Source organism: Endozoicomonas arenosclerae, assembly GCF_001562015.1.
Lineage (GTDB): Bacteria > Pseudomonadota > Gammaproteobacteria > Pseudomonadales > Endozoicomonadaceae > Endozoicomonas_A > Endozoicomonas_A arenosclerae.
On the sequence record NZ_LASA01000098.1, the window covers coordinates 1 to 47,108 of the forward strand.

Here is a 47,108-nt window from a genome sequence, read left to right on the forward strand (position 1 = left end):
CTTTACAAGAATATCTCTGTCTGTCAGGCTGTGAATCGTCCTTGCCTTGGCGGGTTATGTCTGAGCTGGCACAGTGTGGGCATTTCACCCCGTCAGGCCAGCGAATCTGGCGTATCTGTTCAAAGCACTTGGCGTTGTCGAGGAGGTCATAAAGTTTCATGACACTTTTGTACAAGAAAACGTCTTCTATTCATAGTCAAATAACTCGTCCTCAACCAGCTCCCCAGAATCCATTAAGAGCCAACCTTTAAATCCCTGACTCAGACTTGATCAGGGATATTTCTCACAACAATTAATCGTTATTCGACGATTAGCGAAGAAGAGATCAGCCATGGGTATTTTTGAACGTTATCTCAGCATTTGGGTGGCCCTGGGCATTCTTGCAGGGCTTTTCGGTGGCCTGCAGTTTCCTCAACTCTTTGAAGCCCTTGGGCAACTGCAGTACGCCAGCATTAACCTGGTCATAGCCGTACTGATCTGGCTGATGATTTACCCCATGATGATGCAGGTGGATTTTTCTGCCATAAAAGAAATCCATCGACGTCCAAAGGGCCTGGTTGTCACCCTTACCATCAACTGGCTGATAAAGCCCTTTACCATGGCATTCCTGGCGGTGCTGTTTATGCGTCACCTGTTCGCTGACTGGATCAGCCCGGAACTGGGTACTCAATACATTGCCGGTATGATTCTGCTGGGTGTTGCTCCCTGCACAGCTATGGTGTTCGTATGGAGTCAGCTGACCAAGGGCGATCCAAACTACACATTGGTTCAGGTCGCTATTAATGATCTGATCATGGTGGTGGCTTTTGCTCCTCTGGCTGCTTTCCTTTTGGGGGTTACCGAAGTATTTGTGCCATGGGAAACCTTGTTGCTGTCTGCCGGTTTGTTTGTTGTCATTCCCCTGATTGCAGGCTGGTTGACCCGAAAAGCAGTGCGCAGCGAAGAGACTCTGAGCCGTTTTTCAGGCCGTATAAAACCCTTCTCTATTCTGGGACTGATCGGCACAGTTATTCTTCTGTTTGGTATTCAGGCCAAAACCATTATTGCCAATCCGCTGGATATTTTTCTGATTGCCATTCCCCTGATCATCCAGACCTACCTGATTTTTGCGATCACTTATTTCTGGATGAAGAAGTGGAAGCAGCCCCATAACATTGCTTCTCCCGGTGCCATGATTGGTGCTTCCAACTTTTTTGAACTGGCGGTTGCTGTGGCCATCAGCCTCTTTGGCCTGAACTCCGGTGCTGCACTCGCAACAGTGGTAGGTGTTCTGGTGGAAGTGCCCGTCATGCTGTCACTGGTCGCCTACTCTAACCGTACACGACAGTCATTTACTGAATTGAAGTCTGCCTGATCAGCGAATTTCTACCCATAGGGGGAGTCACCCTCCTCTGCTTACCCTCAGAAACCCGTTCGGGCTGAGCCTGTCGAAGCCCAATACCACGACCCTTCGACAAGCTCAGGGTGAACGGAATCCAAGTGTAAATTGGGAAGTTGTTTCGAGACAAATCCTTACAATTTTGAGAAAACATTATGAATGCTACTCACCCTTTCTGGTTCATTGCCCTGCCTGAAACAAGTGCAAAGCTGGTACTGACCCCTTGCCCAGGTACTAAAGAGTCCTCTCTGCCAGAAGCTTTGAGTGTGCTGAAAGATCAGGGTGTCAGCGCCATCCTGACTTTGATGACCACTGAAGAAATGGAGAAGAACCAGGTAGCTGACCTGGAAGCAGAAACTAACAAATCCGGTATGAAATGGTTTCACCTGCCCATTGCAGATGATCAGGGGCCAACAGAAGTTTATGCAGCAGCCTGGTCAGCAGCAGGTCCTGAAGTCCATCAATTATTAAATCAGGGCCAGTCGGTTGCCATTCACTGCAAAGGCGGCTCAGGCAGAACTGGCCTGGTGGCAGCCCAGATTATGCTGGAAAGAGGTATGGAGCTGGATCACTCCATCAAGCTGATCAAGGAACAGCGCCCGGGAGCATTCAGCTCACCTCAACAACAGGAATACATTCAGCAGGTGGCTGAACGCATTCAATAAGCCATGTTTTAGGTAGCTGATCTTTAAGAAAAGGGTCAGCTACCTGAACCCACAGCAACTTTAAGACTCAAACCACTGCCTTTCAAATACAAAAGACACAAGATACAAACAGTGTTGGCGAGAATACCTGCAGGTAAGGCCCCTGGCTCCAAAGAGGGGTCGGATACCACCAGCTTCCAAAACAAAACCATGGCAACACCACAGATGACAGGGCAATAGAAGAATGATCTGGGTAGCTTGCGGTAATAAAGCGTCAATAACAGAGTAGGAAACAGCGTAGGTCCCCACAATTCAAAGCTGGCTAGAAGAATATCGAGAATGTCGTTCATACCGTAAGCCAGAGCAATGGCTATGAGTCCTGCCAACAAAGTACACCAGCGCCCGGCCTTGAGTTTTTTCTGCTCCCCCAGGTTGTCTTTATAAACAGGAATCACATCATTCACACAGGCGACAGCGGCAGTATTCAGATAGCTGTCACAGGACGACATCACAGCTGCCAATAAACCCAACAGCATCAACATTTTTAACCCTTCGGGTGCTTCTGCCAGCAGTAGACTGAAAGTATCCTGAGCTGGCCGACTGTCATCTATCTGACTGGCAATAAGCCCCAGGCTGGCTGACATCAGAATAACCAGCAGCACTACAAAAGCAGCTATCACTAAAGCATTCCTGGCCTGCCAGGGGCTTTTGGCCATATTAATTCTTTGTACCGATACCGGGATCAAGGCATCACCAAAAAGAAAGCCTATAAATAGAAAAGTCAGGCTCAGTAACGATAAATTCTCAGATGAAGAAGTAATGTCCTGCCGGGCCACTTCAATAAATGCCTCTTTCCCACCCGTTGCGCCTACTCCCCAGAGCACCATTAGAAAAAGCGCTGAAAACAACAGTGCGGCTTGAATTACATCTGTTCGCACTACAGATTTAATGCCACCCAGAGCACTGTAGATAATCACTATGCCAGATAGCAGCAAGCCAGCTTCAACACGCCAGTCCAGCAACAAGAGGGAGGCGACTCTCTCCATCGCCACAACCTGGGCACTGATGATACCGATACAAAAAGCGATCCAGATCAAACCACACAGGCAACGGATTTTCTGACAACCATAAGCCTGACCAAACATTTCTCCGGAAGAGAGACAGTCACGCCATAAATAAACTCTTGGGGCCAGCCAGGCAGTGAACAACAGCTGGGCAACAAACCCCATACAGGCGAAGGAGTAGGCAAAACCTGAAACATAGGCTTTTTCAGCCCCACCCATTAACTGCCCCGCCCCCACACCGCTGGCCAGAGTCGTGGCATAGAGCGTCCAGACCCCAAACGAACCACGATCAAGTGCAAACACAGAAAAGCTTCGAACTGAACGAACGTGTTTCAGGCTGATCAGCAAAAAGCTGATAGAAAAGGTCAGTAGCAACCATACTGCCGTCATAAAGAATCCTTTTTATAGGTAAATTTTTCAGAGGGGTAAGGATAGACAGAGATTGAGATTTCAGTTTCTGACTGAAGGCATTAGAATATGCGCCTATTCTAAACAGACTGGATCTTCGGAGCCCTGATTCCTATGTCCTCACGTCGTGAGCTAGCCAACGCCATCCGCGCCCTGAGTATGGACGCTGTACAGAAAGCCAAGTCCGGACACCCCGGTGCCCCAATGGGTATGGCTGATATTGCTGAAGTACTGTGGCGTGATTATCTGAATCACAACCCGGCTAACCCGGAGTGGGCTGACCGCGACCGCTTTGTACTGTCCAACGGTCACGGTTCCATGCTGCTCTACTCCCTGCTGCACCTGAGCGGTTACGACCTGTCTATTGAAGACATCAAGAACTTCCGTCAGCTGCACTCCAAGACTGCCGGTCACCCTGAGTACGGTTACGCGCCTGGTATCGAGACCACTACCGGCCCCCTGGGTCAGGGCATCGCCAACGCTGTAGGTATGGCGGTTGCTGAAAAGACTCTGGCTGCACAGTTCAACCGTGAAGGCCATGACATTGTTGACCACAACACTTATGTGTTCCTGGGCGACGGTTGCATGATGGAAGGTATTTCCCACGAGGTTTGCTCTCTGGCAGGCACTCTGGAACTGGGCAAACTGGTTGCTTTCTACGACGACAACGGCATCTCCATCGACGGTGAAGTAGAAGGCTGGTTCACTGACGATACTGTTCAGCGTTTTGAATCCTACAACTGGCACGTTATTCCTAATGTTGACGGCCATGACCCTGAAGCCATTCGCGCCGCTATCGAAGCTGCCCGCGCTGAAACCACTAAGCCTACCCTGATCTGCTGCAAGACCATCATTGGTTTTGGTTCTCCTAATAAGGAAGGCAAGGAAGACTGCCACGGTGCTCCTCTGGGCGACGAAGAGATCAAACTGACCCGTGAGCGTCTGGGCTGGAAACACGACTCTTTTGAAATCCCACAGGACATCTATGCCGAGTGGAATGCCAAAGAAGCAGGTACCGCTAAAGAAGCAGCATGGAACGAGAAGTTCGCTGCTTACCAGACTGCTCACCCTGAACTGGCTGCTGAATACGTTCGTCGTCAGAAAGGTGAACTGCCTGAAGACTTCGATGAAAAAGCGACTGCTTACATCAAATCCTGCCAGGTAGAAGGCGAGAAAGTCGCCAGCCGTAAAGCTTCCCAAAACACTCTGAATGCTTTTGGTCCTCTGCTGCCAGAACTGCTCGGTGGTTCTGCTGACCTGGCCGGTTCCAACCTGACTCTGTGGAGCGGTTCCAAAGGCGTTAAGCCAGCTGACGCCAGCGGCAACTACGTGTTCTACGGTGTGCGTGAATTCGGCATGACCGCCATGATGAACGGTATCGCTCTGCACGGTGGCTTCGTACCTTACGGTGCAACCTTCCTGGTATTCATGGAATACGCCTGCAACGCGGTTCGTATGGCTGCACTGATGAAGCAGCGCCAGATCCAGGTTTACACTCACGACTCTATTGGTCTGGGTGAAGACGGCCCAACTCATCAGCCTGTAGAACAGATTGCCAGCCTGCGCCTGACTCCAAACGTCAATGCATGGCGTCCATGTGACACCGTAGAATCTGCTGTAGCCTGGAAACACGCTATCGAGCGTAACGACGGCCCAAGTGCCCTGATCTTCTCCCGTCAGGGCCTGCCATGCATGCACCGCGAAGATCAGCAAGTTTCTGAAATCGTCCGTGGTGGTTACGTTCTGAAAGACTGCGAAGGCACTCCGGAACTGATTCTGATTGCCACAGGTTCTGAAGTTGAGCTGGCCATGAACGCCGAAGCCAAACTGACCGAACAGGGTCGCAAGGTACGCGTTGTTTCCATGCCATGTACTGATGTCTTTGACGCTCAGGATGCAGAATACAAGCAGAGCGTTCTGCCTCTGGAAGTACCTGCCCGTATCGCTGTTGAAGCTGCGGCTGCTGACTTCTGGTACAAGTACGTAGGCCTGGACGGACGCGTAATCGGCATGACCACCTTCGGTGAATCTGCTCCTGCCAGCGACCTGTTCCCGTACTTCGGATTTACCGTTGAGAACATTGTTGCTGCTGCTGAAGACATTCTGGACTGATATATGTGAGGGAAGTTTTCCCTCTCTTCATTCCTGAAGTTAATAACGATAAAAAGGCAGAAGGCTAAAAGTCTTCTGCCTTTTTTTATAAATTAACTTACCAACTCACTCCAGAAGAAGGAGTACTATGAAAGGCTCTGCTTTTTATCGATTTTTCCACTAATTGATCCACCAGGGATTTATCTGAGCAATCATTGCTACCTGCTCCATTACTGCCTCCTCCTGTATTTGAGCCTTCTCCCCAATTACACAGTGTTCCACAACAGCTTGGTTGAGGTGTATCTTCTTTACTACTATCCACGTAATGCTTATTAGGTGGTGGTGGATCTTCGTCATCGTCTTCATCCCGACGCCGATTCTCCTTGAACCAGGCTTCATGCTTCACCACGGTATAAAGATCGGCCAATGTCACCAAACTAAGAACCAACTTGAATACCCGACTCTGTTCTTTCCCCTCTTTGTTGTATTTAACCCGAAACACAGTTGTGAATGCCGAAACATTTAACATGGAGAATGAAACACCCACCTGTGGCCAGACAACATCCTCAGCAGGCAAGGAGATCTGGATAGTGTGCAATTCCTTTTGGATACTTACATGACTATTATTGACAAAAAACTGTAAGTCTCCTCCTTCCGGAAGATCGGGTTGCAATGCCGCCAGAAGTGCAAAAGCTATGGCCGTAAAAGTATTAGTCTCATCATTGGGAAGGTATGTAGCCTCGGAATCCACCTCAAGATCCGACAGTATCAAGACATGGTCGACCTCTTTACCGGCACCATGCAGGGTCTGAAACCCCAGTCTCTTTATATCTTCATCAGAAAGGGACATTTTGCCTGCTGCATGCTGAGCCTGAAACTCGGTTTGGCTGAACTCAATAGTGACTGTATCAACCACTTCTTCCTCTGGCTTATCAGGCTTTGCTGCTTCAGGATCAGACTGGTCTGCCTTCAGCTTGGTTTCGGTGAGAGTGATCTTTTTGTTCCAGGGAAAGTTTGGTGAGAAAAAAGCATTCGCTTCATTGAACACAAGCAGCGTTCCAAGAAATAAGAGAATTGGAATCGATTTATGTAAGAAAACATGACTGCAAATCTTCATGACATTTACCTGAATGACATGGTAATCCTGAGTTTGCATTCTAGATAATCTCAATTAACCGGTCGCCCAATATTTCTCTGCTTATTATTTTTAAAATCGCTATCACGAATTAAAAAAGAACTGACTACTAAGACAGAATTACAATAACCAGCTATCAACTTATAAAGATTAAACCCGCTTTTTCTTAATAAGAATATCTATAACCTGTTAGCGACCACATGCTCAATTTCAAACGTTGCGGCTAAAAGCGCATTACAGAGATATTATCTGTCGTATGTTTTTTTTGACAGGAAGTTAAGTGAGCCCACCCGACAGAACTATTAAGCTTGAGACTGGTATCGACTTAACGTCGAACCAGCCTGTATACCGCCTCAGTCAGCTCGTTAACACCTTTTTCCTTCAGGTTGGTTGATGCAGCAGAGGTATGGGACTCAAGCTTGTGAACTTCGAACCAGGGTGAAAAAAGTTCTCTGACTTCTGGCTCCCGGACTGAGAAAGGAGGGCCTGGAACCAGATCCTGATCGTATTCAACAGTGATCAAAAGGCCTTCTTTTAAATCAGGGGCTGTTTGCATCAATTGAGTCACATACTGTTTTCTCATTGTTTGTGGCAGAGCAATCAGAGCCGCACGATCGTAGAAAACGGTGCTTTGCACAGAACCTTCGGGCAGCTCAAAAAAGTCCCCTTCAAGGATATGAATGTCATTAGCCTGCCAGTGTCGGTATGCCTGATGATCCTGAATTTCAGGCTGCAGGTTCTGTTCTTGATAAAAAGCCTCAACCGCCATTTTCACCAGTTCAGTGCCAATAACTTCCAGGCCCTGTTGTTTGAGCCAGATCATATCCAGACTTTTACCACACAGAGGCACCAGTACAGATTGGGCACCGGATTGATCCAGCTGTGGCCAGTACTTCAACAATGATTCATTGTATTCTGGTCTGTGGAAACCTATACGACCTTCTTTCCAACGAGTAACCCAGTCAGCACTCTTCATTTATTTCCTCTCAAGCATTGGATGATCTGATTTTGGCGATTAGCACTAACACACCACTGATGACAGCGAAGCTCACTGGCATATACCAGAGTTTATTCTGATACGCGACACTTAACGCTCCCAGTCCGGCCATGATTATCAGGTAATATGAAAAGCCTAATAGAGCTCCTGCTGTGCCCAGTTGAGCTTTATAGTCGACCAGAGCGGTCCCCAGAACATTCGGTATTGTCAGCCCAAACCCTGTCACAATAAGAACCATTGGCAGTAAAAACAAGATAAGGTGAATCTGAGGAGACTCAAAATAGATCGAGCTGATAAGCCCTTGTAAGAGGCTGCCAGCCAAAGCCAGGGTACATCCCCAGCGAATCAGTTTTTCTGTGCTGACCTGCTGAATCAAAGATCGGTTGAGCAGAGCGCCGATGGCGGTACCCAAAGCCATCAGCAATCCGGAAACACCAAACACTCTTTGAGAAAAGCCCATTTCTGCAATAACGAAAGGTCCCAGGGTATAGTATCCAAACAGCAATATATTCATGCCCGAGACCAGCAATACTGAACAGACAATACGACGATCACAAATCATCTTCCCAGCAAGGGCGCCCAATGAGAGACGATTATGATCATTGTCTGCCTGAACTTTTTGAGTTTCAGGCAGTTTAATCAAAGTCCATATCAGCAGCATTACAGCCGAGCTCGCCAGTGCAAAAAGAACGCCTTGTAATCCATTACTCTCAGCCAAAATACCTCCCAGGACAGGCCCAAGAGTGGGAGACAATGACAGAGCGACTCCCACCAGAGAGAAGAACCTAGCTAGCTCTCTTCCTTGATAACAGTCACGAATAACGGTCTGAGTCACGACAGAGCCCGCACTGGCACCAAAGGCCAGTGCAACTCTGGCTATCAGAAATCCCCAAAAGCTCTGGGCCAGAACCGCAGCAAGCGCTGATATGCCATAAATCACAAGAGCGGCGATCATGGATTTTCGCCTGCCGATCCGGTCTGCCAGATACCCCCAGCAAAGTACTCCCACTGCAAAACCGGCAAAATAGAGACTCATGGTCAGTTGGGCCATATTACTGGCTACTGAAAATACTGCTGACACTCCAGGTAAAACTGGCGAATAAACTGTTTCGCTGAACTGTGGAAAAACAAGCAGTATCAGAATCAACAGGATGCCAGGACGATGCGCTTTCATAGCGGCCCCTATTTGAAATAAAGCCGCTACTTTAGAGAGAACTGAATAGCCGAGTTATAATCAATCAGACAGAAAATGTATCAGAGTGGACAACCTTGCCCCTTATCACCGAGTCAGAGCTTTTTAACCCTGATGATTGTTCACAACCTGTCGTGGGCCTGGCTATCAACCATGGCAAACACGACTCGGGTTTGCACAACCACAAGAGAGCTCAGCTGCTTTATGCAGTCAAAGGCTGTATGAGTATCAGCTTTGACAAAAAGATCTGCATACTGCCACCCACCAGCGCAGTGTGGATTCCACCGGGTGTTGAGCACAGAGCCAGTATGTCAGGTGAAACATTCTATCGCTCACTGTATTTTGACTGTCAGTGCTTTAACCATCTCCCCACCCGGGAAAAAGTCATTGAGGTCAACCCTCTGCTACGGGAACTGATTGAAAGAGTTGCCTCCTGGTCACTGGAAAGATCCTTGAGTCAGACAGACCTGGAACTGGTCAGTGTTCTAATCAGTGAATTCTCTACACCAGAAGCCTGCACCCTGTTTATACCCACACCGTCTGATAAACGACTGAGGATGATTGTTGAGGATTACCTTCTTAACCCGGACTGCCAAAAAGAGCTCTCACACTACGCAAATCTATGCGGAGCCAGTGGCAAGACGTTAACGCGCCTGTTCAAAAAAGAAACAGGCATGACATTCCAGGCGTGGAAACAACGACTCCGGGTGATTCACGCTATTCGCTTTCTGGGGGAAGGCCAATCGGTCTCTCAAACAGGACAACGGCTGGGATTCTCAAGCGATAGCGCATTTGTACATTTCTTTCGAAAGCATTCAGGTGCAACGCCAGGCAAATACCCACACTAAAGCCTGCTTCCAGAAACTCTTTACGACGAAGTTTAATTCACCAACTACTTATGTCGTCTGTCATTGAGACTTATTTCTAATTCGCCTATTTGCCATATTTTTTTATCTCAATAACATCTAAAATGGCCTGCTCTTCTGTATACGACAGCAAACCTCTTTTCTCCCTCAACCCTGCGACGGCTGTGTCGCAAACCCGCGTCTGCGGACTTCAGACAGAAGGAACACAACACAAAACCCTGATGACAACCTATTGACCCAATCGCATACCCAAGGAAGTACCATGACCATCAATATTGAGAACAGGAGCGATAAGCTACTTTTCATACTGACCCTCGGCGCCTTAACCACACTTGGCCCACTGGCCATAGACCTTTACCTCCCTGCAATTCCAGCCATTGCAAAAGAAATGGGAGAGCCCCTGAGCATTATCCAGTACACCCTCAGTGCCTACACCATCGGTTTTGCCCTTGGCCAGTTATTGTACGGACCACTTTCAGACCGCTTTGGCCGCAGAAAAATAATGTTTCCAGGCCTGGTCGCGTTTCTTATTACCAATGTTCTGGCCGCACTCTGTGAGACTGGCCTGCAACTGATTATTGTTCGAATTCTTCAGGCCATGGCCGGTGCTGCCGTAATGGTGACCATTCCCGCTATGGTTCGGGACCTGTTCCCACGTCAGGAAAGTGCTAAAGTCATGTCGTCTATTTTGATGGTCATGACCGTTGCCCCACTCATTGCGCCTCTGCTAGGCGGCCAGATTCTTAAATTCCTGGGCTGGGAAAGTCTCTTTATTTTTCTGGCAATACTGTCTGCACTGGCCATGGTTCTGGCTATCTCAAGAGTACCGGAAACCCTGCCAGACGATAGAAAGCTGGTGATTCCTCCCAGACAATTATGCCTGACTTACCTGTCTGTCCTGAAAAACCGTGAAGCCATGGGTTGTATTCTTTGCCACGCATTTTTCTTTGGTGGCATGTTCGCGTTTATTGCCGGATCACCCTACGTGTATATCGATCTGTACGGTGTGAAGCCGGAAAACTATGGCCTGCTGTTTGCCGTTAACATTCTGGCCATGATGGCCATGAACATGATCAACATCCGCCTGATTGGTCGCCTGCAGCTGTTCAGCATCCTGAAAACCGGTAGTATTCTTGCCGCTATCAGCTCGGTGATAATGCTGGTTACCGCCAAGCTGGAAATCGGTGGGCTGGTTGGACTGATGATTCCTATTGTGATTTACATCAGCTGTATTGGCCTGACAGGCCCTAACTCCAATGCTCTGGCCCTGTCACACTTTCCGAAATCTGCAGGCACAGCTAATGCCATGGCCGGAGCACTGCGCTTTAGTATTGGCGCTGCTTCCTCTGCAATCGTTGGGTTGTTCCATAATGGTACGGCAATACCAATGGCAGCCGTAATGGCCGTTTGTGGCTTGTTGTCCGTCGCCTCCCTGTTGCTGGTTAAGAATCAGGGGATTCCCCAGGAAGACCAGATACTGGAAGGTGCTCTCACCTCAGAAGCCAAAGCTTCTGTCTGATACAGCCACTGTATAAAAACTATTTTGCCCTGATATGAAAAATGCCGGGGCAAAATATTTTTCATCTACGATAAGTATTCAGCCCACAATAGCGCTTATAATACGGGCTCAATTCAGCAGTAACGGACCTGACAGCAAGATTATGTATCGAATAGCCATCAACGGATACGGCCGTATTGGCCAGTGTGTTCTTCGTGCTCTTTACGAGAATGGCTATCGTAAAGACTTGCAGGTGGTGGCCATTAATGAACTGTCTGATCAGGATACTCTGACTTACCTGACTCGCTATGACACCACTCATGGCCGCTTTCCGGCCAAAGTAGAATCCGCAGAAAATCAGCTGATTGTGGCTGGAGACCCGATTAAACTGCTTCATGAAGCCAGACCCGAAACGATTGACTGGAAAAGCCTCGACATTGACCTGCTGCTGGAATGCTCCGGCTCATTTAACGAAAGACATCTGGCTGAACAACACATAGAGAGCGGCGCCCGAAAACTACTCTTTTCACAACCTGCTCAACCTGATGTGGATGCCACTATTGTTTATGGCATTAATGAGCAGGATCTGGATCGTGATCAGCGTATTGTTTCCAGTGCTTCCTGTACCACCAACTGCATTGTGCCTGTCATTAAAACCCTGAACGACGCACTGGGTATTGAGTACGGTAGTATCACAACTATTCACTCAGCCATGAACGATCAGCCTGTGATTGACGCTTATCACCAGAGTGATCTCAGGCTTACCCGCAGTGCCCTGCAGTCCATCATTCCTGTAGATACCGGTCTGGCCAAGGGCATAGATAGATTACTGCCTGATTTGCAGGGTTGCTTTAAAGCCAATTCTGTCCGGGTGCCCACCATTAACGTATCCTGTATGGATCTTTGCATTCACGTAAAACAGGAAACTACAGAAGCAGAAGTGAACAGAATTCTGGAAAAAGCTACCCATGGTCGTCTCGAAGGGATTCTGGGTTTTTCCAATGAACCTCATGCATCTGTGGACTTCAACCATGATGCCCGCTCCTGCATTGTTGATGGCACCCAGACCAAAGTTACTTCCGGAAAGCTGGTTAAATTGCTTTGCTGGTTTGATAACGAATGGGGCTTCTCCAACCGGATGCTGGATGTTGCCAGCTACTGGTTAAAAAAGTAATTATGGACGCAACATGAGTGGGAGAAACATTTTTTCATAGCCCCTAAGGATATAAGCTTCATTACAAGCTGGGGAAACTCTATTTTCTGCTTCGCATGGAATGAATTAGTTTCCCTTCATATCTTCAATACTGCCCAGAGTTAAACATTAATCCTGATCCTCTTCGTTAACTCCTGAAAACCCTATTGATTCACGTCATATCAAGCGAAAGGTACGTACCGACTGACTTATTTTTGTGCTATTGTCCGTGCAAATTCTACCCTTCAGTACTGCTGTCTATCCCTGATGGCAGTCGAGCCTTCATTGAACCCGTGCATAGGGAGAGACCCTGATGAACGTATTGAAAATGACCGACCTGGATCTGTCTGGCAAACGTGTCCTGATCCGTGAAGACCTGAACGTTCCAGTCAAAGACGGCAAAGTCACCAGCGACGCACGCATCCTTGCTTCCCTGCCTACCATCAAACGTGCTCTGGAATCCGGAGCCAAAGTCATGGCTACGTCTCATCTGGGTCGCCCAACAGAAGGCGAATACGATGAGCAGTTTTCCCTGAAGCCTGTTGCAGATTACATTGGTAACCTGCTGGGCAAAGAAGTACGCCTGATCAAAGACTGGGTTGACGGTGGCTTTGAAGTGGCTGAAGGCGAACTGGTCATTCTTGAAAACGTACGTTTTAACAAGGGTGAAAAGAAAGACGATGAAGCGCTGTCCAAAAAAATGGCAGCCCTTTGCGACATCTATGTAATGGATGCATTCGGTACGGCTCACCGCGCTCAGGCATCTACCCACGGTGTCGGTAAATTCGCTGAAATTGCCTGTGCAGGCCCTCTGCTGGCAGGTGAACTGGAAGCTCTGGGCAAGGCTCTGGGCAAGCCTGAGCGTCCAATGTGCGCTATTGTAGGTGGCTCCAAGGTTTCCACCAAACTGACTGTTCTGGAATCCCTGTCTGACATTTGTGACCAGCTGATTGTAGGTGGCGGTATTGCCAACACCTTCCTGGCCGCTGCAGGTCACAACGTTGGCAAGTCCCTGTATGAAGAAGACCTGATCCCGAATGCCAAGGCGCTGATGGAAAAGGTGGATGTACCCATGCCTGTAGACGTGATCTGCGGCAAGAAGTTTGACGAAAATGAACCCGCTGTCGTTAAACTGGTCACCGAAGTACAAGACGACGACATGATCTTCGACGTGGGTCCTGAAACCCAGAAGCTGTTTAACGAAGTGCTGAAGTCCTCCAAAACCATTCTGTGGAATGGCCCTGTAGGCGTATTCGAATTTGACCAGTTTGGTGAAGGCACCCGCTCCATGTCTCTGGCCATTGCCAAGTCTGACGCTTTCTCTATTGCTGGTGGTGGTGACACTCTGGCTGCTATCGACAAGTACGGAATTAAAGACCGTGTGTCTTATATTTCTACGGGTGGCGGCGCCTTCCTGGAGTTTGTAGAAGGTAAGAAACTCCCGGCTGTAGCTATGCTGGAAGAAGCCTGCAAATAACCAGGCGGTAGACTTCACGGGCAGCCAGAGCTATCTCGGCTGCCCTTCTTTCCTTCATTAATACTTCCTGCACATATCCACATCTGAACTAAGCTCTGTAACTTCACTCACCGCATTGTGGAGAAGAGTCTTGCTTCAGTTTCCTCCCCGACAACATTTGGGCTTCTTAACTAAAATCAGATTCATTTCTTCACCTCCAACTTTCGTCATTATTCTTGGCTTATTCCTCGCCATCGGTGCCAATATAACCCGCGCAGATACACTGAAGGTTGCTGTTGCATCCAATTTTCATCACGTTCTGGAAAGCCTGAAAGAAAAGTTTCAGTCCCAATACGGGCATACTCTGGATCTTCACTATGGTGCTTCGGGTGATCTGAAAGATCAGGTCAGTGATCCCGCTCGAAAGTTTGATATGTTTCTTTCTGCAGATAATGTCAAAACCGCAGAGCTTGAGCAGCAGAATAAAGTGCTAGAGCATTCCAGAAAGACTTATGCACAGGGCTTACTGGCGTTCTGGCATGGGCAAGGGGTTTTGGTTAAACCTGAGAATATAAAAACCTACATCACTGAAAACAGTCCACCCGCGATACACATCGCTGATCCCGAAGATGCTCCCTACGGGCATGCGGCTAAATCTGTTCTCCAGCAATATGAGCTTTATCAATCACTGAAAGATCAAGAAAAACTAATTGTCAGTGACCATGTCAGCGAAGCATGGACGAATGTACAGAACGCGTCCGACGCAGGCTTCGTGCCGGCATCTCTGGTGATAGAAACCGATGGGAACGGCAATGTAATTTTCTTCCCTGTAGGCGTAACCCTGGTACCTCAATCTCTTTATACACCTTTGCTGCAGGAACTGGTGATTATCAAGTCAACAGAGCATGAAGCGGCTGCAAAATCACTGTCTGACTTTCTACTTGCCGATGATACTCAACAATTTATAGCGACCAACGGCTATCTGAGAGCCCCTGTCGAGACTGATGCCTCAGGGGATATGGCAAGCGCGGCAACAACTGTTCACAACCATGAATCCTTTTTCTTAAAAGGCATGCTGGTTTTAGCTGCGATAAAATATGGCACTCTGCTCATCAAGGCTATTGTGCTTTGAGCCTTACTAGGAGCCTGACTGAGAATAGCGTCCGAGCATAAAATTCAGTAGAACGAGGCTATTTTTTCGATGGATTTGTGCGAATAGTTGACCTATTTAAGCAAATTCATCGGAAAAATAGGCCGTTCTTTCTGGATTTTAGGCCGGACTGTCTATTCTCGGTCAGGCTCCTAAACATAAAACTGAGTTTAATTAACGCTTATGGCTGCTATACATGTTAAGCGGTGCATAGTTCAGCCATGGGAATTATAATAACTATCTTTGAATAGAATTTGCGGTGTAACTGCTCAAATCGCAGCCAATTAGCTAGATAGTCCCAAAAGGATGAGTACTCACAAGACTTCTCATCCTGACCATCTGGTAGTGAGCTACGCAGCAGAAAAGCATTCAGGGATTTAGTATGCAGAGTAAAGAGTGCTTGGAAGAGGGATGGTACCTGCTCAAAACCAGACCCCGTCAAGAGCAGAGAGCCCAAGAGAACCTCGAGACTCAGGGATTTGATGTCTACTGCCCGTTCGTCAAGATGCGTATCAAGGGCCTGCTGAAGGAAGAGATTCTCTTCCCCGGCTACGTATTTTTGTACCTTGATCTCAAGGATCTTGACCGATACCACAAAATTCGCTCCACACGGGGTGTCAACGAGATTGTTTACTTTAACAGGATTACCCGTCAGCTCCACAAGGATGGTCGTTTGAGCAAACGCCAGGAACAGGATGTACAGGCTTTGCTCCCCAGACCAATCCCAAATGGGCATGAAGTAATTAAGGATATCCGGCTGATTGTCGAAGCCCTGAGCAGTGATGCCCAGGAAACTGGCAAGGTCGTCGGCTTCACTAAAGGCGATAAAGTGATCATGAACCACCCTCTCTACCGGGAGCTGGAAATGACCTTTATGGCCGACCTGGGTTCAAAACGCGGCCTGATTCTGGTGCAATACATCAAGAAGCAGCGCAACCCTGAAGGCGACACTGTCTGTGAAGTTGTTTCGCAGAAAGAAATGGAAGTCAGACTTGAGGATCTGGAAAAAGCCTGATGATAGAAAGCCTTGAGCCCAATGCTGGCAAAGAGCGCCCTGCGCTGAACCCCGAGCACCTTAGGGAACAGATCAAACCACTGACCTTTCCTTTAGAAGCTCAAGGCCTTTCCTCTTCCATGAGTCCAGATATCAATGAGTATCTGGACTTTTACGGCATTCACTTTGAAGCCCTGTTTCCAGATGTTCGCCACTATTTAGGCAGCATCGACAGCTGTGGTTACAGCATCTCCTGCCACCTGTTTGAAAAACAGGATGCCAAAGGCACATTTTTCCTTCTGCATGGTTACTACGACCATGTAGGGCTTTACTCCAGAATCATTCAATTCCTGCTGGAACAGGGATTCAATGTGCTGGCCTACGACTTACCGGGTCATGGACTCTCCAGCGGCAAACCTGCCACGATTCCAGACTTCTCCATCTACACATTGGTATTGGAAGACATACTGACACATTGTCAGGGTCAGCTGCCCCAACCCTGGCATGCCTATGGCCAGAGTACAGGCTGCGCCATTCTCACTGATTGCCTGATAACCCGGGAAGCTCACCAAAAACCCACCCCTTTCCAGAAGGTAGTTTTGTCAGCCCCTCTGGTAAGACCCTGGATGTGGAACCTTGGTCGACTGCAGCTGAAACTGGCTAAGTTTTTTATCACTCAACTGCCTCGTAACTACACGGAAAATTCCAGAAAGAAATCCTTTTTGGAGCTTTCGCACAACGACCCGTTATCACCGGATATTCTACCAACCCAATGGGTTCTGGCTATGGATCGCTGGATCCGACGTATTGAAACCAGCAAAACCCAATCCCCTGTCAGCCCATTTATTGTGCAGGGCACTTTTGACCGCACGGTGGATGCCAAACACAATATCCCGATGCTCGAAAAACTCTATACCGAACCCAGTGTCTATTATCTTGAAGATGCCAGGCATCACCTGCCCAATGAACTGGACGACACCATCGATGATTACCTCAACTGGCTGACCAAAAAGCTGGCTGAGTGATCAGGCTGCTGCCAACTTTCCAGCCAAATTGGCTACCCGGATACCCAGTTCTACAGCAGTTCTGTAGTCAGCAATGTCCAGCTCTCCTTCTTCAGCCTGAGCAATCAGGCCACTGCTCGCCCCTAATCGATTGACCTGCTTTGAGCGCAATGAATCTACACCTGCCCAGTGCATACCATGCTGACCAGCCATGACTTGTAGATACTGGATTGTTGAATGCTGCTCGCCACTAGGGCTTCCTCCCACAGTAAATCCAGCGGCTACTTTGTCCAGCCAGGCTCTCCGATACCAGAGCTCACTGGAAGCATCAACAAAAGCCTTGAACTGTGCGGCGACACCTCCCATGTAAGTCGGCGAACCAAAAACAATGCCATTGGATTCAGTCAGCAGGGACATGACTTCATCATTTTTATAACGGCCTTCAATAATATCTTTGCCGGAAAGCTTCACTAATACAGCTTCTGATCCGGTCACAGAGTTCACTCCCTCGGCAATGGCAGCAGCCAATTGCCCGGTGGTACCAGAAGCTGAATAATAAACGACAGAAACTCTATTCTTTTCCACAGCTTAATCCTTGCTTAGTAGTTATTTCTTTTTGAAGAGTCATCGGTTGAGTATTCAATGAACTCCCACTCCATTCCATTGCCGTCTGAGTAGTAATGACGTCTGCGGAACTCTCCCTCTTCCTGAAACTCAGGAAGCAGTTCATAGCCTTTCTCCTTGAGCCTTTGATCCAATTCATCCAGCTGTTGAACCACAAAACCAATATGGTTTACGCCATAGTGACTGTAATCCGGTCTTTTGGCTTCACCTTCCGGATACTCATTCAAAGCCATGTAGGTGGTGTCATTGCCAAAGTGAACCCAGCGACGACCACGAAACTCTCCACCCCCTCTTACCCTGAAATCAGGAAAAGCCGCGCCCAGGATACGAGTTGCCTCATCGATTGAGGGGACTGTGATATTGGCGTGTTCGAGATATGCGTTCATAACTCCCTCCAGATATATAAAGTTTTTTGTTTACATATTTAGATTATGACACAACTCACAGTTTGTAAAGCTTTTTATTTACTAATTAGAAATACCTTCATATACTGGAGTCATGAAAAGTGAAAAAGCCCAAGACAAAATTCTCCAGCTCCTGAAAACAGAAGGTGCAAAAACAGCTGTTGAGCTCGGTAAGACTCTCGACATCACCAGCATGGGTGCCAGACAGCATCTGGAACGCATGGAGAAACAAGATCTGGTTACCAGTGAGGAAGTCAGTAAGGGGGTGGGTCGTCCAAAAAAACTCTGGCTACTGACAGAGCAGGCACAATCACACTTTCCTGATCGTCATGATCAGCTCACCGTCGATATGCTCATATCAATTAAGGACGTATTTGGTGAGCAAGGGCTGGATCAGTTGATAGAGCATCGCTCAAAATCAACGGCTAGGCAGTATCATGAGGCGATTGACCCACTTGGAGACCTGGAAAGCAAAGTGAAGATGCTGGTTAAAGTGAGATCGGCTGAAGGCTATATGGCTGATTATGAGGCTACCGATAATGGCTTTATTTTCTATGAAAACCACTGCCCTATTTGTTCAGCTGCGTCTTCCTGCCAAGGGTTTTGCCGTTCAGAGCTGGAGGTCTTTGAAAGCCTGTTTGCAGGGCTGGCAAAGGTTGAACGCCTGGAGCATATCCTCCAGGGCGCTCGGAGATGCACTTATTCGATTACTTCGACTTCCTGAAAAGACTGACCAGACAGAGCATATACGCTGCTACGTAAACGCTGAAGATGAATGTCATCCAGTGAGCCATATTCATGCCCAGGAACAACCAGCCGTCCTGTCCACAAAAGCCGGAAGGCAGGAACATCTGAGGCCACCATTCATACAGGGGTAGATCGAATGGGAACGTAGGCAGAGCCTTACAGGTCATAAACAGGTCTTCAGACGAGTAGTAGCCCAGCATCTTGATGGATGCGTCCAGGCCATAGGCTGCACCGGCAATCCAGATAACATAGCCCACACCTCTGACCAGCTTATTCCTTGGAGCCACCAGCATGATCAAAGCTGCCATCCCAATCAGCAGGACAGCAAGACGCTGATAAACACATAGTTCGCAGGGGTCCAGGTACATAACGTACTGGAAATAAAAAGCTACGGACTCCAGAAAAACTGCGCTGATCAACATAATCAGCCAGGTGGTTCTGGCATTTTGCCAGTCACGGATAGCCCCCAGGGGGTCGGTTCTGAAATCAGTCCAGAGATGGGATAGTTTCGTCAAAACAGTGCTTCTCCAAAAGCCTGTATATTCTTCTGAGTATGTCGGAGTCTCAAGTCAAACTCCGTCAGATAAAGATACTGTATGCGTCAGATGAGTGTAAGACAGATTACAAGAAACTGACGGAGTTCAATAGTGCTTACAGGGTCAGTAAGTAATCAATCAGTGCATAGAACTGATCAAAGGAACGAATGCTGTTCATATTGACCAGATACTGGCCATTAACTACAAAACTGGGCACAGATGGCAGCGCCTCTTCGTACATTTTCCACTTTTTCAGGCGAGCCTGCACAGCAGGGTCTTTCAATCCCTTCTGAAACGTTTCCTTACTCATGCCACTTTTCTCAAGAGTGGCAAAGAAGGCTTTTTCATTTTCCCACTCGCCGGCACTGTCTTTCTGAACGGCTTCAAAAAGAGCATCTTTTATTTTCTCAGCCTGAGCAGTCCCCTGAACAATAGCCAGAGCCTCACTGGCACGATCGCCAAACTCAGCCACATAAGCGATATGCTTTTGTTTAAATTCGACATCTTTTCCCGCCATCTGCGACTTCACGCTATCAATCATCTCCTGATCCCAGCGGTAGCAACTGTGGCAATAAACAGAAAACACTTCGGTCAGTGTGGGCTCACTGGATTTTTCAAAGCTGGCGGGTAGCCGGGTATAGTCTTTACCTTCCACAAAAGCTTTTGCAAAAACGGTCATAGGCAGTGCCAACAACAAAAAGATCAGGGCTAACGGTTTTTTCACAAAGGGGTTTCCTGTTCACTCAATACGGACTGCTATCAATATCACCCTGAGGTAAAATCGTTCTCCATTCGACGCGGGTGGCTTGATTCAGATATTCAGCACTCATCCTCCATCAGTTTTCCTGATGGCCATATAAGGACTTAGACCTAAATGAAATTCATTGGCGCTCACGTGAGCGCAGCCGGTGGTGTAGAGAATGCGCCCCTGAACGCCCACAAGATTGGCGCCTCCGCTTTTGCATTGTTTACGAAAAATCAGAGGCAGTGGAAAGCTAAGCCTCTGACGGAGAAAAACATTCAGCTGTTCAAGGAACGGTGTGAAAAGTACGGCTATAAGCCTCAGCAAATTCTTCCCCATGACAGTTACCTGATCAATCTGGGACATCCTGAGCAGGAAGCATTGCAAAAGTCTCGTGATGCCTTTGTGGATGAGTTGCAGCGCTGCATGCAACTTGGCCTGGACAGACTGAATTTCCACCCCGGAAGTCATTTGAGAAAAATGGATATATCTCTGTGCCTGTCTCGAATTTCCGAATCCATCAACCTGGCTCTGGATCAGAGTGAAGGGGTGATAGCGGTTATCGAAAATACCGCTGGTCAGGGCAGTAATCTGGGCTGGCGGTTTGAAGAATTATCCGAGATTATTGATCAGGTAGAAGACAAAAGCCGGGTAGGTGTCTGCCTGGATACCTGCCATACCTTTGCCGCTGGTTATGATTTGAGAACACAGGAAAGCTGCGAGAAAACCTTTTCTGAGTTTGAACAAACTGTGGGCTTCCAGTACCTCAAGGGTATGCACCTGAATGACTCCAAGTGTGAACTGGGTTCAAGAAAAGATCGCCATCACAGCTTGGGGCAGGGAGAAATTGGCTGGGAAGTGTTCCGATACATCATGAAAGATGACCGTTTCAACGGTGTTCCCATGGTATTGGAAACCATTGACGAAACGATCTGGCCTGATGAGATTGAAGCATTAAAGATGATGCAGTAAGGAGAGTTCTGGCCGGACTGAATCCGGCCAGAATGAAGATCAGTAAAGAATCCGGCAGCGAATAGTACCTTCGATTTCTTTCAGCTTCTCCAGTGCAATTTCACTGTGATCCGCATCGACATCAATCACTACATAACCGACGGATTCATTGGTTTGCAGGAACTGACCACTGATGTTGATATCGTTCTCAGAGAACACCCTGTTAATCGCCCCCAGAACACCTGGAATATTCTCGTGAATATGCAGAAGACGATGCTTCTCAGGGTGGCCTGGCAGTGAAACTTCAGGAAAGTTAACAGACGACAATGTTGTGCCATTATCACTGTACATAATGAACTTCTCGGACACTTCACGACCGATGTTTTCCTGAGCTTCCTGAGTACTGCCACCCACGTGAGGTGTCAGAATCACATTATCCAGACCACGCAACGGGCTGATAAACTCATCATTGTTAGAGCGAGGCTCTTCAGGGAATACATCAATCGCGGCACCCAGCAGTCTTTTGGTTTCAATGGCTGAAGCCAGGGACTGAATATCAACAACGGTACCCCGGGAAGCATTGATCAGAACACTGCCTTCTTTCATGGCAGCAAACTGCTCTTCACCAAACATCCATTTAGTGGCAGGCGTTTCAGGTACGTGCAGGCTGACAACATCAGACATGGCCAGCAGGTCGTTGAGATTACCCACCTGTTTGGCATTACCAATGGAAAGCTTAGTCACTACATCGTAGTAATAAACGTCCATGCCCATAGACTCAGCCAGAACACTCAATTGGCTACCAATACTGCCATAGCCAACAATACCCAGCTTTTTGCCACGAATTTCATAGGAATTTGCGGCGCTCTTCTGCCAGCCACCACGATGGGCTACGGCATTCTTTTCAGGGACACCGCGTAACAGCAGGATAGCTTCAGCCAACACCAGTTCAGCTACAGAGCGGGTGTTGGAATAAGGCGCATTGAAAACCGGGATACCCCGTGCGGTGGCTGCACCCAGCTCAACCTGGTTGGTACCGATACAGAAGCAACCCACTGCAATCAGCTTCTCTGCAGCGGCAAAGATCTCTTCGGTCAGTTGGGTTCGGGATCGAATACCTACAAAATGTGCTTCGGAAATCCGGCGCTTCAGCTCATCTTCTGGCAGGGATTTGGACACATAATCAATATTGGTATAACCGGAAGCTTCAAGCACTTCCACAGCAGACTGATGAACTCCTTCCAGAAGAAGGAATCGGATCTTACTCTTGTCCAGGGAAATAGAAGGCATAACAATAGCTCAGATGTCTTATTATCTACTGTGAAAATTATTTCATCCTGAATGGATACGAAATAATTTCCTTAGCTCATGGCTGCAGAACAATCTTTTCAAGGATTATTTCACTGACCAAAGGCCGTCTTGCCCATGCAGCACTCATGAACTTCGATGACGAATTCTGCCGTACTGCGCAGTTGGCAAAGTTGTCTTTTTTCGCCACAACGTCTCTTTTCAATAAGGATGCCTGAAAAGAATTCCTGCTCATGGCTGGGTACAACCGGAGTCACTCTGTAGCGCTGGAATAGTTATAGTAGCTAGTTTTATAACCTACCGGGCTGGGGATAATAGCATACAAAAGAGAAACACCCTTACCCTAAACGGATAAACCCTGTATTTATCCACTACAGGGCTTAAACCTTGGATATAGAGCGGTTATGATGTGGCTCAGACACCAATGCTCGAAAGCGTGGTCAGTATCTGCCTGATAGCCTGTGACAGTGCAGGATGTTCTTCTGAGAACTTGATCGCTTCCTGCTCCAGTTGTTCATTATAATCCTGCAGGGGAATCTCTCCTTCTGCCTGAGCCAGAGCCAGCTGGAGTTCATCGGTAATTTGCTTGAGAGCACCTGCAGTACAATCATCCACAGGTTGACCTTCAAGGAGGTCATGCAGATTCTGGATATTGATATGGAGTTCTTCGGACATGGCGTGCTCCTGTGATCAGGGAAACCTGGAAACTAAAGCCTGTACTGTGAATGATAGCCTCAGCAGGAGTACCCGGCTGACAAATACTGATGATGCCCCAGGCCATGAGCAAAATAAAAACACAAGAAAAAACAAGCAAGAAGGAAGCCTTATGAAGTACAGGCACCACTGGCTAAGTGGCGACCGTATCGATCTGCCTACGGGAAAAGTAGTCTGCGTAGGTCGCAACTACGCAAAGCACATTCAGGAATTAAACAATCCGCTGCCCGATGATCCCGTCCTGTTCATCAAACCTGCCACCTCTCTGGTTCCCCTGGAAGCGCCTTTTCCTATTCCCACTGATCGAGGAGAAGTTCATCACGAAACGGAAATTGCCATCCTGATAGATACTCGTCTTCAGAATGCCAGCGAAGGTGAAAGTATTGATGCCATCAAGGCATTGGGTCTGGCTCTTGACCTGACTCTGAGAGATGTTCAGTCACGCCTGAAAGCCAAGGGGCTCCCCTGGGAAATAGCCAAGGCCTTTGATGGCAGCTGCCCGGTTTCCGGCTTTATTGCCAAGGAACATTTACCCAACCTTGATGACATTCACTTCAGTTTGAAAATTAATGGGGAAACCCGTCAGGAAGACACATCAGCCCATATGCTGACCTCCATCACAGGATTGATCAGTTACATCAGTCGTCATTTCACTCTGGAGCCTGGTGATATTGTTCTTACGGGTACACCCGCTGGCGTGGGGCCACTAAAGCCGGGAGATCAACTGGAACTGGCTATTTCTGAACGTTTCACTGTGACTACATCCTGTTTGTAATCTTTGGACACTAAAGAACTCGGCTTTTCTTCAGATATTGATAATAGAGAAATCAGGCCACAGGCAAGGGAAAGCCAGTGTCAGCCCAGGAAGCATATAACCTCCACATACTGGTTGTAGAAGACAATCAGGTAAACCAGATGGTAGCCAGAAAACTGCTGGAAAAGTTGGGTTGTACTTGTGAAGTGGCTGAAAATGGCCAGGAGGCACTGGATGTTCTGGACTCTGAAAAATCCTTTGACCTGATCCTTATGGACTGCATGATGCCTGTGATGGACGGCCTGGAAGCCACTGAAAAAATCAGAGCCTCCGGCCAAAACTATGCCAATATTCCCATTATTGCCTTCACCGCCAATGCCATGGAATCGGATCAGATTGCCTGTAAGTCAGCGGGCATGAACGATTTTATGGACAAGCCTGTTACCGTCGCCAAAATGTCAGAAACACTCGCCCGCTGGGTAAAATCCTGACTTAATACTCGGCACTCTGAATTCGACGAGTGGTTCCCTGTGGATCAATCGCTACGAAAACCATGCTGGTTTCAGTCAGCTTGGCACTGCCATGTTTATCTTCCACCCAGGCTTCCACAACAACTCTAATCGACGTTTTGCCCACTTCTGTTACCCGGGTAAACAGTGAAAGAATATCGCCCACTTTTACCGGGCGCATAAAGCTCATACTGCCAATACTGACGGTGACCACACGACCTCGGGCAATTTTTCTGGCCATGATTTCTCCCGCCAGATCAACTTGCATGGCTACCCAGCCACCAAATACATCGCCTGTCGTATTAACGGACTGATAGTCCGCCAGCACCTTAAGCGTTAATTCTCCCTGAGGTCCGGGAGCGAGATCGTTATCCAGTTCCATATTGCTCTCCAGCACTTATTGTTCTTGTTTTTATGAGCTGGCCGGGTATCTCTCCCAGCCCTGATTACGGCTTAGCCGTAAAGTTGTTCCGGAAGCCAAGTGGCCATTTCCGGCCAGACTGCCAATGCACACAACAGCAGCAGCTGGATAATCACGAAGGGCACCACGCCTTTGTAGATGTCGGACGTTTTTACTTCCGGTGGTGCAACACCCCTGAGATAGAACAGTGCAAACCCAAACGGCGGCGTTAAAAAAGAGGTCTGCAAGTTGACGGCAATCATGATCCCCAGCCAAACCGGATCCAATCCCATGGACAGCAAAACCGGTCCCACCATGGGCACAATCACAAAAGTAATTTCAATAAAATCGAGGATAAAGCCCAGCAGGAACATGACCAGCATGACCACCAGAACGGCTGTAAATACGCCTCCTGGCATGCTGGTGAAGAGTTCATGAATCAACTCTTCTCCTCCAAATCCTCTGAACACCAGCGAAAACACCGAAGCCCCGATCAGAATCAAAAATACCATACAAGTGACTTTTGTCGTATTTTTCAGGGTTTCGGACAAGGTATTAACATTCAACTGACGTTTGAGTACTGCCAGTAAAATAGCCCCCAACGCACCCACTCCAGCCGCTTCTGTCGGAGTAGCGGCACCGGCCAGAATAGAACCCAACACTGCACCAATGAGTAAGAGTGGTGGCAACAGATTCATCAGTAGCGAACCATTATCGCCTTTATCGTAGGCCTCAAGATCCTCGTTAGTCAGGCCAGGTGCTGCAGCAGGATTTCTCCATGCCACAATCATCAGATAGATGGCATAAGCCGCCACCAGAATCAGTCCGGGAATTATCGCCCCGACAAACAGGTCTCCTACTGAAACCGTTTTAGGCGAGAAGATTCCCATTTGCAGCTGTGCCTGCTGATACGCTGTGGATAACACATCCCCCAGTAATACCAGAGCAATGGACGGAGGAATAATTTGTCCAAGGCTTCCGGTGGCGCAGATAGTTCCTGTGGCCAGAGACGTTGAATATCCTCGCTTAAGCATCGTGGGCAGAGACAGTAATCCCATGGTTACGACGGTGGCTCCAACAATACCGGTGCTCGCAGCCAGTAACATGCCTACCAAGGTTACTGAAAGCCCCAGGCCACCTCTCATGCGGCCAAAGAGACGAGCCATGCTCTCCAGAAGCCCCTCGGCCACTCTGGACTTTTCAAGCATGCACCCCATAAATACGAAAAGGGGCACCGCAATGAGCGTCTGATTGGTCACAATCCCAAACAATCTGCTGGGCAAAGCACTCAAGAAAGAAGGATCAAAGAAGCCGGTCAGAACACCTGCTCCGGCAAATATCAGAGCAGTGCCAGCCAATGAAAAAGCAACAGGGTAGCCCGCCAGAAGTACCAGGCATACCGCCAAAAACATGAACAGGGGAATGTATTCAGCCATCTTCCGGAGACTCCTTTCCTGCCAGAATGAGGATTGACCTGAAAAACTCTGCAATTCCCTGCAACAGCATCGTGACCACAAACACCAGAATCAGAGTTTTCAACAGATAGACCAGAGGAAGACCTCCGGGATCAGGAGAAGTCTCCATAATGGCCCAGGAGCGGGACACGTAGTCAAAGCTCATATAGCCAATGAACAGACATACGGGGAATAACAGGAACAGGGTTCCCAGACAGTTCACCCATGCCTTTTGTCTTATATTCATGCGGTTGTAGAAAACATCTACACGGACATGGCCACCCTGCTTCAAGGTATAGCTGCTAGCCCCCAGAAAGATCAGGGCATGAAAGTACATGGCCAGTTCCTGGAGGGCAATGGAACCGGAATTGAACCAGTAGCGAAGAAGAACCACTAGAAAAACACTGACGACCAGCAACAGGTTAAACCCGCCAAGAATACGTCCTGCTTTCTCTGTTAATCCATCAATACCGGCGACTGCTGTCTTTATTGTTCTCCAGCCGGTGGTCATCTCTATCCTGCCTGTTACTTCGTTATTATTGTTTTTATGCGCTTATGGCTGCTTTTTGTGGAGTAAGCCAACCAATCTCCATCATTCCAAAGGAAACTTAAGGGCAAAAGATTCTTTCTCCAGAAACCTTTTCAAGAGCTGTTGCACCGAATTATAACGACAGCGGGAAGACAGATACACCCTGTAAAGACAAATCATAAGCTATCTTCAAACAGCACCGCGTTAAATCCGTTCTGCTGCAGATTGCAGATACTTTTTACAGGCTATGGGCATCTGAATAAACAGCTTACAGTGTCGTTCATATAATTGTCATATTTCCACCTTATAGTTTTCGCCAGTAGACAAATGCCTGTAGCTGTTTAAAAGAGGCTAAAAGAATCCCTTCAGGAGAACATGGATGAAGCTTAAAGCTCTAATAACAACAATTGCCCTCGCTACTGGAATCCAGGCCGCTTCTGCCAGCCAGATCGACGCCGAGATCCCAACTTACAAGAAAGCCAGTGGTGTATCCGGTAACCTGTCCAGTGTCGGTTCTGACACTCTGGCTAACCTGATGACCCTGTGGGCAGAAGATTTCAAACGTGAATACCCCAACGTGAATGTACAGATTCAGGCTGCAGGTTCTTCTACTGCACCACCTGCTCTGACTGAAGGGACTTCCAATATCGGCCCCATGAGCCGCAAAATGAAAGACAAGGAACTGGAAGCTTTTGAGAAGAAGCATGGCTACAAGCCAACTCCAGTACCTGTTGCCATTGATGCTCTGGCTGTATTCGTCAACAAGGATAACCCAATCAAGGGTCTGACCATGGCTGACGTTGACGCTATCTTCTCTTCCACTCGCAAGTGTGGTGGTGACAAAAGCATTTCTACCTGGGGTGACACCGGTCTGGACGGCGCCTGGAAAAACCGTTCAATCCAGCTTTACGGACGTAACTCTGTATCCGGCACCTACGGTTACTTCAAGAAGAAAGCCCTGTGTAAAGGTGACTTCCGTAACAACGTTAACGAACAGCCTGGTTCTGCGTCTGTAGTTCAGTCTGTCAGTGCTTCTGTAAACGGCATCGGCTACTCCGGTATCGGCTACAAGACTTCCAGCGTACGCACTGTACCTCTGGCCAAGAAAGCCGGTCAGAACTTTGTTGAAGCTACTCCAGCTAACGCGGTAAACAACACTTACCCACTGGCTCGTTTCCTGTACGTATACGTTAACAAACAGCCCAACAAGAAACTGCCTCCTCTGGAAGCTGAATTCCTGAAGATGGTCCTGTCTCAGCAAGGTCAGGAAGTGGTTGTTAAAGACGGTTACATCCCACTGCCATCCAAGGTTGTTGACAAGTATCTGTCTGAACTCGATCTGTAATTCACAGATTCATGAGTTATCTGAACGGGGCCATCTGGCCCCGTTTTTGTTTTTTCCTACCTTTACTATTCATCTCCATTTTTCTGGCTTTTCGGATCTGGCCCCAACCTTTGCCTGAGTTCTCTGGCAAAATGCCACCTGAGATCAAACGGTAGAACATTGATTAAATGTGAAGATAGGTGCTCTGATAACTCACCCTCTTCTTGTTGGACTGCTGCCGAAACCTGCTCAACCAGATGACTGACAGAAGTTTGAATGGAAGCGTGATCACTCTCTGTGCCAAAAATCGAATAGGTCTCCATTAAGGAATCAGATAACACAGTAGTCACCCCTTCTTGCTCCTGGATTAATCTGGGCATCATGACTTCAATTTCATGATTTGCAGACAGCTCCAACATATGAAGAAAGTTCACAAACTGTTGAAAGTTAAAATACTCAACCAGCTCATAGGTATACTGCTCCAACACTGTTTGATTTATAACCCAATCAAGAACAGCGGTATACCTGCTTGAATGCTGCACAAAGCCTAAAGTCACCAGATAGGCCTGTATATAATCCGCCTCTTCCTGAACATGATATTCATCCATCGAATATTCAAAGTCGCCGGTTGATGCGTAAAGCAAAAATGCAACCAGAAGTGGTGACAACATTCCATCATCACTGCACTCCCTTGCCACTATTTGGAAAAGACGCCTCATAGCCTCTTTTCCCAACAGTTTCAGTAACAACTCTCTCTTCATTCGGAGCTGTTCGGCCTTCATGGCCATATATTTTCGCTTTTCTTCTTCAGTAGAAGGTCCGTTGTCTTCAGGTGGATCATCATCCCCTCCACCAAGACCCAGACTTTTCCGAGCCTGCCTGACATTAAACCGGGTATAGACAATTTTTGCGGATTTCTTCTCTACAGGTGCATGAGCCTCTGGTGTACCGGCTTTATGAGTAGGGCTGGCAGGGGAACCTCTCGGCCATTGCTCCATTATTGTGCTGTTATTCAAAGAGCTTGATGACGAGATCGCTAATGTTTGCATCCCCAAAGCCCAGTGAGACATGAGAAGATCCGCTGGACAAAATCCGCAATAAAAAACCCCACACACGCAAGAGATCTTGCTGAACCATTTTAATGGGATGCTCTCCAAAGTGATTTACCCGACAAATGAAAAGTTCTGTGTCGGGTAGTGTAGATCAGCAAAAAGCTTCTATTTTGGTTCAACGAATTGATTCGATTTAGCAGGATGGAAGGGCTGAGAGATTAATCTATCAGCCCTTGGAGATTAAAGAATCATGGCGGCAATCCAGCCAAAGATAACCATGGGGATGTTGTAGTGTAAAAAAGTAGGAATGACAGAGTCCCGAATGTGATCGTGCTGACCATCCACATTCAAACCGGCTGTTGGGCCAATAGTAGACTCGGAAACTGGAGATCCGGCATCACCCACAGCACCAGCTGCACCCACAAGACAAGCAATAGCCAGAGGTGTAAAACCAAGCTCCATTCCAAGCGGTACATATAATGTGGCAATAATGGGTACCGTAGAAAATGAAGAACCAATCCCCATGGTAATCAACAGCCCCACCAACAACATAAGAATGGCTGCTATTCCCTGACTGCCGCCCACAATGATTTGCACCTGGCTAACCAGTTCCGGAATATCGCCTGTAGAGCGAAGTACTTCTGCAAAGCCGGCAGCTGAAATCATGATGAAGCCAAAAGCAGCCATCATTTTAAGACCTTCAGTAAACACCTCATCCGCTTCACGCCAGCAGACAACCCGGCCAATAACCATGGTTATAAATCCAAGAGCCGCTCCCAGAACCATAGAACCGGTCATCAACTGACTCACCAAAACCAGAACAACAGCAATCAACGATGTAATAATGGCCGGTTTACTGAGTTTGATGTCCTGCTCGTGGATCAAAAGTGTCTCTTCAACTCGATAAGCTCTGGGTTTTCTGTAGCTGAAAAACACCGCTACCAGCATACCCAGAAACATCCCGAATACCGGTATTGCCATCGCTAATGGCATTTGGCTCAATTCAATATCAAGTCCGTTGGCCAGAAGGTTGCCACCGAGAATCTGATTCAGATAAACGCTACCAAACCCAATGGGCAGAAGCATATAGGTAGCGGTTAGGCCAAATGTCAGCAGGCAGGCCACCTGGCGACGATCAATTTTCATAGCACTGAAAACCGACAGCAAAGGAGGGATCAGAATCGGAATAAAAGCTATATGGACAGGTACAAGGTTTTGTGAAGAAAAAGCCATCAGTACAATGGCTAAAAACAAACCGTACTTTAGTTTCAAACTATTGTGCGAACCGCCACCGCTTTTTACTTTGCGGATAATCTTCCCTGCCATCCATTCAGGAATACCAGAACGGGCAATTGCTACAGCAAAGGCCCCCAACATTGCATAACTCATGGCGATACCGACACCGCCACCCAACCCCCGTGAGAATGCTTCCAGGGTCTGAGGAATATCCAGACCACCGGTCAAGCCCCCGGCCAAAGCACCCACAAACAGCGCCAGCACAACATTCACGCGCAACAAACTCAACGCGAGCATGACGGCAACCGCCAGAATCACTGCGTTCATATAATTTCCAAATTGTATTTTATGTTTTGACCGCCAGTAACTCTCTACAATGGAGCACGGACTATAGCGGTACAAGAAGATTGTAGTTAATAGCTTTATTTTTCCTGCACACAGAGACAGAGCAGGAGACTAAAGTATTAGCGCAGAGAGGTATCCCTGAAAATGCAGTCAGGAATCAATGATGGGAATGATGATGGGGATGCAGAGGGGCAGCAGCAGTTTGGGAGAACACTGATTGAGAGGGATTACCCACTGTTATTAAATTGAATAGTCTCGATTGCATGACTACAGCTTCCTGATGGAATCTACTTTAAGGATTGGCGATTCTAACAAACCTCAATCAAAAAGCGAGTTGTGAATTCTACATCTATTCAACTCACTACACCAAAGCAGCCATAAAGAAATACCTGAGTTCAGAAAATAGTTTCAAGCACTTTGGGCTGAGATCAAATTCAAGCTAATATGTGGCTGCCTGTCATCCGTTTTTTTCAATATTGTCATATTTCTGTAACACAGACATTTTAAGGTACGCTCAAGAATCTCTGCGACCAGTGCCATGTACCAACCAATAATAGAAGACAGCCCTGGTGTCGATTACAACACCCCGGCTCATAAACGTCATCAGTCACTTCGCTTTCTCAAAGATTACCTGACCCGTTGGGGTGTAGCTGTAGGTGGTCTCGGTGTAATTGCTGCTATTCTGCTGATTTTCATTTACCTTCTCTACGAAGTTGCACCTTTATTTAAAAGTGCTGAAATAGAAAAGAACAGCGTCTGGACCCAGACAATTACCCAGGAACAGCTACCGCTCTATCAAAGTATGGAAGAACAGGCCGAACTGGCGTTCTCCATTACTGCAGATGGGGCACTGACTTTCTCATCCACCAAAACCGGAGAGCAAAAGTACCGTTACTCGCTCCCCCTGCCAGCCGGCAGCTCCGTCACTACCATCACCAGTGACCCATCCGATGGGAACCTGCTTGCCGCAGGCCTGAGTAATGGTCAGGTCATCATTTTCAAACATGCTTACCGTATTACCTGGCCTGATGATAAAAGGCTGATTACCCCTAAAGTCACCTACCCCTACGGTGAAGAAGCCATTGACCTGATTGGTGATAACCAGCCTGTTTCGCGTCTGGGCATCAGTGACAGTGAAGACCAGCTTCTGCTCAGCGGTTTTGGAGACAAGCGCCTGTACATGACGGCCTTTACCAAGGAAGAAGACTTCCTGACGGAAGAAGTCACTCTGGCAGAAGAGAATGTTACCCTGCCTGAAGTGGATGGCCGTATTCGTGATGTCCTGATCGCTCCTGACCAGCACTGGCTCTATGTTCAGTCAGGTTCAGACAGTCTGACCCTGATCGATATTCGCAATATCAATCAGCCCCACATAATCTCTGAAACAGATTTGACCACCAGCTCCGCAAAAGTGACTACCATGACTTTTCTGCTGGGCGGCGCCTCTCTGTTGATTGGTGACAATACAGGCATCGTCAGCCAGTGGTTCATGGTCAGAGATGAAAACAACCAATGGTCACTTCAGAAAGTTCGTGAGTTTGAACTGGCTGGAGAACCCATTACCCAGATTGTTCCTGAACATCGTCGAAAGGGGTTCCTGGCGGCTGACGACAAGGGTAACGTTGGTATTTTCTACACCACCGCCAACCGAACCCTGCTGACCGAAAAACTGAGTGATGGCCCAATTGAACAGCTGGTTATCTCCCCTCGCAGTAACTATATGCTGGTCAGCAGTAATGGCTCCACTGAGTTCTGGAATGTCGACAACGAACATCCGGAAGTCTCATTGTCCGCGCTCTGGGGTGAAGTCTGGTATGAGGGTTATGAAAAGCCTGAATACATCTGGCAGTCATCCGCTTCCAACAATGACTTTGAGCCCAAACTGAGCCTGACACCTCTGGCCTTTGGTACTCTCAAAGCCGCTTTCTACGCAATGTTGCTGGCTACACCACTGGCCATTGCCGGTGCTATTTATACCGCTTACTTCATGGCTCCTGCCATGCGCCGAAAAGTGAAGCCTGTGATCGAATTGATGGAAGCGCTGCCTACGGTAATTCTGGGCTTCCTTGCCGGTCTCTGGCTTGCACCTCTAATCGAGAACAGTCTGGCCGGCATATTTGCTCTGCTGATGATAGTACCCATAGGCATATTGCTGTTTGCCTTTACCTGGGACTCACTGCCCAGTCGAATCCGCCACGCTATTCCTGATGGCTGGCAAGCAGCCCTGCTGATTCCTGTAGTGCTGATCAGTGGTGCCATTGCTATGAGCCTGAACGGTACGATTGAAGCCACATTCTTTAATGGCGATCTGCGTACCTGGCTGACCTCTGAAATGGGTATCCCTTACGACCAGCGAAATGCCCTGGTAGTGGGCTTGGCAATGGGCTTTGCCGTTATCCCAACCATATTCTCTATTGCTGAAGATGCCATTTTCAGTGTGCCCAAGCATTTGAGTTATGGTTCCCTGGCTCTGGGAGCTACACCTTGGCAAACACTGATGCGGGTTGTTCTGTTGACCGCCAGTCCGGGTATTTTCTCTGCTGTGATGATTGGTATGGGTCGTGCTGTGGGTGAAACCATGATCGTACTCATGGCAACCGGCAACACCCCGATCATGGACGCTAATATTTTTGAGGGCATGAGAACCCTGGCGGCTAACATCGCGGTTGAAATGCCTGAATCCGAAGTGGGCAGCAGCCATTACCGGATTCTCTTCCTTGCAGCCCTGGTGCTGTTCCTGTTCACCTTTGTCGTCAACACCGCTGCCGAGATGGTTCGCCACCGACTGCGCAAGAAGTACAGTTCGCTTTAAGGAAGGAGCCAGAATATGAGTAAAAAAATAAGTAACTGGTACAACACTGGCTCCCCCTGGGTCTGGCTGAATGCCGGCGCCGTGGCTATCAGTGTCATTCTTGTCATTGGTTTGCTGGGTCTGATTGCCATCCGAGGTCTTGGCCACTTCTGGCCAGGACAGATTCTGGTTGCCGATTATGCGCCTCCCGGTCAGGAACGCAGACTGGTAGCTGGTGAGATTTCTGATACCGAAACCGTTTCAGCAAATCGTCTTGAAGCTGCAGGGCTGACAGTGCCCGAAGGTACGGAAACACTCACCCGCGACCTGCTGAAAGTGGGCAACCGTGACGTTTCCGGCTCTGACTTTGCCTGGGTTATTGACCTGTGGCTTGAGAACCGCCGCTATCCGGAAAACATTGTCGCCCTGGAGCGAAGAGAATGGGGTAACTTCTACGGTTATCTGAACAGCATCAAACAGGATGGCAACATTGTTGTTGAGGGCGAAGCTGCCTGGCCAGAGTTCCAGAAGAGACTGGATAGAGCCCTGTCTATTTATGATGAAATCTACGCCATCGAAAAACACGAAATAGGTTCTGTAAACTCCAAGCTGGAGCGCCTTCGCCTGGAGCAGCGTGGCCTCGAACTCAACGGTACAGCAACCCCTCAAAAACTCGCGGATATCGAAGCACAACGCAAGGTATTTCAGGCTGAGTACAAGGTGATGGAAGCCAAGCTGGGCGATCTTTATGTTGCTTTCAACCGTGACAGTCTTGTGGCTACGACCGTTGAAGGTACTGAGATTGAACAGTCTTTTGGCAAAATCGTTCGGGCTTATAAGCCTAATGCCATGAGCCTGACCCAGAAGATACTCTTCTATCTCGACAAGGTTGGCGAATTTATCACCGACGATCCCAGAGAAGCGAACACGGAAGGCGGTGTCTTCCCAGCCATCTTTGGTACTGTCATGATGGTTATTCTGATGTCCATCATTGTGACTCCGTTTGGTGTCATTGCTGCGGTTTACCTCAGAGAGTACGCAAACCAGGGCTGGCTGACCCGAGCTATTCGAGTGGCCGTCAACAACCTGGCCGGTGTTCCTTCGATTGTTTACGGTGTATTCGGCCTGGGCTTCTTCATTTACTTTGCCGGTAGCCAGATTGATCAGGTGTTCTTCCAGGAAGCACTGCCTGCACCCACTTTCGGTACACCCGGCCTGCTTTGGGCGTCTATCACTCTTGCCCTGCTGACCCTGCCCGTTGTCATCGTGGCAACGGAAGAAGGCTTATCACGAATTCCAAGTTCTGTTCGTGAAGGTAGTCTGGCTCTGGGAGCCACCAAAGCAGAAACTCTCTGGAAAGTAGTTCTTCCAATGGCAAGCCCAGCCATGATGACTGGTTTGATTCTGGCAGTAGCCCGTGCTGCAGGTGAAGTTGCGCCATTGATGCTGGTAGGTGTGGTTAAGCTGGCTCCCAGTCTGCCACTGGATGGAAACTATCCGTTCCTGCATCTGGATCAGAAATTCATGCACCTTGGCTTCCATATTTATGACGTGGGCTTCCAGAGTCCAAACGTTGAAGCAGCCCGACCTCTGGTTTATGCCACTGCGCTGCTCCTGGTAGTTGTTATTGCTGTTCTTAATCTTTCAGCAGTCGCGATTCGCAACCATTTGCGTGAAAAATACAAGAGCCTAGAGGCTTAAGATTAATACGGTGCAGGCTGAGGGAAACATAGCTGTAACAGCACTGATCCATGCTCTATTCCATGAAGGAACAGTCTGGATCAGCAAAAAAGACTCAACAGGAAATAAAGAAAGAACCCTGAGTCGGAAAAAAATGGTTTCCCTTAGAGTGCCAGGAAGGTTTAATTACGTATTAAAGGTAACATCATGCTTGATGAGGCATTGGACTTGAATACACCCACCCAGACAGAGAATGAGCAGAGTCGAGCGGTTCCTGAAGAGACCAGCTCCACACCGGCATTTAATCTCGACAGTCTGGGACGCAGCCGTCGTAAGCTCAATCTGGAGCAGGAAGAGAGCTGCCTGGATATCAAGGGTCTTGACCTGTTTTATAGTGAGAAGCAGGCTCTCCATGATATCTCTATGACCATTCCCAAGCGCAGAGTCACCGCGTTCATCGGCCCATCAGGCTGTGGTAAATCGACTCTTCTGCGTAGCATGAACAGAATGAATGATCTGGTTGAAGGCTGCCGTGTGGAAGGCGAAATTCAACTGGATGACCAAAACATTTATCAGAAAGGGGTCAACGTTGCTGACCTGCGTCGCCGCGTTGGCATGGTATTCCAGAAGCCAAACCCTTTCCCGAAAAGCATTTATGAGAATGTCGCTTACGGCCTTCGTATTCAGGGTATTAACAAGAAGCGTGTTCTGGATGAAGTGGTAGAGTGGGCATTACGCAGTGCAGCCCTGTGGGATGAAGTCAAAGACCGTCTGCATGAAAGTGCATTGGGTATGTCCGGTGGTCAGCAGCAGCGTCTGGTCATTGCCAGAACCATTGCTGTTGAGCCAGAGGTTCTGTTGCTGGACGAACCTGCTTCAGCCCTGGACCCTATCTCAACCTTGAAAATTGAAGAGCTGATTAACAAGCTCAAATCCAAGTTCACCATTGTGATCGTTACTCACAATATGCAACAGGCAGCCCGTGTTTCGGACTACACAGCCTTTATGTATATGGGTAAGCTGATTGAGTTCGGTGATACTGATACGCTGTTCACTAACCCCCAACAAAAACAAACTGAAGATTATATTACCGGCCGTTACGGCTGATGCACCTGGAAAACCCATGGATACCAAAAGCGAACTATTGAGCCACCATATTTCCCAACAATTTAACCATGAGCTGGAGGAGTTACGAAACAACCTCCTCTCCATGGGGGGGCAGGTTGAAAAGCAGGTATCCGACGCTATCAATGCACTGATCAATGCCGATAGCGAGGGAGCTGTTGTCGTTTGTGAAAAGGACACAGACATCAACTATATGGAACTGGCCATTGACGAAGAATGCTCTCGAATTCTGGCAAGGCGCCAGCCTGCTGCCAGTGACCTTCGTCTGGTCATTTCCTGTTCCAAAGCTGCCACTGACCTGGAACGGATTGGCGATGAAGCCGCGAAAATTGCGCGCTTTGCCATCAGCCTCAGTGAACAGGGCGAAGCTCCCAAGGGTTATATTGAAACCCGCCACATTGGTAATCATGTACGACAGATGGTTCAGGATGCACTGAATGCCTTCGCGCGTTTTGATGCTGACCTTGCTCTGGCTGTCGCCAAGGAAGATAAAACGGTAGATCGTGAATATAAAAGCGCTACGCGGGAGCTGGTCACTTATATGATGGAAGATCCAAGATCTATTACCCGGGTCTTGAATATCATGTGGGTATTAAGATCTCTGGAACGGATTGGCGACCATGCCCGCAATCTCGCTGAGTATGTGATCTATCTGGTGAAGGGTACCGATGTACGACACATTGGTATTAAGAGAATCCAGGAAGAAGTGTTTGATCAACAGTCCTAAAGAGACGCTTCCAGGCTATTCTGATTACTCAACTCTTAGCATGGCACTGAAAACAGGCCTGAGTCTTTCTGGACTCGGGTCTTTCATATAAGCAAATTGCCGTGTAATTTCATCTGCTTGATCTGGCGCTACTTTTTCTGCCAGCAACCTCACCAGCACAGGCGTCATGACCATACATTCGTTGGCGGTATGACTTAGATCATTGGTAAGACTTAAATCCGTCTGCCTCACCTTCGGACTGAAATCTCTTTTGTAGTAAGCAGGCAGCTGAACCGCAAACAAATCCTGCATTGCGCCTTCGCTACTGGAAAGCTCTCTTGCCAGAACTTTGGACACGCCTTGATTCAAGGGAATTCTGTTAAGCAGATCTTCCAGCGTATTACCTATATCTTCCGTGCCGAATTCCTTGCCTTTTCTTTCCAGACAAATCCTATGAACATGTCGCATCACTTCTGACAGTTTATGAATGCGACGTGCCGCATCGCCTACGCAGATATCATGAATACATTCCTGAAGAGCTTTTGTGGCCCTGGCTTCAACTTCTTCTATGGGTAATTGACTGACGGTAGGTTCAACAACTTTTTTCTCGACCTGAACTTCTGGCTTCCCTTTTTCATCCAGACGAAAGCTCACATAAGGATTGGGCTTTGTGCTTGCACCTTTCCTGTCCAAAATATGTTTTTTAGCACTGGTGCTGGTAGAAGCCTTTTTACTACCGGATACTTTTGCTTCACCTTTTCGCCTTTCTACCAGCTTTCCTCTGAAATTTGCCCAGTCTTTCTTTATTCCTTCCAGAGAAAGATGATCACGGACAAAAGTTCTTACAGCCTTGGAAACACTACTCATCCTAACTTTCTCAATCTTCTGAATAAAGTCTGTTGAAAACGGCCTGACTCAGAGGTAAAAGGTCATTTTCACTGGCTGAGACTGCATCAATTTGTTTTTGCAATGAAGTTTTTTCATCTGGAAGCAGACTATCTGTCATTTCATAGTAGAGCTCTAACGTATTATGCAAAAAATTACAGGCTCTAACGCCTAGACAATTAATAGCAAGAGGCTGAGCTTCAACTTCACTGTCTGTTTTTACAGAGGCTTTAATAACATTCAATTGTGCGGAGGCTCGAATAAACTTATATAAGAAACCTTTTTCGCGTAATAACGTTTTTAGTTTTTCGTCATCTCCTTTATCCACTTCATCAAAAAGATCGCGCATAGCCTTGCCCATGTCTTCCGGCCCTGGCTTCTTTCCTTTAGCAATGGACAGAGCTCTGAAAACAGAGTCATCCAACTCAAGAAGATCTTCCATTAGTTCACTCGCTAATGACTTAGCCTCTTCGGAGGATAGATCCTGAATATTCGTGCCTCTATCTACCAGTTTTTCCAGAGCACTGGTCATCAGCGACCTTGCTTTCTCTTCATATCTTTCCAGATGCCAGTTATGAAGCTTAACAGCTACCTTCCAGGGAGATGCCTTTCGCTTATGAACAGACTGATTAAATGACAACTCAGAACCAGCTGAGCCACTGACTTTATCTAATGCCGTTGTTAATGCTTCAAGCACATGAACCAGTTTTCCAAAAACAACGCCATATAATTTTTCACAATCACTCTTTAAACCAGTAAGGCTTAAATGACTTGCGACAAACGATTTAACCCCTTCAAGACTCACAAAACACCTCCATGTCAAAAAAGCATCATTTCGTCTTTATGATTATTAAAAAACAATCAAGCGACAGATATCAGACACTTTCTAATTGCTTCCTTATTAATCATTTAAGACCACTAAACTGCGCTAGTCTTAATTTCAGAAACCTTTCTACAGAATAAGCAGTAACTCTGTATCTTTATTTTTTGTTTCAGTGGCAGGGACCATGAATTACAGTGCAGCTGCAGACGATGCAACGGAAGAGTGGGGAATACCTGAGAGCGACCAGCAGGAGTTTGATCCATTACTGGAATGCCTCAGTATTTTAACCAAGCATTACGGCAAACCATTTTCTCACGACTCTCTTCGTGCCGGATTACCACTGGAAAATGGCAAACTCACCGCAGAGATATTCTCCCGTGCAGCCGAAAGAGCCGGCCTTGCGTCGAAAACTCACAAAAGAGAATTGAAAGATATTTCTCCGCTGGTGACGCCTACCGTTCTTTTCCTCAAAAAACGAAAAGCCTGCATTCTGATAGATATTGATCACGAAGAAGGAAAGGCCAGGGTCATACTGCCTGAAGCCGGTGATGGCGTTAAACGTATAAACATCTCCGATCTGGAAGAACATTACACGGGATACACCATTTATGTCCGGGAAAAACACCGCTACGACAAGCGTGCCCCTACAACGCTCAATATCCGCTCCAGACACTGGTTCTGGGGCACAATTCTAGGCTCATGGAGAATCTACCGGGATGTTCTCCTGGCTTCGTTACTGATCAATATATTTGTTGTTGCCAGCCCACTGTTTGTCATGAATGTTTACGACAGGGTGGTTCCTAATCAGGCTTTTGATACCCTCTGGGTGCTCGCAGTGGGTGCCATTATTGTTTTCAGCTTTGATTTCATTCTGAAAATGATACGAAGTTATTTTATTGATCTGGCCGGGAAAAAGTCGGACATACTGCTCTCGTCCCGGATTATGGAACGGGTTTTGGGGCTAAGCATGTCTGCCAAACCTGTCTCGGTGGGCTCATTCGCCAAGAGCTTGCAGGAATTCGAGAGTATTCGAGAATTTATTACCTCGTCTACCATCATTGCTCTGGTTGATCTGCCCTTTACCCTGATCATTCTCATGGTTATCTTCATTCTGGGCGGCCCCCTGGCATACATTCCCCTGTTTTGTATGGCACTGATCGCGGCATACAGTTTTGCGATTCAAGGCCCTCTGAAACGCTCTGTGGAAAAAACCCTGCGCTCAAACTCCCAGAAAAATGCCACTCTGATTGAAAGTCTCTCAGGTATGGAAGCTCTGAAGATTGCTCAGGCTGAAAGTGAGATTCAGTATAAATGGGAAAAAGCAGTAGGCCACATTGCCACCTGGAGTATCAAAACCAAACTATTGAGTTCATCTGCATCAACCATTAGTGCTTATGTTCAACAGATGTGTAACATCGCACTGGTGGCTTACGGTGTTTTCCTGATTTCAGAAGGCGACCTCAGTATGGGCGGACTGATTGCAACCGTCATGCTGTCTGGCCGCTGCCTGGCTCCCATGGCTCAGGTGGCTGGCCTTGCTACCCGCTACAATCAAGCGAAATCTGCTCTAGATGGCCTTAATCAAATCATGGATATGCCAGTGGAACGCCCTGCAGACCGTGATTATGTGCACCGCCCGGAGCTGACCGGAAGCATTGAGTTTGACGGGGTCAACTTCACTTATCCTGGCCAGGAAATTCAAGCGCTCAGAAACATCAACCTGCGCATTAAGCCCGGTGAAAAAGTTGCGATCATTGGTCGTATTGGCTCAGGTAAAACCACCATCGAAAAGCTGATTCTTGGACTCTACGAGCCCGATGAAGGCGCTATTCGGGTAGATGGAATTGACCTTAGACAGATAAACCCGTCCGATCTTCGCAGCAGCATTGGCTGTGTTTCCCAGGACATCACTCTGTTCTATGGCAGTATCAAGGAAAACATCACTCTGGGTGCCAGCTTCGTTGAAGATACAGCCCTGCTCAGAGCTGCCGAGATTTCCGGCGTAACCGAATTTGCCAACAAGCATCCAAACGGTATGGATATGATTGTGGGTGAAAGAGGTCAGAATCTCTCGGGCGGTCAGCGCCAAAGCATTGCTCTAGCCAGAGCCTTGCTGATGGACCCTCCTATTCTGGTTCTGGACGAACCTTCCAGCTCTATGGATAACACCACTGAATTAAGAGTGAAAGAACAGCTCAAAAAGCAATGCGGTGATAAAACCATTGTTCTGGTTACCCATAAAGCGTCCATGCTTGAGCTGGTTGACCGACTGATTGTTGTAGACAACGGAAAGATTGTAGCGGATGGACCCAAAGATCAGGTCCACGCAGCTCTCAAGCAGGGCAAACTGAAAATTGAATAACCTTGCAGTGATTGATGGAACCCATGATCAGAATAAAACCATCATCTATCTGCCACTGACCTGAATAGATTGAACAGGATCGTGCAATGAGTGAGTACAAGGACGATAAAACACCTTCTGAAAGGCCTGAAGATCAGCCCCAAGAGCCTTCAGCCTATCAACCTGGCAATGACAGTCAGGAGCCAGAGCATTCTGAAGCTTCAGTGGAAGAGCAGGAAGCCCTGACTGAAGAACAGATGCTGGATAATCCGGAAGAGCTGGATCGGCAGGTTCAGGATTCTGACAACGAAGAAGGKGCTCAGGGTAGTACTTCTCCACTGGAAGAAAACATCAGTCCGGAAGACCTGGAATACATGTCAGACACCAGTGCTGCCATGTTAATGAAAACCCCCAAGGGTGGCCGGTTACTGATCTACACCATGCTGCTGGCCATAGGCTCTGCCATTTTCTGGGCCAGTATTGCACCGCTGGATGAAATCACCCGGGGTATGGGAAAAGTCATTCCTTCCACTCACCTTCAGGTTATCCAGAACCTTGAAGGGGGAATTCTGGAAGAGCTGTTTGTTCACGAAGGTGAACTTGTGAGAGAAGGACAGCCGCTCCTCCAGCTTGATGATACACGCTTTAAGTCAACCTTCAGGGAAAGCGCTGTTGAGTACTACAGTGAACTGGCCAAAGCGGCCAGATTGAAAGCAGAATTGTCCGGTAATCCATTAAAGTTCCCTCCCGAATTGAGTGACTACCAGGCTTACGTCGATAGAGAAATCCAGATTTATCAAAGAAGGGAAGCGGGTCTGAAGGCTGAGCTCGATATATCCAACAAGCAGGCTTCTCAGGCTAAGCACGAGTTGGCAGCATCTGAAGCTCAGCTGGAATTTCTGTCCACCAGTCTGGAACTGGGTGAAGAAGAGCTTGAGCTGACCACTCCGCTGGCTGAACAGGGTGTTGTTTCTCATGTCGAGATGATTCAACTCAAACAGCGTGTAAATGACCTGGCCTCCGAGAAAAAAATGACAGAACTGTCTATTCCCAAGCTCAATGCCGCTTACCAGGAGGCTCTGGCACGTAAGCGAGAACTTACTGTTAAATTCCGGGAAGAAGTGGTTCAGGAACTGAAAGAAGCTGAAGTCAGACTGGATCAACTGTCAGAAACCCAGACAAGTCTTGAAGATCAGGTAGTCCGGACCCTGCTTCGCTCTCCAGTAGAAGGCATTGTTAAAAAGATTAATGTCAAAACTGTAGGAGGTGTCGTCCAGCCTGGTATGGATGTGATGGAAATTGTCCCGGTTGAAGACACTCTGCTGATCGAAGCCCAGATTGCTCCCAAGGATATAGGCTTTCTCAGGGAAGGTATGAAGTCAGTTGTTAAACTAACAGCCTATGACTTTGCTATCTATGGAGGCCTTGAAGGCAAGTTAGAACATATTAGTGCTGACACCATCAAGGACGAAAAAGGAGAGAGCTTTTACATTGTCAGAATTAGAACTCTTGAAAACCAGCTAGGCAGTCCCGAAAAGCCATTAGAAATTATACCGGGTATGAAGGCCAACGTAGACATCATCACGGGTGAGAAAACCCTGATGGAATATCTGATGAAACCCATTCTGAAAGCTCAACAGAATGCCCTGACAGAGCGTTAAAAAGTCATCAGTATGGAAGTCTGGCGACTTTTCTAAGAACAATTAAAAATTAATGATTAAACTTTTAATAACATTCTGAAATAAATCATCTAACCACATGATTTTATTTCATTTTCTTATATACCTTTCTCCTCCTCCCCTGCCTCCTTATGGCTAAGCTTTCTAATAAGTGTGCTTTTTTATCAAGTAATGGTGTGAGAAGGAGTTCTCCCCACCGGTAACCTGGCTTTCCTTGCTCAGGCTTTTACAACTGAACTCCTCTTTACCCAACAAGGAAGTGGGCAAGGGAATATGCATTCAGACTCTGATGGTTCCAGGCCAGTCATCGGCCACATTCAGGAAACAGACGGTACCGTTGTTGTCATCGCCCCTGATGGCAACAAACGCATTCTTCAGGAAGGCGACCCTCTCTATCTCAACGACAGGGTGGTTTCTGAATCCAGTGGATCAGCTTCCATTCGCCTTCTTAATAATGAAGTCATTCAGCTGGGCGGTCAGTCGCAACTCGTCATGCTTCAGAGCTTGCTCCAATCTGCTGAGACCGTTGATATTCCTGAGTCCAGAGAAGTTGATGAAATTCAGACTGCCATCGCTGAAGGCGCTGACCCTGTTGACGTTTCCAAACCTTCTTCCGCGGGTGAATCCGATAGTTCAACAGATCAGTCACCAGAAGTGTCCAGTGATTCAACCAGCGACATCATGGTCGTTGAAAGAGAAATATCCGAACAAGAAAAAGTTGCTGAAGAAATCCTCACGCCTACAACTGACAATCCACAAAACCCCCTTGCCGACGATGATGAAGAAGAAGACACCCAATTCCTGAATGTGAACTACGCCCCCACAGCCCACAATATGATTATGGGGAGCAGTGAAAATGGTTCAGTGCTTGAGGGAAAACTGCACGTTTACGATGCTAACACCGGTGAAGTGCTGGCATTCAGACTGGTAACCTCTCCAGCTTCAGGACAATTGATTCTGAATGACGATGGCAGCTTTCAGTTCCTGCCTGGAGCTGACTTCGAATACCTTGCCGCAGACGAACAATCTACTGTTACCTTTATTTTTGAAGTCACTGACAGCAGTGGTGCCAGTTCACAGGCTTCTGTTGATATCACCATTAAAGGTGTCAACGACGCCCCTGAAGTCTCTGGCCCTATTTCGGCAGATATTGTTCAAAACGATAGTGAAACCGTCATTGATCTTCTCTCCCAAGCTTCTGACAAAGACCGTTCGGACACACTATCAGTAACTCAACTGCGTTTAACAGAAGGTAATGAAGCCGGTGTCAGCATTGGCCTGGATAGCAGCGATCTGACCATTGATCCGGATGCGTACAAGAATCTGGCTGAAGGCGAATCGGAAACCCTGACTTACGAATATCATGTGACGGATACCCAGGGAGAGTCGGTTTCACAATCGGTCACGATTACCCTCGCAGGTACCAATGATTTACCCCAGGTCAGGGAAGCCATTATTGAAATCGCTAACCAGAACAGTGATGACTTTGATATAGACTTGCTGGCCGGTGCCTTTGATATCGATGCCACTGACACTCTGAATGCAGTTTCCCTCACGTTAACAGCTGGCGATCCGGTTGGCGTCACAGTTGCGGACGATGGCAACAGTCTCTCCATTAATACTTCTGCCTATGAGCATCTGGCTGAAGGCGAGACAGAGCAGCTTGAGTACACCTATGAAGTAGATGATGGTCATGGTGGCCGTGTCAGTCAGAGTAGCTCTATCACAATTGAAGGGCTGAATGACAATCCTGAAGATATAGAATTATCCAACGGTCTTATTGATGAGAATCAGGATGGAGCCGTAATTGGCTCTCTATCTACCAGCGACAAAGACCTCTCTGACAACCATACCTACGCTGTTGATGACAATCGTTTCGAAGTGGTGGATGGCGACTTAAAACTCAAGGATGGTATTTCTCTGGATCACGAGACAGATGAAACCATCGACATCGAAGTCACTACAGCAGACGACCACGGCGCAACCTATAGCGAAAGCTTTACCGTTGAAGTTAATGACATTAATGAGGCACCTGTTTCTTCAGACAATTCAACCACTATTGATGAAGACTCACTCTATCGCTTCAGCCTGAATGATTTTCCATACAACGACGAGGATGACGGTGATCAACTGGAATCCGTTATTATCGAGGCTCTTCCTGCCAACGGAACACTTGAGCTGAACGGCGCTCTGGTTTCTCAAGGAGATACCGTCAGTCGGGCTGATATTTCAGGGGGTTTATTGACCTTCCTGCCTGAAACCCATGAAAGCGCAGATGATTACACCAGCTTTGACTTCAGAGTAAACGACGGCGAACTTTCATCAGATATTCAGACCTTCACTTTCAATGTCACTCCAGTTGCTGACGCAGCTTCCCTGGATCTTTCTGGCTCAGAAACAGTCACCACACTGGGTTTTGAAAACGGGCTCGGCGACTGGACAACCACCAATGGTCTGGAAACCCATGGCAGCGGCGTTATGGGTGATCCTCACAGCGGCAACCGGCTCGCCGAGTTGGATGTGGGTGCCGGCGGAACTCCCGATGCTCTCAACTACACAGTGAACACCAGTCTTGGCCATAACCACCAGCTCACGCTCTGGTTAAGACAGCGCGACACTGACGACAGCACCGACGACGTCGAGATTGTCTGGAACGGTGAAGTCATTGCCACTATTGACCCCGGCACTGTATGGGGTCAACACACCATTGATCTGCCAAATACGGATCAGGACTCCACTCTGGTTCAAATCAGGGAAGTGGCTTCACAGAACCAGGGCTCCGGACCCATTGTGGATGATATTTCTGTTGTCAGACTGGGAGCGCAAGACAGTGCAGACCCCGGCATTGACTACAGCATCAGCAGTTATGAAGATACTCCTGTTCCGCTCAGTTTAAGCAGTGACCTCGCTGACAGTGATGGTTCAGAATCCTATCAGCTGATGCTCTCTGGAGCGCCTGCGGGCAGTGTCGTAACGGATGGCATTCAATCCATCACTAGCGATGGCAGTAATATCGATCTCAGTAGTTGGCAGAAGAACTCTTTAAGACTGGTTCCTCCTTCTGACAGGGATAGTGACTTTACTCTTACCTTTACCGCCACCACAGAAGAAACCGCAAACAATGATCAGGTAGTGGTCAGCAAAACCCTTCATGTTGATCTGATTCCAGTAGACGACGCTCCCGTTGCAGATAATGTTGACCTGGGATCATCACTGGAAGATACCGTTTATGTCATTTCAGAAGCCGATCTTCTGGCTTCAGCCAGCGATGTTGATGGCGACAGCCTCAGCGTTGCGTCAGTCGCTCTTGCAGACTCTGATGCTGGTACGTTGAACAATAATAATGACGGTACATGGAGCTATACACCCACTGAGCATTACTTTGCCAATGATGTCACCTTCAATTTCACGGTCTCAGACGGAACAACCGGCGATGAGGCTTCTGCCACTGCCACTCTGGATGTAATTTCTGTCAACGACATCCCCGAACTCACAGGTACCATTGATGAAGGGCTTTCTGAAGACAGTGGCACACAATCTATAAACCTGTTGCAGGGAGCTTCTGATCCGGACATAGGCGACACACTCTCTATCACTCAGCTGCGACTGATCAGTGGTGATGATTCCGGTGTTTCGACCACAGCTGGCAGTCTGGAAATTGATACCTCTATCTATCAGCATCTGGGTGAAGGGGTCACTGAAACACTGAATTATGTCTTTAATGTCACCGATGGAAATGGCGGCAGCTCACCTCAATTCGCTACTGTCACTATCACAGGTACCAACGACTCTGCGATTATTGGTGGCGTTGAAACAGGTACAGTGACTGAAGACGATTCCGGTACTCTGAGCACTGCCGGGACACTGACTGTATCGGACCTGGACGATAATGAAGCCGAGTTTCAATCAGAAACGCTTTCCGGCACCCATGGACAACTTTCAATTGATTCTGCAGGAAGCTGGACTTATACCGCAGACAACAGCCAGAGTGTTATTCAGGAATTAGGTCATGGAGACTCTCTGACTGACAGCTTTACGGTTCAGACTCTGGATGGCACAGAGCATACAGTCACAGCCACTATCCAGGGCACCAATGATGCCCCTATACTAACGGCTGGCGGTACACTGGATTACACAGAAAACGACGGCAGCCAGGTTATTGATGGTCACATAACACTGGCTGATATTGATTCAGTCACCATCGACAGTGCCTCCATCAGCATCAGCAACAATTACGCTTCTGGCGAAGACAGTCTCTCGTTCAGTGATCACAATGGTATCTCCGGAAGCTGGAATGCTTCTACCGGCACTATGACACTGACGGGCACAGCCACTGTTGCCCAATATCAGGAAGCCCTGAGAACCGTTACCTACTCCAAC

41 protein-coding genes are annotated in these 47,108 nt (G+C 47.9%); 22 read left to right on the forward strand and 19 right to left on the reverse strand.

The genetic code is table 11. The features are described 5' to 3' along the window. Positions 1–160 (reverse strand): transposase (locus WG89_RS32945; RefSeq protein WP_172806691.1); only part of this gene is annotated, 160 nt, incomplete at its 3' end. Between the two features lie 171 nt (positions 161–331). Between WG89_RS32945 and arsB the strand changes: the two genes are divergently transcribed. Continuing rightward, positions 332–1,354: an ACR3 family arsenite efflux transporter gene (gene arsB / locus WG89_RS15515; protein ID WP_062267735.1), complete on the forward strand. Its 1,023-nt coding sequence runs from the start codon at positions 332–334 to the stop codon at positions 1,352–1,354. Positions 1,355–1,533: 179 nt separating this feature from the next. Next, on the forward strand, positions 1,534–2,043 hold the full coding sequence (locus tag WG89_RS15520; protein WP_062267737.1) for a cyclin-dependent kinase inhibitor 3 family protein: 510 nt from the start codon (positions 1,534–1,536) through the stop codon (positions 2,041–2,043). Positions 2,044–2,078: 35 nt separating this feature from the next. Here WG89_RS15520 and WG89_RS15525 read toward each other — a convergent pair whose 3' ends face one another. Continuing rightward, positions 2,079–3,476: a sodium:solute symporter family protein gene (locus WG89_RS15525; RefSeq protein WP_062267739.1), complete on the reverse strand. Its 1,398-nt coding sequence runs from the start codon at positions 3,474–3,476 to the stop codon at positions 2,079–2,081. 132 nt (positions 3,477–3,608) lie between these two features. Here WG89_RS15525 and tkt point away from each other — a divergent pair, with 132 nt between their 5' ends. After that, complete coding sequence (tkt, locus tag WG89_RS15530) at positions 3,609–5,606, forward strand: transketolase (protein ID WP_062267741.1); 1,998 nt, start codon at positions 3,609–3,611, stop codon at positions 5,604–5,606. Positions 5,607–5,703: 97 nt separating this feature from the next. Here the strand turns inward: tkt and WG89_RS15535 are convergent, their stop codons facing one another. The 3 genes from WG89_RS15535 to WG89_RS15545 all read right to left on the reverse strand — a co-directional run bounded on the left by WG89_RS15535 (position 5,704) and on the right by WG89_RS15545 (position 8,891). Further along, a complete protein-coding gene (locus WG89_RS15535) occupies positions 5,704–6,633 on the reverse strand; it encodes a hypothetical protein (RefSeq protein WP_153301625.1) in 930 nt (309 codons plus the stop codon). 412 nt (positions 6,634–7,045) lie between these two features. Beyond that, positions 7,046–7,696: a thiopurine S-methyltransferase gene (locus WG89_RS15540; protein WP_062267745.1), complete on the reverse strand. Its 651-nt coding sequence runs from the start codon at positions 7,694–7,696 to the stop codon at positions 7,046–7,048. Between the two features lie 10 nt (positions 7,697–7,706). Beyond that, complete coding sequence (locus tag WG89_RS15545; protein ID WP_062267747.1) at positions 7,707–8,891, reverse strand: multidrug effflux MFS transporter; 1,185 nt, start codon at positions 8,889–8,891, stop codon at positions 7,707–7,709. A gap of 95 nt (positions 8,892–8,986) precedes the next feature. Here WG89_RS15545 and WG89_RS15550 point away from each other — a divergent pair, with 95 nt between their 5' ends. The 7 genes from WG89_RS15550 (at position 8,987) to WG89_RS15580 (ending at position 17,090) form a co-directional block, all read left to right on the forward strand. Then, the gene (locus WG89_RS15550) at positions 8,987–9,757 is read left to right on the forward strand and encodes an AraC family transcriptional regulator (protein ID WP_062267750.1); all 771 of its coding nucleotides are present in this window, start codon (positions 8,987–8,989) and stop codon (positions 9,755–9,757) included. 280 nt (positions 9,758–10,037) lie between these two features. Continuing rightward, on the forward strand, positions 10,038–11,294 hold the full coding sequence (locus tag WG89_RS15555) for a Bcr/CflA family multidrug efflux MFS transporter (RefSeq protein ID WP_062267752.1): 1,257 nt from the start codon (positions 10,038–10,040) through the stop codon (positions 11,292–11,294). Between the two features lie 139 nt (positions 11,295–11,433). Continuing rightward, positions 11,434–12,447 carry a type I glyceraldehyde-3-phosphate dehydrogenase gene (locus tag WG89_RS15560; protein WP_153301628.1) on the forward strand — a complete coding sequence of 338 codons (1,014 nt, stop codon included), beginning with the start codon at positions 11,434–11,436 and terminating at the stop codon, positions 12,445–12,447. 331 nt (positions 12,448–12,778) lie between these two features. Further along, positions 12,779–13,942 (forward strand): phosphoglycerate kinase, encoded by a 1,164-nt coding sequence (locus tag WG89_RS15565; protein ID WP_062267756.1) that lies wholly within the window; start codon positions 12,779–12,781, stop codon positions 13,940–13,942. 130 nt (positions 13,943–14,072) lie between these two features. After that, on the forward strand, positions 14,073–15,053 hold the full coding sequence (gene modA / locus WG89_RS15570) for a molybdate ABC transporter substrate-binding protein (RefSeq protein WP_062267758.1): 981 nt from the start codon (positions 14,073–14,075) through the stop codon (positions 15,051–15,053). A 400-nt stretch (positions 15,054–15,453) separates the two neighbouring features. After that, positions 15,454–16,086: a transcription termination/antitermination NusG family protein gene (locus WG89_RS15575; protein ID WP_062267759.1), complete on the forward strand. Its 633-nt coding sequence runs from the start codon at positions 15,454–15,456 to the stop codon at positions 16,084–16,086. Further along, on the forward strand, positions 16,086–17,090 hold the full coding sequence (locus WG89_RS15580; RefSeq protein WP_062267761.1) for an alpha/beta hydrolase: 1,005 nt from the start codon (positions 16,086–16,088) through the stop codon (positions 17,088–17,090). Before WG89_RS15575 ends, WG89_RS15580 begins: the two co-directional genes overlap by 1 nt. Here the strand turns inward: WG89_RS15580 and WG89_RS15585 are convergent, their stop codons facing one another. Together WG89_RS15585 and WG89_RS15590 are read right to left on the reverse strand one after the other, a co-directional pair. Next, positions 17,091–17,654: a flavodoxin family protein gene (locus WG89_RS15585; protein WP_062267764.1), complete on the reverse strand. Its 564-nt coding sequence runs from the start codon at positions 17,652–17,654 to the stop codon at positions 17,091–17,093. A 14-nt stretch (positions 17,655–17,668) separates the two neighbouring features. Next, entirely contained in the window at positions 17,669–18,079 is a 411-nt protein-coding gene (locus tag WG89_RS15590) for a VOC family protein (protein WP_062267766.1), read from the reverse strand. Between the two features lie 112 nt (positions 18,080–18,191). On the opposite strand from WG89_RS15590, the gene WG89_RS15595 reads away from it, so the two are divergent. Then, on the forward strand, positions 18,192–18,821 hold the full coding sequence (locus tag WG89_RS15595) for a helix-turn-helix transcriptional regulator (RefSeq protein WP_062267768.1): 630 nt from the start codon (positions 18,192–18,194) through the stop codon (positions 18,819–18,821). On the opposite strand, the gene dsbB is transcribed toward WG89_RS15595, so the two are convergent. Then, on the reverse strand, positions 18,805–19,359 hold the full coding sequence (gene dsbB, locus WG89_RS15600; RefSeq protein WP_062267770.1) for a disulfide bond formation protein DsbB: 555 nt from the start codon (positions 19,357–19,359) through the stop codon (positions 18,805–18,807). The two genes, WG89_RS15595 and dsbB, sit on opposite strands and share 17 nt — an antisense overlap. Positions 19,360–19,495: 136 nt before the next feature. Further along, positions 19,496–20,104 carry a thioredoxin domain-containing protein gene (locus tag WG89_RS15605; RefSeq protein WP_062267772.1) on the reverse strand — a complete coding sequence of 203 codons (609 nt, stop codon included), beginning with the start codon at positions 20,102–20,104 and terminating at the stop codon, positions 19,496–19,498. A gap of 150 nt (positions 20,105–20,254) precedes the next feature. Here WG89_RS15605 and nfo point away from each other — a divergent pair, with 150 nt between their 5' ends. Continuing rightward, complete coding sequence (gene nfo, locus WG89_RS15610; RefSeq protein WP_062267774.1) at positions 20,255–21,094, forward strand: deoxyribonuclease IV; 840 nt, start codon at positions 20,255–20,257, stop codon at positions 21,092–21,094. Between the two features lie 39 nt (positions 21,095–21,133). Here the strand turns inward: nfo and serA are convergent, their stop codons facing one another. From serA to WG89_RS15620, 3 genes are all read right to left on the reverse strand, one after another. Continuing rightward, entirely contained in the window at positions 21,134–22,363 is a 1,230-nt protein-coding gene (gene serA, locus WG89_RS15615) for a phosphoglycerate dehydrogenase (RefSeq protein ID WP_062267776.1), read from the reverse strand. Between the two features lie 110 nt (positions 22,364–22,473). Continuing rightward, positions 22,474–22,638 (reverse strand): hypothetical protein, encoded by a 165-nt coding sequence (locus WG89_RS31215; RefSeq protein WP_172806828.1) that lies wholly within the window; start codon positions 22,636–22,638, stop codon positions 22,474–22,476. Between the two features lie 157 nt (positions 22,639–22,795). After that, entirely contained in the window at positions 22,796–23,056 is a 261-nt protein-coding gene (locus WG89_RS15620) for a DUF4404 family protein (RefSeq protein WP_062267777.1), read from the reverse strand. Between the two features lie 151 nt (positions 23,057–23,207). Here WG89_RS15620 and WG89_RS15625 point away from each other — a divergent pair, with 151 nt between their 5' ends. Both WG89_RS15625 and WG89_RS15630 read left to right on the forward strand, forming a co-directional pair. Further along, the gene (locus WG89_RS15625; protein WP_062267804.1) at positions 23,208–23,870 is read left to right on the forward strand and encodes a fumarylacetoacetate hydrolase family protein; all 663 of its coding nucleotides are present in this window, start codon (positions 23,208–23,210) and stop codon (positions 23,868–23,870) included. A 77-nt stretch (positions 23,871–23,947) separates the two neighbouring features. Then, entirely contained in the window at positions 23,948–24,340 is a 393-nt protein-coding gene (locus WG89_RS15630) for a response regulator (RefSeq protein WP_062267779.1), read from the forward strand. A 1-nt stretch (position 24,341) separates the two neighbouring features. On the opposite strand, the gene WG89_RS15635 is transcribed toward WG89_RS15630, so the two are convergent. From WG89_RS15635 to WG89_RS15645, 3 genes are all read right to left on the reverse strand, one after another. After that, complete coding sequence (locus WG89_RS15635) at positions 24,342–24,740, reverse strand: acyl-CoA thioesterase (protein ID WP_062267781.1); 399 nt, start codon at positions 24,738–24,740, stop codon at positions 24,342–24,344. A 71-nt stretch (positions 24,741–24,811) separates the two neighbouring features. After that, positions 24,812–26,194 carry a TRAP transporter large permease gene (locus WG89_RS15640; protein ID WP_062267784.1) on the reverse strand — a complete coding sequence of 461 codons (1,383 nt, stop codon included), beginning with the start codon at positions 26,192–26,194 and terminating at the stop codon, positions 24,812–24,814. Further along, positions 26,187–26,723 (reverse strand): TRAP transporter small permease subunit, encoded by a 537-nt coding sequence (locus tag WG89_RS15645; RefSeq protein WP_062267786.1) that lies wholly within the window; start codon positions 26,721–26,723, stop codon positions 26,187–26,189. The genes WG89_RS15640 and WG89_RS15645 overlap by 8 nt, the downstream gene beginning before the upstream one ends. A 397-nt stretch (positions 26,724–27,120) precedes the next feature. On the opposite strand from WG89_RS15645, the gene WG89_RS15650 reads away from it, so the two are divergent. Beyond that, on the forward strand, positions 27,121–28,086 hold the full coding sequence (locus tag WG89_RS15650) for a PstS family phosphate ABC transporter substrate-binding protein (protein WP_062267788.1): 966 nt from the start codon (positions 27,121–27,123) through the stop codon (positions 28,084–28,086). Between the two features lie 65 nt (positions 28,087–28,151). On the opposite strand, the gene WG89_RS15655 is transcribed toward WG89_RS15650, so the two are convergent. Further along, the gene (locus WG89_RS15655; RefSeq protein ID WP_172806829.1) at positions 28,152–29,114 is read right to left on the reverse strand and encodes a hypothetical protein; all 963 of its coding nucleotides are present in this window, start codon (positions 29,112–29,114) and stop codon (positions 28,152–28,154) included. 243 nt (positions 29,115–29,357) lie between these two features. Then, positions 29,358–30,680 carry a Na+/H+ antiporter family protein gene (locus WG89_RS15660; protein ID WP_062267791.1) on the reverse strand — a complete coding sequence of 441 codons (1,323 nt, stop codon included), beginning with the start codon at positions 30,678–30,680 and terminating at the stop codon, positions 29,358–29,360. Between the two features lie 556 nt (positions 30,681–31,236). On the opposite strand from WG89_RS15660, the gene WG89_RS15665 reads away from it, so the two are divergent. The 4 genes from WG89_RS15665 to phoU all read left to right on the forward strand — a co-directional run bounded on the left by WG89_RS15665 (position 31,237) and on the right by phoU (position 37,021). Beyond that, entirely contained in the window at positions 31,237–33,510 is a 2,274-nt protein-coding gene (locus WG89_RS15665) for an ABC transporter permease subunit (RefSeq protein WP_062267792.1), read from the forward strand. Positions 33,511–33,525: 15 nt separating this feature from the next. Then, entirely contained in the window at positions 33,526–35,190 is a 1,665-nt protein-coding gene (gene pstA, locus WG89_RS15670) for a phosphate ABC transporter permease PstA (protein ID WP_062267794.1), read from the forward strand. Between the two features lie 186 nt (positions 35,191–35,376). Next, the gene (pstB, locus tag WG89_RS15675) at positions 35,377–36,276 is read left to right on the forward strand and encodes a phosphate ABC transporter ATP-binding protein PstB (RefSeq protein ID WP_079253866.1); all 900 of its coding nucleotides are present in this window, start codon (positions 35,377–35,379) and stop codon (positions 36,274–36,276) included. Between the two features lie 16 nt (positions 36,277–36,292). Next, on the forward strand, positions 36,293–37,021 hold the full coding sequence (gene phoU, locus WG89_RS15680; protein ID WP_062267796.1) for a phosphate signaling complex protein PhoU: 729 nt from the start codon (positions 36,293–36,295) through the stop codon (positions 37,019–37,021). Positions 37,022–37,045: 24 nt separating this feature from the next. On the opposite strand, the gene WG89_RS15685 is transcribed toward phoU, so the two are convergent. Together WG89_RS15685 and WG89_RS15690 are read right to left on the reverse strand one after the other, a co-directional pair. Continuing rightward, complete coding sequence (locus WG89_RS15685; RefSeq protein ID WP_062267798.1) at positions 37,046–37,867, reverse strand: hypothetical protein; 822 nt, start codon at positions 37,865–37,867, stop codon at positions 37,046–37,048. A gap of 10 nt (positions 37,868–37,877) precedes the next feature. Next, entirely contained in the window at positions 37,878–38,690 is an 813-nt protein-coding gene (locus tag WG89_RS15690; RefSeq protein ID WP_062267800.1) for a hypothetical protein, read from the reverse strand. Between the two features lie 202 nt (positions 38,691–38,892). Here WG89_RS15690 and WG89_RS15695 point away from each other — a divergent pair, with 202 nt between their 5' ends. The 3 genes from WG89_RS15695 to WG89_RS15705 all read left to right on the forward strand — a co-directional run. Next, entirely contained in the window at positions 38,893–41,070 is a 2,178-nt protein-coding gene (locus WG89_RS15695) for a type I secretion system permease/ATPase (protein ID WP_062267802.1), read from the forward strand. 86 nt (positions 41,071–41,156) lie between these two features. Beyond that, positions 41,157–42,710: an HlyD family type I secretion periplasmic adaptor subunit gene (locus WG89_RS15700; RefSeq protein ID WP_079253867.1), complete on the forward strand. Its 1,554-nt coding sequence runs from the start codon at positions 41,157–41,159 to the stop codon at positions 42,708–42,710. A 291-nt stretch (positions 42,711–43,001) separates the two neighbouring features. Next, positions 43,002–47,108: retention module-containing protein (locus WG89_RS15705; RefSeq protein ID WP_153301627.1), on the forward strand; the 4,107-nt coding region annotated here is incomplete at its 3' end.

Bases quoted from the DNA above. Each gene is read 5' to 3' on its own strand.
- arsB (WP_062267735.1), top strand. From the start codon at position 332: ATGGGTATTTTTGAACGTTATCTCAGCATTTGGGTGGCCCTGGGCATT.
- WG89_RS15520 (WP_062267737.1), top strand. From the start codon at position 1,534: ATGAATGCTACTCACCCTTTCTGGTTCATTGCCCTGCCTGAAACAAGT.
- WG89_RS15525 (WP_062267739.1), bottom strand. From the start codon at position 3,476: ATGACGGCAGTATGGTTGCTACTGACCTTTTCTATCAGCTTTTTGCTG.
- tkt (WP_062267741.1), top strand. From the start codon at position 3,609: ATGTCCTCACGTCGTGAGCTAGCCAACGCCATCCGCGCCCTGAGTATG.
- WG89_RS15540 (WP_062267745.1), bottom strand. From the start codon at position 7,696: ATGAAGAGTGCTGACTGGGTTACTCGTTGGAAAGAAGGTCGTATAGGT.
- WG89_RS15545 (WP_062267747.1), bottom strand. From the start codon at position 8,891: ATGAAAGCGCATCGTCCTGGCATCCTGTTGATTCTGATACTGCTTGTT.
- WG89_RS15555 (WP_062267752.1), top strand. From the start codon at position 10,038: ATGACCATCAATATTGAGAACAGGAGCGATAAGCTACTTTTCATACTG.
- WG89_RS15565 (WP_062267756.1), top strand. From the start codon at position 12,779: ATGAACGTATTGAAAATGACCGACCTGGATCTGTCTGGCAAACGTGTC.
- WG89_RS15575 (WP_062267759.1), top strand. From the start codon at position 15,454: ATGCAGAGTAAAGAGTGCTTGGAAGAGGGATGGTACCTGCTCAAAACC.
- WG89_RS15580 (WP_062267761.1), top strand. From the start codon at position 16,086: ATGATAGAAAGCCTTGAGCCCAATGCTGGCAAAGAGCGCCCTGCGCTG.
- WG89_RS15590 (WP_062267766.1), bottom strand. From the start codon at position 18,079: ATGAACGCATATCTCGAACACGCCAATATCACAGTCCCCTCAATCGAT.
- WG89_RS15595 (WP_062267768.1), top strand. From the start codon at position 18,192: ATGAAAAGTGAAAAAGCCCAAGACAAAATTCTCCAGCTCCTGAAAACA.
- nfo (WP_062267774.1), top strand. From the start codon at position 20,255: ATGAAATTCATTGGCGCTCACGTGAGCGCAGCCGGTGGTGTAGAGAAT.
- serA (WP_062267776.1), bottom strand. From the start codon at position 22,363: ATGCCTTCTATTTCCCTGGACAAGAGTAAGATCCGATTCCTTCTTCTG.
- WG89_RS15620 (WP_062267777.1), bottom strand. From the start codon at position 23,056: ATGTCCGAAGAACTCCATATCAATATCCAGAATCTGCATGACCTCCTT.
- WG89_RS15625 (WP_062267804.1), top strand. From the start codon at position 23,208: ATGAAGTACAGGCACCACTGGCTAAGTGGCGACCGTATCGATCTGCCT.
- WG89_RS15635 (WP_062267781.1), bottom strand. From the start codon at position 24,740: ATGGAACTGGATAACGATCTCGCTCCCGGACCTCAGGGAGAATTAACG.
- WG89_RS15640 (WP_062267784.1), bottom strand. From the start codon at position 26,194: ATGGCTGAATACATTCCCCTGTTCATGTTTTTGGCGGTATGCCTGGTA.
- WG89_RS15645 (WP_062267786.1), bottom strand. From the start codon at position 26,723: ATGACCACCGGCTGGAGAACAATAAAGACAGCAGTCGCCGGTATTGAT.
- WG89_RS15650 (WP_062267788.1), top strand. From the start codon at position 27,121: ATGAAGCTTAAAGCTCTAATAACAACAATTGCCCTCGCTACTGGAATC.
- WG89_RS15655 (WP_172806829.1), bottom strand. From the start codon at position 29,114: ATGCAAACATTAGCGATCTCGTCATCAAGCTCTTTGAATAACAGCACA.
- WG89_RS15660 (WP_062267791.1), bottom strand. From the start codon at position 30,680: ATGAACGCAGTGATTCTGGCGGTTGCCGTCATGCTCGCGTTGAGTTTG.
- WG89_RS15665 (WP_062267792.1), top strand. From the start codon at position 31,237: ATGTACCAACCAATAATAGAAGACAGCCCTGGTGTCGATTACAACACC.
- pstA (WP_062267794.1), top strand. From the start codon at position 33,526: ATGAGTAAAAAAATAAGTAACTGGTACAACACTGGCTCCCCCTGGGTC.
- pstB (WP_079253866.1), top strand. From the start codon at position 35,377: ATGCTTGATGAGGCATTGGACTTGAATACACCCACCCAGACAGAGAAT.
- phoU (WP_062267796.1), top strand. From the start codon at position 36,293: ATGGATACCAAAAGCGAACTATTGAGCCACCATATTTCCCAACAATTT.
- WG89_RS15685 (WP_062267798.1), bottom strand. From the start codon at position 37,867: ATGAGTAGTGTTTCCAAGGCTGTAAGAACTTTTGTCCGTGATCATCTT.
- WG89_RS15695 (WP_062267802.1), top strand. From the start codon at position 38,893: ATGAATTACAGTGCAGCTGCAGACGATGCAACGGAAGAGTGGGGAATA.